Annotated in this window: 51 protein-coding genes, 2 tRNA genes and 4 pseudogenes (1 of these 57 only partly in view); 32 read left to right on the top strand and 25 right to left on the bottom strand. The window is 38.7% G+C overall.

Translation table 11 applies throughout. The annotated features are described in order from the left end of the window. From F984_RS05890 to adeL, 3 genes are all read right to left on the bottom strand, one after another. Positions 1 to 172 carry the beginning of an ABC transporter permease gene (locus tag F984_RS05890; RefSeq protein ID WP_000010370.1) on the bottom strand. It extends 518 nt beyond the left edge of the window, so 172 of the gene's 690 nt are visible here — the first part of the coding sequence; the start codon lies at positions 170 to 172; its stop codon lies beyond the left edge, outside the window. 91 nt (positions 173 to 263) lie between these two features. Next, positions 264 to 1,049 (bottom strand): ABC transporter substrate-binding protein, encoded by a 786-nt coding sequence (locus F984_RS05885; RefSeq protein ID WP_002049251.1) that lies wholly within the window; start codon positions 1,047 to 1,049, stop codon positions 264 to 266. 176 nt (positions 1,050 to 1,225) lie between these two features. Continuing rightward, a complete protein-coding gene (gene adeL, locus F984_RS05880; RefSeq protein ID WP_002049092.1) occupies positions 1,226 to 2,257 on the bottom strand; it encodes a multidrug efflux transcriptional repressor AdeL in 1,032 nt (343 codons plus the stop codon). A 197-nt stretch (positions 2,258 to 2,454) separates the two neighbouring features. Between adeL and adeF the strand changes: the two genes are divergently transcribed. Genes adeF through adeH form a run of 3 tightly spaced genes read left to right on the top strand, consistent with a single transcriptional unit; the run spans position 2,455 to position 8,322 of the window. Continuing rightward, a complete protein-coding gene (adeF, locus tag F984_RS05875; protein ID WP_004707806.1) occupies positions 2,455 to 3,675 on the top strand; it encodes a multidrug efflux RND transporter periplasmic adaptor subunit AdeF in 1,221 nt (406 codons plus the stop codon). A 6-nt stretch (positions 3,676 to 3,681) separates the two neighbouring features. Then, on the top strand, positions 3,682 to 6,861 hold the full coding sequence (gene adeG, locus F984_RS05870; RefSeq protein ID WP_004707804.1) for a multidrug efflux RND transporter permease subunit AdeG: 3,180 nt from the start codon (positions 3,682 to 3,684) through the stop codon (positions 6,859 to 6,861). Positions 6,862 to 6,873: 12 nt separating this feature from the next. Further along, the gene (adeH, locus tag F984_RS05865) at positions 6,874 to 8,322 is read left to right on the top strand and encodes a multidrug efflux RND transporter outer membrane subunit AdeH (RefSeq protein ID WP_004707803.1); all 1,449 of its coding nucleotides are present in this window, start codon (positions 6,874 to 6,876) and stop codon (positions 8,320 to 8,322) included. 40 nt (positions 8,323 to 8,362) lie between these two features. Here adeH and glyA read toward each other — a convergent pair whose 3' ends face one another. Further along, positions 8,363 to 9,616 carry a serine hydroxymethyltransferase gene (glyA, locus tag F984_RS05860; RefSeq protein ID WP_002049224.1) on the bottom strand — a complete coding sequence of 418 codons (1,254 nt, stop codon included), beginning with the start codon at positions 9,614 to 9,616 and terminating at the stop codon, positions 8,363 to 8,365. A gap of 60 nt (positions 9,617 to 9,676) precedes the next feature. On the opposite strand from glyA, the pseudogene F984_RS22995 reads away from it, so the two are divergent. Then, positions 9,677 to 9,754, top strand: a pseudogene (locus F984_RS22995) (hypothetical protein); the annotation flags it as partial. A 108-nt stretch (positions 9,755 to 9,862) separates the two neighbouring features. Here the strand turns inward: F984_RS22995 and F984_RS05855 are convergent. Continuing rightward, positions 9,863 to 11,092 (bottom strand): alpha/beta hydrolase, encoded by a 1,230-nt coding sequence (locus F984_RS05855; RefSeq protein WP_004707800.1) that lies wholly within the window; start codon positions 11,090 to 11,092, stop codon positions 9,863 to 9,865. 248 nt (positions 11,093 to 11,340) lie between these two features. Here F984_RS05855 and F984_RS05850 point away from each other — a divergent pair, with 248 nt between their 5' ends. The 3 genes from F984_RS05850 to F984_RS05840 all read left to right on the top strand — a co-directional run bounded on the left by F984_RS05850 (position 11,341) and on the right by F984_RS05840 (position 12,975). Then, the gene (locus tag F984_RS05850; RefSeq protein ID WP_004707798.1) at positions 11,341 to 12,027 is read left to right on the top strand and encodes a 3'-5' exonuclease; all 687 of its coding nucleotides are present in this window, start codon (positions 11,341 to 11,343) and stop codon (positions 12,025 to 12,027) included. Positions 12,028 to 12,176: 149 nt separating this feature from the next. Further along, a complete protein-coding gene (locus F984_RS05845) occupies positions 12,177 to 12,797 on the top strand; it encodes a hypothetical protein (protein ID WP_004707796.1) in 621 nt (206 codons plus the stop codon). 101 nt (positions 12,798 to 12,898) lie between these two features. Further along, a tRNA-Arg gene (locus F984_RS05840) sits at positions 12,899 to 12,975 on the top strand. A 275-nt stretch (positions 12,976 to 13,250) separates the two neighbouring features. Here the strand turns inward: F984_RS05840 and F984_RS05835 are convergent. The 10 genes and pseudogenes from F984_RS05835 to F984_RS05790 form a co-directional block, all read right to left on the bottom strand. Beyond that, positions 13,251 to 14,516 (bottom strand): hypothetical protein, encoded by a 1,266-nt coding sequence (locus tag F984_RS05835; protein WP_004707792.1) that lies wholly within the window; start codon positions 14,514 to 14,516, stop codon positions 13,251 to 13,253. Positions 14,517 to 14,708: 192 nt separating this feature from the next. Beyond that, complete coding sequence (locus tag F984_RS05830) at positions 14,709 to 15,263, bottom strand: lysozyme (RefSeq protein WP_004707790.1); 555 nt, start codon at positions 15,261 to 15,263, stop codon at positions 14,709 to 14,711. After that, on the bottom strand, positions 15,253 to 15,453 hold the full coding sequence (locus tag F984_RS05825) for a hypothetical protein (RefSeq protein ID WP_004707788.1): 201 nt from the start codon (positions 15,451 to 15,453) through the stop codon (positions 15,253 to 15,255). Before F984_RS05825 ends, F984_RS05830 begins: the two co-directional genes overlap by 11 nt. After that, positions 15,443 to 15,694 (bottom strand): holin, encoded by a 252-nt coding sequence (locus F984_RS05820; RefSeq protein WP_004707786.1) that lies wholly within the window; start codon positions 15,692 to 15,694, stop codon positions 15,443 to 15,445. Before F984_RS05820 ends, F984_RS05825 begins: the two co-directional genes overlap by 11 nt. Positions 15,695 to 15,770: 76 nt before the next feature. After that, positions 15,771 to 16,799 carry an EpsG family protein gene (locus F984_RS05815; RefSeq protein ID WP_004707784.1) on the bottom strand — a complete coding sequence of 343 codons (1,029 nt, stop codon included), beginning with the start codon at positions 16,797 to 16,799 and terminating at the stop codon, positions 15,771 to 15,773. A gap of 120 nt (positions 16,800 to 16,919) precedes the next feature. Continuing rightward, positions 16,920 to 17,318, bottom strand: coding sequence for a hypothetical protein (locus tag F984_RS05810; RefSeq protein ID WP_004707782.1), 399 nt, complete (start codon positions 17,316 to 17,318; stop codon positions 16,920 to 16,922). Continuing rightward, on the bottom strand, positions 17,287 to 17,724 hold the full coding sequence (locus F984_RS05805) for a hypothetical protein (protein ID WP_004707780.1): 438 nt from the start codon (positions 17,722 to 17,724) through the stop codon (positions 17,287 to 17,289). Before F984_RS05805 ends, F984_RS05810 begins: the two co-directional genes overlap by 32 nt. 51 nt (positions 17,725 to 17,775) lie before the next feature. After that, positions 17,776 to 18,633 carry a hypothetical protein gene (locus tag F984_RS05800; RefSeq protein ID WP_004707778.1) on the bottom strand — a complete coding sequence of 286 codons (858 nt, stop codon included), beginning with the start codon at positions 18,631 to 18,633 and terminating at the stop codon, positions 17,776 to 17,778. A gap of 93 nt (positions 18,634 to 18,726) precedes the next feature. Continuing rightward, on the bottom strand, positions 18,727 to 18,918 hold the full coding sequence (locus F984_RS22745) for a hypothetical protein (protein WP_004707776.1): 192 nt from the start codon (positions 18,916 to 18,918) through the stop codon (positions 18,727 to 18,729). Next, positions 18,914 to 19,240, bottom strand: a pseudogene (locus F984_RS05790) (site-specific integrase); the annotation flags it as partial. The gene F984_RS22745 and the pseudogene F984_RS05790, both read right to left, overlap by 5 nt. A gap of 287 nt (positions 19,241 to 19,527) precedes the next feature. On the opposite strand from F984_RS05790, the gene F984_RS05785 reads away from it, so the two are divergent. The 8 genes from F984_RS05785 to F984_RS05750 all read left to right on the top strand — a co-directional run bounded on the left by F984_RS05785 (position 19,528) and on the right by F984_RS05750 (position 26,939). Further along, complete coding sequence (locus F984_RS05785; RefSeq protein ID WP_002052950.1) at positions 19,528 to 20,463, top strand: ABC transporter ATP-binding protein; 936 nt, start codon at positions 19,528 to 19,530, stop codon at positions 20,461 to 20,463. Next, the gene (locus F984_RS05780) at positions 20,460 to 21,233 is read left to right on the top strand and encodes an ABC transporter permease (RefSeq protein WP_002052782.1); all 774 of its coding nucleotides are present in this window, start codon (positions 20,460 to 20,462) and stop codon (positions 21,231 to 21,233) included. The genes F984_RS05785 and F984_RS05780 overlap by 4 nt, the downstream gene beginning before the upstream one ends. After that, positions 21,230 to 22,042, top strand: coding sequence for an NADPH-dependent 7-cyano-7-deazaguanine reductase QueF (gene queF, locus F984_RS05775; RefSeq protein ID WP_004707772.1), 813 nt, complete (start codon positions 21,230 to 21,232; stop codon positions 22,040 to 22,042). The genes F984_RS05780 and queF overlap by 4 nt, the downstream gene beginning before the upstream one ends. 23 nt (positions 22,043 to 22,065) lie before the next feature. Beyond that, a complete protein-coding gene (locus F984_RS05770) occupies positions 22,066 to 22,716 on the top strand; it encodes a hypothetical protein (protein ID WP_002052502.1) in 651 nt (216 codons plus the stop codon). A gap of 126 nt (positions 22,717 to 22,842) precedes the next feature. After that, complete coding sequence (gene rodA, locus F984_RS05765) at positions 22,843 to 23,985, top strand: rod shape-determining protein RodA (RefSeq protein ID WP_004707770.1); 1,143 nt, start codon at positions 22,843 to 22,845, stop codon at positions 23,983 to 23,985. A 19-nt stretch (positions 23,986 to 24,004) separates the two neighbouring features. Further along, positions 24,005 to 25,006, top strand: a complete 1,002-nt coding sequence (gene mltB / locus F984_RS05760; protein WP_002052939.1) for a lytic murein transglycosylase B — start codon at positions 24,005 to 24,007, stop codon at positions 25,004 to 25,006. 290 nt (positions 25,007 to 25,296) lie between these two features. Then, positions 25,297 to 25,914, top strand: a complete 618-nt coding sequence (locus F984_RS05755) for a septal ring lytic transglycosylase RlpA family protein (protein ID WP_002052473.1) — start codon at positions 25,297 to 25,299, stop codon at positions 25,912 to 25,914. 572 nt (positions 25,915 to 26,486) lie between these two features. Further along, the gene (locus tag F984_RS05750) at positions 26,487 to 26,939 is read left to right on the top strand and encodes an Mpo1 family 2-hydroxy fatty acid dioxygenase (RefSeq protein ID WP_002052736.1); all 453 of its coding nucleotides are present in this window, start codon (positions 26,487 to 26,489) and stop codon (positions 26,937 to 26,939) included. Positions 26,940 to 26,977: 38 nt separating this feature from the next. Here F984_RS05750 and F984_RS05745 read toward each other — a convergent pair whose 3' ends face one another. From F984_RS05745 to rpsB, 6 genes are all read right to left on the bottom strand, one after another. Beyond that, complete coding sequence (locus F984_RS05745) at positions 26,978 to 27,295, bottom strand: AzlD domain-containing protein (protein ID WP_004707767.1); 318 nt, start codon at positions 27,293 to 27,295, stop codon at positions 26,978 to 26,980. 1 nt (position 27,296) lies between these two features. Beyond that, on the bottom strand, positions 27,297 to 28,013 hold the full coding sequence (locus F984_RS05740; protein ID WP_004707764.1) for an AzlC family ABC transporter permease: 717 nt from the start codon (positions 28,011 to 28,013) through the stop codon (positions 27,297 to 27,299). 94 nt (positions 28,014 to 28,107) lie between these two features. Beyond that, positions 28,108 to 28,932: an AraC family transcriptional regulator gene (locus F984_RS05735; protein WP_004707762.1), complete on the bottom strand. Its 825-nt coding sequence runs from the start codon at positions 28,930 to 28,932 to the stop codon at positions 28,108 to 28,110. A 96-nt stretch (positions 28,933 to 29,028) separates the two neighbouring features. Continuing rightward, positions 29,029 to 29,511: a DUF3465 domain-containing protein gene (locus tag F984_RS05730; RefSeq protein ID WP_004707760.1), complete on the bottom strand. Its 483-nt coding sequence runs from the start codon at positions 29,509 to 29,511 to the stop codon at positions 29,029 to 29,031. Positions 29,512 to 29,575: 64 nt separating this feature from the next. Further along, positions 29,576 to 30,451, bottom strand: a complete 876-nt coding sequence (tsf, locus tag F984_RS05725) for a translation elongation factor Ts (protein WP_002052897.1) — start codon at positions 30,449 to 30,451, stop codon at positions 29,576 to 29,578. A gap of 137 nt (positions 30,452 to 30,588) precedes the next feature. Next, the gene (gene rpsB / locus F984_RS05720) at positions 30,589 to 31,341 is read right to left on the bottom strand and encodes a 30S ribosomal protein S2 (protein WP_001982118.1); all 753 of its coding nucleotides are present in this window, start codon (positions 31,339 to 31,341) and stop codon (positions 30,589 to 30,591) included. Positions 31,342 to 31,551: 210 nt separating this feature from the next. Between rpsB and map the strand changes: the two genes are divergently transcribed. The 4 genes from map to F984_RS05700 all read left to right on the top strand — a co-directional run bounded on the left by map (position 31,552) and on the right by F984_RS05700 (position 36,836). Further along, the gene (gene map, locus F984_RS05715) at positions 31,552 to 32,376 is read left to right on the top strand and encodes a type I methionyl aminopeptidase (protein WP_004707758.1); all 825 of its coding nucleotides are present in this window, start codon (positions 31,552 to 31,554) and stop codon (positions 32,374 to 32,376) included. 206 nt (positions 32,377 to 32,582) lie between these two features. Continuing rightward, positions 32,583 to 33,701, top strand: a complete 1,119-nt coding sequence (locus F984_RS05710) for an OmpW/AlkL family protein (protein WP_004707756.1) — start codon at positions 32,583 to 32,585, stop codon at positions 33,699 to 33,701. Between the two features lie 404 nt (positions 33,702 to 34,105). Beyond that, a complete protein-coding gene (locus F984_RS05705) occupies positions 34,106 to 35,452 on the top strand; it encodes an MFS transporter (protein WP_004707755.1) in 1,347 nt (448 codons plus the stop codon). A gap of 169 nt (positions 35,453 to 35,621) precedes the next feature. Then, positions 35,622 to 36,836, top strand: a complete 1,215-nt coding sequence (locus tag F984_RS05700) for an MFS transporter (RefSeq protein WP_004707752.1) — start codon at positions 35,622 to 35,624, stop codon at positions 36,834 to 36,836. Positions 36,837 to 37,079: 243 nt separating this feature from the next. On the opposite strand, the gene sthA is transcribed toward F984_RS05700, so the two are convergent. Next, positions 37,080 to 38,492 (bottom strand): Si-specific NAD(P)(+) transhydrogenase, encoded by a 1,413-nt coding sequence (gene sthA / locus F984_RS05690; protein ID WP_002052850.1) that lies wholly within the window; start codon positions 38,490 to 38,492, stop codon positions 37,080 to 37,082. A gap of 196 nt (positions 38,493 to 38,688) precedes the next feature. Here sthA and lipA point away from each other — a divergent pair, with 196 nt between their 5' ends. From lipA to F984_RS05675, 3 genes are all read left to right on the top strand, one after another. Continuing rightward, complete coding sequence (gene lipA / locus F984_RS05685) at positions 38,689 to 39,702, top strand: lipoyl synthase (protein ID WP_001289255.1); 1,014 nt, start codon at positions 38,689 to 38,691, stop codon at positions 39,700 to 39,702. Between the two features lie 281 nt (positions 39,703 to 39,983). Then, a complete protein-coding gene (locus tag F984_RS05680; RefSeq protein WP_004707746.1) occupies positions 39,984 to 42,449 on the top strand; it encodes an acyl-CoA dehydrogenase in 2,466 nt (821 codons plus the stop codon). Positions 42,450 to 42,552: 103 nt separating this feature from the next. Then, complete coding sequence (locus F984_RS05675; RefSeq protein WP_004707744.1) at positions 42,553 to 42,936, top strand: carboxymuconolactone decarboxylase family protein; 384 nt, start codon at positions 42,553 to 42,555, stop codon at positions 42,934 to 42,936. A 38-nt stretch (positions 42,937 to 42,974) separates the two neighbouring features. Here F984_RS05675 and F984_RS05670 read toward each other — a convergent pair whose 3' ends face one another. After that, complete coding sequence (locus tag F984_RS05670) at positions 42,975 to 43,511, bottom strand: cysteine peptidase family C39 domain-containing protein (RefSeq protein ID WP_004707743.1); 537 nt, start codon at positions 43,509 to 43,511, stop codon at positions 42,975 to 42,977. Positions 43,512 to 43,732: 221 nt separating this feature from the next. Between F984_RS05670 and ahcY the strand changes: the two genes are divergently transcribed. The 4 genes and pseudogenes from ahcY to F984_RS05650 all read left to right on the top strand — a co-directional run. Further along, positions 43,733 to 45,115: an adenosylhomocysteinase gene (ahcY, locus tag F984_RS05665; RefSeq protein WP_002052729.1), complete on the top strand. Its 1,383-nt coding sequence runs from the start codon at positions 43,733 to 43,735 to the stop codon at positions 45,113 to 45,115. A 70-nt stretch (positions 45,116 to 45,185) separates the two neighbouring features. Continuing rightward, positions 45,186 to 46,022 carry a methylenetetrahydrofolate reductase [NAD(P)H] gene (gene metF / locus F984_RS05660; RefSeq protein WP_004707740.1) on the top strand — a complete coding sequence of 279 codons (837 nt, stop codon included), beginning with the start codon at positions 45,186 to 45,188 and terminating at the stop codon, positions 46,020 to 46,022. Positions 46,023 to 46,040: 18 nt separating this feature from the next. After that, positions 46,041 to 46,763, top strand: a complete 723-nt coding sequence (locus F984_RS05655; protein ID WP_004707737.1) for a 16S rRNA (uracil(1498)-N(3))-methyltransferase — start codon at positions 46,041 to 46,043, stop codon at positions 46,761 to 46,763. Positions 46,764 to 46,897: 134 nt separating this feature from the next. Further along, positions 46,898 to 47,218 (top strand): annotated as a pseudogene (locus tag F984_RS05650) (histidine kinase); the annotation flags it as partial. Positions 47,219 to 47,237: 19 nt separating this feature from the next. Here F984_RS05650 and F984_RS22245 read toward each other — a convergent pair. Continuing rightward, a protein-coding gene (locus F984_RS22245) for an IS5-like element ISAba27 family transposase (RefSeq protein WP_076611894.1) occupies positions 47,238 to 48,060 on the bottom strand; the annotation gives its coding sequence in 2 pieces (ribosomal slippage) (positions 47,238 to 47,678 and positions 47,680 to 48,060; 822 coding nt in all). Between the two features lie 44 nt (positions 48,061 to 48,104). Between F984_RS22245 and F984_RS05640 the strand changes: the two are divergent. The 3 genes and pseudogenes from F984_RS05640 to F984_RS05630 all read left to right on the top strand — a co-directional run. Beyond that, positions 48,105 to 50,636: pseudogene (locus F984_RS05640) on the top strand (putative bifunctional diguanylate cyclase/phosphodiesterase); the annotation flags it as partial. A gap of 236 nt (positions 50,637 to 50,872) precedes the next feature. After that, a complete protein-coding gene (locus F984_RS05635) occupies positions 50,873 to 53,143 on the top strand; it encodes an NADP-dependent malic enzyme (RefSeq protein WP_002052468.1) in 2,271 nt (756 codons plus the stop codon). 91 nt (positions 53,144 to 53,234) lie between these two features. Further along, a complete protein-coding gene (locus tag F984_RS05630) occupies positions 53,235 to 54,473 on the top strand; it encodes a multifunctional CCA addition/repair protein (RefSeq protein ID WP_002052620.1) in 1,239 nt (412 codons plus the stop codon). Positions 54,474 to 54,522: 49 nt separating this feature from the next. Here the strand turns inward: F984_RS05630 and F984_RS05625 are convergent, their stop codons facing one another. After that, positions 54,523 to 55,698, bottom strand: coding sequence for a S1C family serine protease (locus F984_RS05625; RefSeq protein ID WP_002052780.1), 1,176 nt, complete (start codon positions 55,696 to 55,698; stop codon positions 54,523 to 54,525). Positions 55,699 to 55,891: 193 nt separating this feature from the next. Between F984_RS05625 and F984_RS05620 the strand changes: the two genes are divergently transcribed. The 3 genes from F984_RS05620 (at position 55,892) to F984_RS05610 (ending at position 57,646) form a co-directional block, all read left to right on the top strand. After that, on the top strand, positions 55,892 to 56,650 hold the full coding sequence (locus F984_RS05620) for a Nif3-like dinuclear metal center hexameric protein (RefSeq protein ID WP_004707731.1): 759 nt from the start codon (positions 55,892 to 55,894) through the stop codon (positions 56,648 to 56,650). A 147-nt stretch (positions 56,651 to 56,797) separates the two neighbouring features. After that, complete coding sequence (locus F984_RS05615; RefSeq protein WP_000208083.1) at positions 56,798 to 57,424, top strand: superoxide dismutase; 627 nt, start codon at positions 56,798 to 56,800, stop codon at positions 57,422 to 57,424. Positions 57,425 to 57,570: 146 nt separating this feature from the next. Beyond that, positions 57,571 to 57,646, top strand: a tRNA-Asn gene (locus F984_RS05610). Positions 57,647 to 57,671 lie beyond the last annotated feature (25 nt).

The raw sequence follows: 57,671 nt of genomic DNA, 5'->3' as shown, positions 1-57,671 counted from the left end.
GGATGAGTGTGGTATAGGCGGTCGCAATATAACGTAAAGCTTTAATATTAGAGAGTTTTGAACTCGCACCAATTAAGCCAATAATGACAGAAAGCAAGAGTGATAACAGCGCAAGCTGTATGGTCATCCATGTTCCGCTGAGAAGGAGTGGCCCATAGCCAGAAAAAGACATGACTCATCTTCTCCTTAAAAACAATATCTAATATTGATGAGATGAGAATAGATTTAAAAATGTCGGCACTTAGCCGACATTTTTCACATCATTAGTAAATGCTAAAAGAGAAGTATTTTTTCTCGAGTTTCTTGTATGTGCCATCCGCAATGATTGCAGCCAGTGCCTTGTCAATATTCGCTTTCAAGTCTGCATCTTCTTTACGTAAGCCGATAGCCGCACCTACCCCCAATGTTTTCACATCAACCACATTACCACCAGCAAAAGAGAAGTTTTTACCTTTCGGTTGTTTTAAGAAAGCGCCATCAACCATGATTGCATCTTGTAAAGTTGCATCCAAACGACCAGACATCATGTCTTGGTAAATCAAATCTTGAGTTGGATAAGGAACAACACTCACACCTTTTGGAGCCCAATAGGTTTTAGCATATGTTTCTTGAATAGTGCCCTGCTGTACACCGACACGCTTACCTTTTAATGAAGTAGGTGTTGGCAAAAGCGGCGAACCTTTTTTTGCAACCATACGCGTTGGCGTGTTATAGATTTTGCTGCTAAATAAAATTTGTTTCGCGCGTTCATCAGTAACGGTCATTGATGAAAGAATGCCATCAAATTTTTTCGCTTTAAGCGCGGGAATCATCCCGTCAAAAGAGTTTTCCACCCAAACACATTTGGCTTTAAGCTTTGCACAAATAGCATTACCCAAATCAACATCAAAACCAGTTAACTTGCCATCTGGTGTTTTATATTCAAACGGCGCATAAGACGACTCAGTACCAAAACGAATCACCTTCCAATCCTTTGCTTGAACATTCGTTGCAACAGCAGCCAAAACTAAGGTTGTTGAAACGAACATTTTTTTCATAAAGCTTGCCATCTTGAAGCTTCTCCTTAAAATCCTAATAAGGTGATAAAAACTTGAGCAATTTCTAAATTACTCTTCTGCCGAAATAATTGCAATTTCTATACCAGTAAATTAAGGATTTATGAAGATGTCTAAGCAATGAACTGTATTGACGGTTTAAATGTTGAAAAATCAATCAAATTTTAAGATTAAGTTTTGAGTGTATAAGCTTCAGCAATATTGTGCTGCTCGACCAAAGTACGAATTGTATATTCATGACCAGTTTCTTTATCACAGGCAAATTCACATTTCTGGTCGAAAGGTAAAGCCGTACCGCCAAGTAATGGACAACCTGCAAAAAGTTCAGCGACCCAATCTACAAACACTTTTACTTTGAGTGATAAATGACGATTTTGAAGATAAACTGCTGAAATTGGCATCGGCGCTGGCGTCCACTGAGGCAATACTTCTTTTAACAAACCCGATTCTAAATGGTTGGTGAGCATATAACGTGGGCCTTGAATTATACCGAAACCTTGCAAAGCCAAGTCGATATAAGCATCACCGTCATTTACAGAAACACGTCCACGTACTGACACACTTTTAATTAAATCATCAACGACAAAGTCCCAATCGAAGTTGCGTCCGGTACGGCTTGAAAAGAAGTGAATCGCTTTATGGTTTTTTTGCAAATCTTCAATTGAGGTAGGTTCGCCATATTTTTCTAAATAAATCGGTGAAGCAGCAGTTGCACACTGGAAAGTTCCGATACGACGCGCAATTAAGCTTGAATCTTTTAATTCACCGACCCGAATTGCACAATCGACAGCCTCTCCCACCAAGTCTACAGGTCGGTCATTTAGACCAATCACTAAATCAATATCAGGATAGCGTGCATGAAAATCGCGTAGTCTTGGAATTAAAATTAAACGGCCAATGGATACAGGCACATCAATACGAAGCTGACCCCTTGGCCCCCGCTCTGCATCATGAAAGGAAGATTCAATATCGGAAACATCCGCTAAAATACGGGCTGTCCGATCATAATATACGGCGCCATCCGGTGTGAGACTAATTTTTCGTGTTGTCCGATTCAGCAAACGAACTTGTAAATGCTTCTCTAAAGCCTGAATAGTTGTGGTCACAGAAGCACGCGGTAAACCCAAACTATCAGCTGCTAAACTGAAACTATTTGTTTCAACCACTTTGTTGAACACTCTCATGGCATGAAATAGATCCACACGCACACTCCTATTAATGCATTTCTTTATTCAAATACATCAATTGTTATAAAAATACGAATAGTGTTATCGAATTTAATATATTTATTCGTGATTGACAAACTTTTATGCTCCGTCCATTCCATAAACCCTGTTTCTCCCATACGGACCATAACTAAAAGTCTGAAAACAGGTATCCAAATAACTAGGAGCACCTCATGTCATTTTCCCGCAAACAGTTTGCACTGTCTGCCATCTTTGTCGCCATTTTGGCTACAGGGGGCAGTTTTATGTTTTTACATGAAAATGCCGATGCAAAAGCTGCACCGACCAGTGCCCAACAAGCTGCTACTGTTGATGTAGCCCCTGTAGTAAGCAAAACCATTACCGATTGGCAAGAATATTCCGGTCGTTTAGAAGCAATTGATCAAGTTGATATTCGACCTCAAGTTTCAGGAAAACTTATTGCCGTACATTTCAAAGATGGCAGTCTTGTTAGAAAAGGCGATTTACTATTTACCATTGACCCACGTCCTTTTGAAGCAGAACTGAATCGTGCAAAAGCCCAGCTTGCTTCAGCTGAAGCACAGGTAACATATACCGCAAGCAATCTTTCACGTATTCAACGTCTCATTCAGAGTAATGCTGTTTCTCGCCAAGAGTTAGATTTGGCAGAAAATGATGCACGCTCAGCCAATGCCAACCTACAAGCCGCGAGAGCTGCAGTTCAATCTGCCCGCTTAAATCTAGAATATACCCGTATTACTGCACCAGTCAGCGGCCGGATTTCACGAGCTGAAGTGACCGTGGGCAATGTCGTCTCTGCAGGTAACGGTGCACAGGTCTTAACAAGTTTAGTGTCTGTATCCCGTCTTTATGCATCTTTCGATGTGGATGAACAAACTTACCTCAAGTACATCAGTAATCAGCGTAACTCAGCACAAGTTCCTGTCTATATGGGACTTGCCAATGAAACAGGCTTTACTCGCGAAGGTACGATCAACTCAATCGACAATAACCTGAATACAACCTCAGGTACGATTCGTGTTCGCGCAACTTTTGACAATCCAAACGGTGTTTTATTACCGGGTCTATATGCACGAATCCGTTTAGGGGGAGGCCAACCTCGCCCAGCGATTTTGATTAGTCCAACCGCGGTTGGTGTCGACCAAGATAAACGCTTTGTTGTAGTCGTTGATGCGAAAAATCAAACTGCTTACCGCGAAGTAAAACTCGGCACACAACAAGATGGCTTGCAAATCGTAAATAGCGGATTACAAGCGGGTGACCGTATTGTAGTGAATGGTTTACAGCGGATTCGTCCGGGTGACCCTATTACACCGCATCTCGTGCCTATGCCAAATGCACAAATCACTGCTAACGCTACTTCTTCTCAACCTCAGCCAACAGATAAAACATCAACTCCGGCAAAAGGTTAATCACATATGAATATTTCTAAATTTTTTATTGATCGGCCGATCTTTGCTGGTGTGTTATCAGTCTTGATTTTACTCGCCGGTCTCCTTTCGGTATTTCAGTTACCGATTTCTGAATATCCCGAGGTTGTTCCACCATCTGTGGTGGTACGTGCTCAATATCCGGGTGCAAACCCAAAAGTGATCGCTGAAACAGTTGCTTCTCCGCTCGAAGAATCAATCAACGGTGTCGAAGACATGCTGTATATGCAATCTCAAGCAAACAGCGACGGCAATTTAACCATTACGGTGAACTTTAAGCTCGGTATCGACCCAGACAAAGCACAACAACTGGTTCAAAACCGTGTGTCTCAGGCCATGCCCCGTTTACCTGAAGATGTACAGCGCTTAGGTGTCACGACTTTAAAAAGCTCACCTACTTTAACCATGGTAGTGCATCTGACCTCCCCAGATAATCGCTATGACATGACCTACTTACGTAACTATGCGGTACTCAACGTGAAAGACCGTTTAGCGCGTTTACAAGGGGTTGGTGAAGTCGGATTATTTGGTTCTGGTGACTACGCGATGCGCGTGTGGCTCGACCCACAAAAAGTAGCACAGCGAAATCTCACAGCAACTGAAATTGTGAATGCCATTCGTGAACAAAACATTCAGGTTGCAGCAGGTACAATTGGTGCTTCGCCAAGTAATTCACCTTTACAACTTTCAGTCAATGCTCAAGGTCGTTTAACCACTGAGCAAGAATTTGCAGATATTATTTTAAAAACTGCACCAGATGGCGCAGTTACCCGATTGGGTGATGTTGCTCGTGTTGAACTTGCAGCTTCACAATACGGCCTACGTTCATTACTTGATAATAAACAAGCAGTCGCGATTCCAATTTTCCAAGCTCCGGGTGCGAATGCTTTACAAGTTTCGGATCAAGTACGTAGCACGATGAAGGAACTTTCAAAAGATTTCCCATCTTCAATTAAATACGACATTGTTTATGACCCGACTCAATTCGTACGGGCCAGTATTAAAGCGGTCGTTCATACCTTGCTTGAAGCAATTGCACTGGTTGTTGTTGTCGTTATTTTATTCTTACAAACATGGCGTGCCTCAATTATTCCATTGCTTGCTGTACCGGTTTCAATTATTGGTACATTCGCGCTCATGCTCGCTTTTGGTTACTCCATCAATGCACTTTCACTGTTCGGGATGGTACTTGCTATTGGTATTGTGGTCGATGACGCAATTGTGGTCGTCGAAAACGTCGAGAGGAATATTGAAGCTGGCTTAAATCCAAGGGAAGCGACTTACCGTGCCATGCGAGAAGTGAGCGGACCGATTATTGCGATTGCATTAACACTTGTAGCCGTGTTCGTTCCACTTGCCTTTATGACAGGCTTAACTGGACAATTCTATAAACAATTTGCCATGACCATTGCCATTTCAACAGTCATTTCGGCATTTAACTCACTTACCCTCTCTCCAGCTCTGGCAGCAATGTTACTTAAAGGACATGATGCTAAACCTGATGCCTTAACACGTATTATGAATCGTGTATTTGGACGTTTCTTTGCACTGTTTAACCGTGTGTTTTCACGTGCTTCAGACCGTTATAGTCAAGGTGTCAGCCGTGTTATTTCCCATAAAGCTTCGGCAATGGGTGTCTATGCAGCACTTCTAGGTTTAACCGTTGGTATTTCCTATATTGTTCCAGGTGGTTTCGTTCCTGCGCAGGACAAACAATATTTGATTAGCTTTGCGCAGCTACCAAACGGCGCATCATTAGATCGTACCGAAGCAGTCATTCGTAAAATGAGTGATACTGCACTTAAACAACCTGGCGTGGAAAGTGCGGTTGCCTTTCCCGGCCTATCAATTAACGGTTTCACTAATAGCTCGAGTGCCGGTATTGTCTTTGTGACCTTAAAACCATTTGATGAACGTAAGGCTAAAGACTTATCTGCAAATGCTATTGCAGGTGCACTCAACCAGAAATATTCAGCTATTCAAGATGCCTATATCGCGGTTTTCCCACCACCACCAGTGATGGGCTTAGGTACTATGGGTGGCTTTAAACTGCAACTTGAAGACCGAGGTGCCTTAGGCTATTCAGCCTTGAATGATGCTGCACAAAACTTTATGAAAGCAGCACAATCAGCCCCCGAACTTGACCCAATGTTCTCAAGTTATCAAATTAACGTACCTCAACTCAACGTAGATCTGGACCGTGTAAAAGCTAAACAGCAAGGCGTTGCTGTGACAGATGTTTTCAACACTATGCAGATTTATTTGGGTTCTCAGTACGTTAACGACTTTAACCGCTTTGGACGTGTTTATCAGGTTCGTGCACAAGCTGATGCGCCTTTCCGTGCTAACCCTGAAGATATTTTGCAACTTAAAACCCGTAATAGTGCCGGCCAAATGGTGCCATTATCTTCATTGGTAAATGTCACTCAAACCTATGGTCCTGAAATGGTCGTTCGTTATAACGGTTACACATCAGCAGATATTAACGGCGGACCTGCACCGGGCTATTCATCTAGCCAAGCTGAAGCTGCGGTTGAACGTATTGCTGCACAAACTCTGCCGCGTGGTATCAAGTTTGAATGGACAGATTTAACTTATCAAAAAATCTTGGCCGGTAATGCAGGACTTTGGGTATTCCCAATTAGCGTATTACTCGTGTTCTTGGTTTTAGCTGCTCAGTATGAAAGCTTAACCCTACCATTAGCAGTTATCTTAATTGTACCGATGGGAATCTTAGCGGCTCTGACAGGTGTCTGGCTGACTGCTGGAGATAACAACATCTTTACCCAAATCGGTCTAATGGTACTGGTCGGGCTAGCCTGTAAAAATGCCATTTTGATTGTCGAATTTGCGCGGGAACTTGAAATGCAAGGCGCGACTGCCTTTAAAGCAGCCGTTGAAGCAAGTCGTCTACGTTTACGCCCAATTTTAATGACCTCTATTGCATTTATTATGGGTGTCGTACCACTGGTGACTTCAACTGGCGCAGGTTCTGAAATGCGACATGCGATGGGTGTTGCCGTATTCTTCGGCATGATCGGTGTAACATTCTTTGGTTTATTCCTCACCCCGGCCTTTTACGTTCTGATTCGTACCCTCAACAGCAAACATAAACTACATTCTGCGGCAGTTCATGAAGCGCCGTTAGCTAGCCCACACGATCATTAAGGAGGGCATTTGGTGATTACATCAAAACAAAACTGGTTGTTGTCCTCACTCATGGGAAGCCTGCTCCTTGCAGGCTGCTCATTAGCCCCAGAATATCAACCTGCAAAAGTTATAGTGCCAGTCAAATTCAAAGAATCTGATCCAAAAATTGAAGATAATAACTGGAAGATTGCCCAACCTGCCGATCAACAAACTCGTGGTGAATGGTGGCGCATTTACAATGATGCTCAACTGAATGAACTTGAACAGCAAGCTATCGCAGGCAATCAGAACCTTAAAGCGGTGGCAGCCAATATTCAGGCTTCACGTGCACTACGTTCGGCAGCTCAAGCTGAGCGCTTACCAAGTATTGATGCCGGATTTGGGCCAACCCGCCAAAAGCCGTCTCCGGCTTCACTCGGTTTAGATGACAATGCACATACTTCGGCTCACACCTTATGGCGCGCTCAAGCCAATGTTTCATATGAGCTCGATTTATTTGGTCGTGTAGCAAGTAGTGTCAATGCAGCAACAGCAGATCTACAGCAACAAGAGGCTTTATATCAGTCGGCACTTTTAGCTCTACAAGCAGATGTTGCTCAAGGCTATTTTCTGATACGTCAACTTGATACCGAGCAAGCAATTTATAACCGAACAATCAAATTACTAGGTGAAACACGAGATTTAATGCAGCTTCGTTTTAAAAACGGACTGGTCAGTGAATTAGATGTTTCTCGTGCACAAACCGAACTTGCTACCGCACAAACCACTGCCCTAAATATTGCTCGTAACAGAGCCAGTGCAGAACATGCGCTTGCAGTCTTATTAGGAAAACCACCAGCGGACTTTAACTTGCCAGTTCAACCTTTAACTGCAAATAGTATCCGTCTCCCTACTGGTTTGCCATCAACTTTACTTGAAAGAAGACCCGACATTGCGGCTGCAGAGCGTGCAATGGCAGCAGATAATGCACGTATTGGAATTGCTCGTGCAGCATTTTTCCCAAAACTCAGTCTTACAGGAGCTTTAGGTTATGAATCTTCAAATTTAAGCGAGTTGGGTAAATGGTCGAGTCGGACTTTTTTACTAGGACCTATCGCTGGTACTATTTTGTCGTTACCTTTATTTGATGGTGGACAACGTAAAGCAGGCGTTGCTCAAGCACGAGCAGCTTATGAAGAAAGCGTTGCGAATTATCGGCAAACTGTACTAAACGCATTTCGCGAAGTTGAAAATGGTTTATCTGATCAAAGAATTCTCGATCAGCAAATTCAAGCTCAAAACCAAGCACTCTCCTCTTCTCGTCATGCCAATCAACTTTCTCATTTACGTTATCGAGAAGGTGCGATTAGCTATCTTGATGTCATTGATTCTGACCGTACTATTTTGCAACAAGAACAATTAGCAGCTCAGCTGAAAGGTAGCCAAATCATTGCAAGCATCAATTTAATCCGTGCTTTAGGGGGCGGTTGGAGTAGTTAATAAAAAAAGCGCCTTACGGCGCTTTTTTTATATACACAAATTATTTTGCATATACAGGGAATTTTGCACAAACAGCTTCAACTTTTGCTTTTACATCAGCAATAACTTTTTCGTCACCTTTGCTGTCAATCACATCAGCGATCCAACCAGCAAGTTCACGAACTTCAGCTTCACCAAAACCACGAGTTGTTACTGCCGGAGTACCGATACGGATACCAGAAGTCACAAATGGAGAACGTGGGTCATTTGGTACTGAGTTTTTGTTCACAGTAATGTGAGCAGCACCTAACCAAGCATCTGCATCTTTACCAGTTACGTCTTGTTTGATTAAAGATAACAAGAATAAGTGGTTGTCTGTACCACCAGAAACAACATCATAACCACGTGCGATGAATACTTCAGCCATCGCTTGAGCATTTTTCACAACTTGTTGTTGGTAAGTTTTAAAGTCATCAGACATTGCTTCTTTGAAGCAGATTGCTTTAGCAGCAATCGCATGCATTAATGGACCACCTTGGTTACCAGGGAATACAGCTGATTGAAGTTTTTTCTCGATTTCTTCATTCGCTTTCGCAAGGATTAAACCAGAACGTGGACCACGAAGTGTTTTGTGAGTTGTCGTTGTCGTTACGTCAGCAATTTGAACTGGGTTTGGATATACACCAGCAGCAACAAGACCAGCAACGTGAGCCATATCAACAAAAAGGTAAGCGCCAACTTTGTCCGCGATGTCACGGAAACGTTGCCAATCTACAACACGGCTATAAGCAGAGAAACCAGCAACGATCATACGTGGCTTGTGTTCTAACGCTAAACGTTCAACTTCTTCGTAATCGATCTCGCCAGTTTCAGCATTTAGTCCATACTGAACAGCGTTATACGTTTTACCAGAGAAGCTAACTTTTGCACCGTGAGTCAAGTGACCACCGTGAGCCAAGCTCATACCCAAAACTGTGTCGCCTGGGTTAAGAAGTGCTAAATACACAGCAGAGTTAGCTTGTGAACCAGCATGTGGTTGAACGTTTGCGTAATCAGCACCAAAAAGTTCTTTAGCACGGTCAATCGCCATTTGTTCAATAACATCTACATATTCGCAACCGCCATAATAGCGTTTGCCAGGATAACCTTCTGCGTATTTGTTCGTAAGTTTTGATCCTTGCGCTTCCATCACAGCAGGAGAGCAATAGTTTTCAGATGCAATTAACTCGATATGTGCTTCTTGACGCTCACCTTCAGAAGCAATTGCTTGAGCTAATTCTGGATCAAATTCAGAAATGGAAATATTGGCAAACATTAGCGGGGGTCCTATAAATTAGGGCTTTTAAGCCGTGCTAAGATTGCGGCATATTGTAGCATGAACTTTATAATTAAACAGAATCAAGTTAGCTCAGTTTTAAATAAAAATGGCTCAATTTTTATAAAAAATGAGCCATCAAATCTAAAATAATTTATAAACACTTAAAAAGCTTTTAATTAATAATTTTCCAAAGTTAAATTTAGCTTTTCATAGCAATAAAAAAACCTTAAATATCAAATACTCTTATTGAGCTGCCAGCAAGTTTTGTACATTTCCAACAATGTTATCTACATTACTGCTCATTGCCGCCTCATGGTCCCAATTACCCGTTACATAGCTATTAATCTTTGTACCGACGACAGTGGCATTAGATATCAAAATATCAGTAGCTACTTTCGGAACTGTTGTATCTGCTAGCCCCTGATAAATAATAATCGGTGTAGTGACTTTTGCCTGTAAAGGTTGAGAATCTTTATCTAAGAATGTTTTAACTAAAGGTACTGCCATAAAATTAGGTTGTGTACGCGTATATCCATCCAGTGTTCCATTATGCTCTGTAGCATACTTAGTCATACCTGCACCAAAGGCTTGCCCCAATGGCCCTGCACAAACTGTTTCCGCCTGCTGTGCAGTACTTGCTGTTTGTGAAGTAAATACTTGGGAATAATCAAAGCTTGGCTGTGTATTTCGAATGCCGGCTGTCACTAAAGCAGTATATGTATCAAGCTGCGCATACATTGGAATCTTTTTATCCACAGTTGCATTAGCAACAGCCTGTTCACCTGCAATTAAAATAAATCCTAGATTTGAAGCTGGTGCTACCGCTACTGTACCTTTATAGTCTAGCTGCGCACGGCTCGCATATTGTGCAGCGCCCAATGCAGCATGCCCACCTTGCGAATGTCCTACAGTAACCCACTTTTTCGAAGTTAATAAATTCCGTTGTAATAAATAATTGCGTGTTGCTACTACTGCATCGGTAATTGAATAAGCTTCACTTTTAATATTTAAAAATGGATGTATACCTGGTGTACCTAATCCCTCATAATCTGGTGCAACCACCACATAACCCGCTGCAAGAAGTTTACTAATTAAATCTTTAGTACTGTCTGTTAATGCCGATTTACTCGGTGCACATGCATCTGCAACCCCTGTCGTACCATGTGCCCAAACCACAATTGGCCAACCGCCTGCTGGTGGTGGAGTAGTTGGTGTAAATACTAGACTTGTTGCCTGCACCTCTTGTCCACTTTGACCTAACATTTTATAAGTTAAAATACTACTTTCAGCAGCAACCGCTCCTAAGTTAGTACTTGTATAAGCATCGACCTTAACCACTGGATTTTGAATATTATTGGCTGGAGTACCTGATGGATCAGTAGTTGCTGGACTGTCATCGCTACTTCCATCTCCACATCCCGTCAATAGTAAACTTGTGCTAAGAACACTGGTCATGAACAATTTCATTTTCATTCGTATATCTTCCTTAAATTCAATTTTTGTTGTGCTTTAGTTTTTAATGAACATTTTAAATGTCTTACAAACAATTACGCCTAATCTTCATTTTTCGCAAGTGATATTTAATCAAAATGAACAGCGAGATTTTCTACTTTTCAACATAAATTGCATTTGATAGCTCATCTAGCCTTACTCTATGTTTTAAAGTAGATAGCCAACTGTTAAGATTGATGGTTACTTGTAATTGTTTAAAGGTTCAAAAGATGCAAGCCATTATTTTAGATACAGAAACTCATACACTAAATGGTTTGCCTATTGAAATTGCATACGCCCCTATTGAACTTAATGCAGGTAAGCTCACTTTAGATAAAAGCAAATTGTTTGATCAGCTTTATCAGGTGGGAGCTCCGATCTCTTATGCTGCAATGGCTGTTCACCATATCTTAGAGTCCGACCTAGAAAATCAGCCTCACTATAAAACCTTTAAATTACCTGATAGCACAACTTATATTATTGGCCATAATATTGATTATGATATTGCCGCAATTGCTCGCTGTGGCGTCGATGTATCTCATATTAAACCGATTTGTACTTTAGCTTTAGCACGTAAAGCTTGGCCAGATGCCGAAGCTCATAATATTTCTGCACTCATTTATATGATTTCCCAAGGTAGCGGTAAAGCTCGAGAAATGCTGAAAGGTGCTCACCGTGCCGACGCTGACATTATTTTAACTGCCAATATTTTGATGCATATTATCTATCATTTAAATATTCAAGATATTGAAGAGCTTTACCAAGTTTCTGAAGAAGCCCGTATTCCGCATACGATTAATTTTGGTAAGCATAAAGGTACGGCAATTGCTGAACTGCCTAAAGATTATATTCAATGGCTTCTACGTCAGGACGAGCTCGATGTCTATTTACGCAAGGCATTAGAAAGCGCATTTTAATTTCCTTAAATAGATGATATTCATAAATTCTTCATCAAATTGTCATTTTTGAGTTTTATCTTTAATCCCATTTATATTTTATTAAGAAGAGTACTGTTTGATTGAGAAAAATCAAACAGACTGCTTCATTTTTATATTGGGGAAATACAATGTCTGGTTTTTATCGAACCAATTTGGGAAGAGTTGCGCTTCAACAACGTAATATTACGTTAAATGCAAAACAAAGACGTTTACTTCTATTAATAGACCATGAAGATTTTCAAAGTCTCGATACCGAGTTTAAAAAGCGGATCGCCCCACCAGAACTGATACAACAGCTCATTGACTTAAAACTAATTGCCCCTTCTAGTGAAAATTATTCAGAGTTACCTGAACAAATATCTCCCCAAGAGTCATCTATAACAACTAAAGAAATACATCAAAAAAATGTTGACGAGAATAAAAGTAATGATTTAGTTGGAGAAATTCAGGTTCCTCAATCAACGTCTGCGCCTTCAAATATTGAAAATAACCAACCAAGCATTCCAGTTCAGCAACTATCTTTTGAAGAAATACAACAGTTGATGAAGCAAAGCTTAAGCCAATACTGTGGCCTTATGGCAAAGCCACTTATTCAAAAAATAGAGCAAATAAAAACACTTCAAGAACTTAAAATGTGCCAAATGCAATGGATTACCAGTTTGCAGGAATCACGTATTCCTCCTCATGAGCTAGCACATACGCTCCATTCTATTAATTATTCAATTCAGCTTATTCAGCAACGCATCTAAAATAGAACAAGCTGCTGTTTAATTAAGCATTAAACTCACTTGGTACGTATTTCGTGCTTTACCTACCGGTGTTTTTTTCCTATGATGTGCCCCACACATGTGCGCTCGTAGCTCAGTTGGATAGAGTACAGGTTTCCGAAGCCTGGGGTCGTGGGTTCGATCCCCGCCGAGCGCACCAATCTAATCTATAAAATCAATAATTTAACTATATTTTGGCGTAATGCGCTTTTTATCCACAGGTTTATAGGCCATTTTGCTTCTTACTAAACTACTACCAAATTTTGTTGAAGTAGACTTCATTTCGCAAAAAATTAATTTTTAGTTCATTTCTATTGAAGTCATAAAGTTTTGTGACTTTATTATTCTTTTCAAGCTCAGCAAGAAGGTTGCATGTGTGCTCAACCTTCCCTGCTTCATAAACCATGATCATGACTTGCATTGCTAGGGCCTACTTTACTGACTTATCTCAATAGGATAGTTTATTTTATATTTTGGGCTTACTAGTTTTTGAGGCTTCTTAGTTGCATAGTCAAAATTATACTTTGCTTTTATTTTACCTTTTGACTCAATATTCTGGATTGAGAAACCATTGTACTTACTAATTTCTTTGGCATTTCCAATCAAATAAACAGTCATATCTTTTTCAGAACTAAGATTTTTTATATTGAACTGAAAATTGTCCTGCTTTAAAGATAAGTTCGGGGCAAATTCATTACCTTTGATTACAAGATTATCAATAGTTATTCCACCCGTAATGCTTTTTGTATCAATCGTATTGTCATAAGCAAAAATCTGTGCACTTGAAGTGCTATCAATTAGATTTGTTACACCAGTAAACTTAACATCTACCGTGCGTTTGTCAGTAAGATTAGTTTGAATTGGTGACTTAACTCTAATCGCTGTAAGGGAGTCAATTACCACATTTTTTATTGAAGATTTTTCAGTATTCGCTGATTCTTCTGGCTCGATATCAATCGCTGCTGACGGTGCAACAGTATTAAATTTGTCAGATATATCTGTAATAGTTGGAACTTTAATAGTCAGTCCATCTACAGAAGCTATCGTGATACCATTGCGTCTTACTTTACTAATCTTAGCATTTGAAATCTGGATATTTTTTGGCGGACTATCTTTTACACTACCCCACTCACGGCCTATGTAAATTCCATCACCTGTCATATCTTCTATAACTGGATTTGTAACAGTAACATTACCTGATCCATCGTATATAGCTAAGCCATACCCCCACTCATGACTATTATTGCCAGTATATTTATGACTTGGCCTATCCCCAATAAGTACTGGCGATACAATATTCACATTAGAGACATTTCTAGCAACTAGTGTTGTATAAGAACTATAGTTATTTGGCTTGGTAATTAATTTAGCACCTTGTTCAAACTTTAAAGTTGAGTTAGAGCGTAAAATTAGTGAAGCTTTACTATTTTGTGCTGAATCATATTTTTGAGCTTGACCATCAACATAGTAAATACCATCAATTACAAATGGCACTTTCTTAGAAGTGGCATAGTCATAACCAGTTTGTAATTCTTTAGTCTGGGATTTAACACTATTTTTATCTGCGAACCATGAGGCTTTAAATTCTGTGGGATTTGCTTTTGCAAGTTCTTCAATTTTAGAAGCAGAATAAGGTGCACCCACACATAAGGAAGTGGTAAAAGTGCAAACGATAAATAAAGATGAAGTTAAAGCTTTCATTTTTAGAGTTCAAAAATAGACTTTGAGCAATATAACAAATCAAACTCATTAAATGTAAAACCTATTTTTGAAGACATTGTAAACACACGCTTATGCTCACATTAGTTTTAATAGTGTGAGCTGTGCAACCGGAGAAGATTAAACACAGCAATGTGATGATCGATGCAACTTTGGTGCGCGTACACCTATAAGTTACTTCTTTAAAAAAAGTGGTCGTTCAGCTTCTCGGCGACGAACTAGACCTTTCATAACCTTACCTCCTGCCTTATTCCATACAAGGAATTGGTTAGCAGCACCTTGATAGTCACCTTTATTAAGTAGCTTACGCAAATTTGAATTATGAAAAGCATCTGAACCAATGTTATAAGTCAGTGAAACCAATGCATCAAACTGATTTTGAGTTAAAGGCACTGTGACTGAATTATTTACAGTCTTTTCAAATTTAGTTAAGTCGTATTTAAAGTAGGCTTTTGCTTGCTCAGGTGTACAAGTATCACCTTGCCTTACCTTCACTCCATTTGGATAAACTGTGGTGCCAGTTCCCATAGTCCAGACTCCCTCGCCATCGTCATAAGCTTTGAAGCGCGTATCTTCGAAGCCAGAAATTAGATCCACTCCAACATCACTTGTAGTCATGCCAGAAGGCGCAAGTTTATCAACCACCTTATTTAGATCATATACTTGTGCTTGTGTAAGTTTGCCACCAGCAATGACGCGGGCAGCATCAAAAAAATTTTTAAATGTCATTTGATCCTGCCTTTGTTCGATCATGCCCAAAATAAGAATTGACGATGGTACCAGTCCAACCAACAACTGCACCTAAAAAGATATTAACTAAATCCTTATTTTCTTTTGGGATATCAAAGAAAAATAAGAAAATTAGAATCAATAATGCTAGAACCAATACTGCAACAGTAATAATCTGCTTACTCTCCATCACATGCTCCGTTATAGCTTTTCATACGTGCTGCATGTTCCAGTCGTTCTCTTCGATCCCGCCGAAACTGGAAATAGAAATTAACTAAAAAACTTAGAACCGTAATAATTAAACCAATAGCGGTAGCTGCACTGACCTGAAAATACCAGCCAAATAACGTCACTCCGCTCCCCGCATACATTGATTTTGTAGCCGCAGTGGATGCAACCACTTCAACCATATTTGCCGCCTTTTCAGACATGCTACCCCCTATGTTTTAGGCAATAAAAAAGCCCTAAGCTATTGAAGCAAAGGGCTTGTGATGGTTTGATGTGTGTTTAAAAGAAAGTAAGAAGATTACTTACATGATTTGAGAATAATGTGCTGATATAAAATGGATCCTTTGCTTCAAACAAAATTAGGTAACTACCATTGAAGAACAAGATGATATAAATCAGGTTGATAACAGTTAAGAACAATATATCTTGTAGCCTTGATCTTGATATCAATAGAACCAAGATAAATGGGAAGAATGAAACATACAGACGTCCAGCCGAGAAGAATAAATAATACCCCACAAGGAATAGCACAACTCCAATCAGCGACCAGTCATATAGTTCTTTATTTTCCTTATCCCCATAAAAATATAAATACAAGAATATAAAAATACTTAAAACAAAAGCTCCCCCGCCTCCGCTTCCTGTTTCACTTGAATATAGTTCGGCCTGTCTAAATCCAAAGTACTCAAGAAGAAACCTAGAGAACAAGAATAAGATAGCTGACACAACTGCAACTATTGAAATCATTGTCTTCGTGCTTTTCTTTCGCAAATAGAATAAATATAGTGCGTAAATAGCCGACACAATGAAGAAAACAGAATGAAAGAAAGAAAGAATAAAACAAGTTAAGAGCTTTTTCTTGTCACTTATATTTGAAAGAAAGACAAGTAAAAATATTGCAGTTGCAAAGCCTTGTCTAAGCACCATAATCTGGGCAGTTTCTAAGTATGAAACAAAAAAAAGCGATATAATTCCCAGTGCGAACATTATGAATGTTCTTGATTTTTTGGCAACTACATAGACAAATATACTTGTAATAATAGCACACATGAATTTGGGGAAAGCATCAGCAGAGAACGCATCACCAAAAAATTTTGCGGTAGTTAGAAAAAGTGGCTCATTAACTAAAAGTGATAAAATTGAGTCATAGTCACTTATCAAATCTCCTGCAATTTCAGCATAAAGTACATAATAATTACGGTCTCTAAACCATTCATTAGGCATAGAAACCGCAAAATAAACATATATTAAGCCAATAAAAAAAGTAACCAAGAAATATATAGCTTTTGATTCATTAGAGCTTTTCATTTTGATCTTGTAGAGTTACAGACGTCATAATTCTACAGACCAAATGAAATTAATAAAGCTAAAAGCACAATATTTAAATAATTACTCCCATGCCCCAATATTTGATGGAGACAATACCGTTCAGCGCCATGTCTTATTTGAGTTTGTCAAATGAAGAACTTGAACACCTTCAGAAGCACTTAGCCCATAGTATGTTGATGTGCCCCAGCAGTCTGTTAGACCTCCTGGAATGTTGAGAGTTGCACCTTTAACAAGTTTATGCACTACTCCTTCTTTCCATTCAATACCATTATTCAAGTCTGTCCCAACATCTTTAGATGATTTAACTAAACCACCATCACCAACCTGCATTACATTAATAAGATCAACATATTGACCATTAGCTACAATTACACTACTTCCAATATTTGAACCTGAATTTATTACCTTACCACTACGAGCAATAAAAAGCCCATCAAATAAAAATCCAGTTCCACTTTTCTTTAAATTAGATAAAAAAAGTAGCTGTAACCGGACCATCTACAGTCGCCAGATTAATACCTTTATCTGTATTTGTGCCATTTGTTCCCCATACAGCCTGAAAGCCATCTACAGTGATAGAACAGTTCTCTACACCATCTTCAGCAAGAATATATAGAGGTGCTCCCTTAACATCTTCTTGACCGCATCCTAATATAGTTAAATTGTGGGGGTTTGCAATAAAGAAATTAATTGTTTCAGAATCACCATTTGATTTTGCAATATGCTCGCCATAGCTATTCTTTAAAGGTAACGTTTGAAAGTTTTGCACATTATATGACTGCTTAAAATTATTCATTAAGAATGTTTCTAGCAGGTTGGTTGTACCAGTGTAAACCTTGTTTCCATCATATATATCAACCCCAACCTCACCTGTGAATGATCCATCAGGATTTACTGCGGCCACAGACTTAAAGTTTCTATAAGTGTTGTTAAAAAGATTATTTGCCTTAAATGCTTACTTAACATTGTCAAACTGAAGGTTTTCTGTCTCACATACTGCATGGCGGGGTGCATAGAATCCAAATTCGCCATTCTCTCCACGTCTTGCTATTCCCAAAGATTCTGCTGTGCGCTTTGCACTAGTTAAAATCGGCGTAGTTGGCAAATCCGGTTGAGAGTTCAGATAATCAATCACAAACATTGGATCATTCTCGCCTGATCTCACTGGCTGAGTAAGGTCTACTGGTCTTTTTGCTTCATCTGACTTATCAGCTTTTGCATATGCTACTCGCACCTTATTTTTATCTGCCTGCAATTGCTTTTGAAGTGCTTTATCAACTGATAATCCTGCTTCAAGCATATTGGTGGCTTTAGCACCAGTCATATCGATAAAAGCATCCAAATTATGTTGCATTACTTGATGTTGTTCTTCTTGACGCTGGCGAAGAGGAGTACCAAGTTCTGGATCCTTGGCAGTTTCAACTTCAAACTTGAGTTGGGCGGGATCCCGATTCATTTGTCCTTCAGTTAATTGAACTGGATAAGGTAAATCTTGAGAAAGTGCTTGACGGATTGTGGCCTGATCGACTTGAGCTGCACCAACATTTGCAGGTGCTGGACCTTCTGCTTCTGGTGTTCTTAAGCCTACCATCTCACCCATGCGTTGAACACCTGAATGAATGGCATTAGCTACAGCTTGAACTGGTCTTACTGCCATTTGTCCTGCACGCTCAGCTATTGGTGCAATTGCTTGCCCTGCTCTAATAGCCTCACCTTGTGCAATTGGTGCAACACCACGAGCAGCTTGTCCTGCTAACGCTAACTCACTCAAAGCAGGGGTTAAAGCTACTAAAGGCTCGGATATTTCACCCAAAACTTGAGTATATTCTTGGCCTGTTTGAGTACAAGATGCATAGGTTAAGTCTGCTGCGCCTTCTGCTGCATTTTGAGAAATACATTGAGCTACTTAAGGTGTACCAAAGCTACCTGACATGATTTCTCGGCCTGCTTGACTAATGGTTCCACCAATCATCCCAAGCGTACCGCTCGTAGCGCCTGTTGCAGAAGATAGTGCTGTTTCACCTAATCCAAGTGCCTTATCAGCAAAAGATGGTTCAGGAACTTGCGGGGCTGATTGTGGTTGCTCATAAGTGATCACGCCATTGGACTAAATCATCAATGGTGACCTTTGAGAGTTGTTTTTGACATAACTTTTTATACTCACTTTTAAAGAAAGCCATTCGCTTGACTTCATTCTCATGAGTTTTCTTTTTTATGCTTACTTCATTTAAATAGCGTTCAATAGCTTCTAAAAATGAATGGTTAGGAAGTTTACCATGCGATTGTTCCCGTAACTGAATCTCACGTTTAGATGCCCAAGCCCTTGCTTGTGCTTTTGTATCAAAGGTTGCACTTTCGCGAATTCCGTTTACACTTATCTCGGCTCGCCATGTATCGTTTCGTTGTCTAAATGAGGCCATAATTTTCTGGCGTAATTGTAGTAACCGAAATAATAGGAAAAAAATAGAAAATAATAGAAGTACAGATTATTGGCTAATTTGGCATTTGTTTGTTTTATATGAAATAATAGAAAAAGACAGGAAAACCTAAGAAGTTGTTAAATTTAGACAAGTGCCCGCCGGGCGCACCAATTTATATATAATAACTTCATAAAATTATCTCAATTTCATTAAATTCCGACTATTTTACTTGGTTTATTAATCATTATCGCTCAAAATATACCCCTCTTTCATAATGTGAGAATTTCATGACTGATGCTTTGGTTTTAAGAGATTTGTCCAAAACATATCGTAATGGTTTTCAGGCGTTAAAAGGTATTAACCTCACTGTGCCTGAAGGTGAATTTTATGCGTTGTTAGGCCCAAATGGTGCCGGCAAATCAACAACCATTGGTATTATCAGCTCCCTCACGAAAAAAACTTCAGGAACTGTTGAGATTTTTGGACATAATCTCGATACTCATCCATCGTTGGCAAAACAGCAGCTTGGCGTTGTACCCCAAGAATTTAACTTCGGGCAATTTGAAAAAGCATTCGATATTTTAGTTACCCAGGCTGGTTATTACGGTATTCATAAAAAGATTGCCGAGAAACGAGCGGAACATTATTTAGAAAAACTTGGCTTGTGGGAAAAACGTAATATACAAGCACGTATGCTGTCTGGTGGTATGAAACGCCGACTAATGATCGCCCGTGCCATGATGCATGAACCTAAACTTCTTATTCTAGATGAGCCTACTGCGGGTGTAGATATTGAATTACGCCGTTCTATGTGGGATTTTCTGACCGAAATGAACGAAAACGGTACTTCTATTATTTTAACGACACATTATTTAGAAGAAGCAGAAATGTTGTGTCGTCAAATTGCCATCATTGACCGTGGTGTCATTAAAGAAGATACCAGCATGAAAAATTTCCTAAACCAGCTGAGTGAAGAGTCTTTTATTTTTGATTTAGCAGAACCAATTGCCCCACTCCAGCTCAATATTATTGGTGTGAAGTTCAACTTAATTGATAGTAGTACTTTAGAAGTAACAATGGATAAAGCACATACATTAAATGACTTATTCCAACTTTTAGAGTCACAAGGTATTCGTGTTCGTAGTATGCGTAACAAATCGAATCGCCTTGAAGAGCTATTTGTCAAAATGGTCGAGAAAAATCTTGAAGGAGCGGCAAAATGAACTTTAACCAACTGCAAATTGCCCTTTGGACTTTAGTTCGTAAAGAAGTACGCCGTTTTCTTCGCATTTGGCCACAAACTTTATTACCACCTGCGATTACCATGAGCTTGTATTTTGTCATTTTTGGTAATTTGGTTGGCTCACGTATTGGGCAAATGGGCGGCGTGAGCTACATGCAGTTTATTGTACCTGGCTTAATCATGATGGCTGTTATTACGAACAGCTATGCTAACGTGTCTTCTAGTTTCTTCAGTGTTAAATTTCAAAAGAGTATTGAAGAACTCATCATGAGTCCCGTGCCCTTACATATTATTTTATGGGGCTACGTGATTGGTGGTATTTGTCGTGGTGTCTTGGTTGGTGCCATTGTTACTGCGATGAGCATGTTCTTTACCCATCTTTTTATACATAACTGGTTCGTAACTATATATACAGTATTAATTACATCCGTTTTATTTTCCTTAGGCGGCTTTATTAATGCAGTCTATGCAAAATCATTTGATGATATTTCTATTATTCCAACCTTTGTACTTACTCCACTCACCTATTTAGGTGGTGTGTTTTATGCCATTAGTGCCCTTGGTCCTTTTTGGCAAAAACTTTCTTTAATTAATCCTATTGTGTATATGGTAAATGCTTTCCGTTTCGGCATTTTAGGTCATAGTGACGTGAACGTTACGTTCTCTTTAATCATTGTGACATTATGTTGTGTTGTACTTTATGGAATTGCCTACTATTTACTTGCTCGTGGTTCAGGAATGCGTGAATGAGTGTCGAACAGTCTTTATTGGGTAAAGAAACCCAATATCCAACTAGCTATCAACCCGATGTGTTATTTCCAATTGCACGTGCTCAATCTCGTGAAAAATATTCACATATTGAAGGTATCAACCAAGGTAAAGATTGGTGGCATGTTTTTGAAATATCTTGGTTAAACTCGCATGGTATTCCACAGGTTGCGATTGGCAGAATTACCCTGCCTGCTTCTTCACCAAATTTGATTGAATCAAAGTCATTAAAGCTATACTTCAATAGTCTTAACTTCACCCAGTTTGGCTCTAAAGAGTTATTTATTGAAACGGTTGAAAAAGATCTATCGTCTGCAGCTGGTGCCAAAGTTGAGCTAACGCTATTTCAAGTAGATGAACTTGATATTTCTAAACCACAAGGCATTTGTATTGATGATCTAACACCTGAACGTTTAGAACAACATCCCGATGCATCACTTTTAAAACTGGATGAGTCTGGTGAAGAAGTCGAAATTGAACTGTATTCTCATCTTTTGAGAAGTAACTGCCCAGTCACGGGACAGCCAGATTGGGGTACAGTTTTTATCCGTTTTAAAGGCAAAAAACCTTGTTATCGTAGTGTTTTAGCTTATATTATCTCGTACCGTCAGCATAATGGTTTCCACGAACAGTGTGTTGAGCAAATCTTTGCAGATATTTGGCAAAATTTGCGACCTGAAAAGCTGATGGTTTATGCAACTTATACTCGCCGCGGTGGACTTGATATCAATCCTTGCCGAGTATCGGATCTATCATGGATGCCAAAACCGATTCGATTGGCACGACAATAAAACGAATAATTTGAGGATACACCATGCCGTTTTTTGGTTTTACCCCTTCTGAAGGCTTATTGAACGATATACAGACTGGAATTGCGAATAAGAATTCCAGTGAACCGTTATATCCACTTCGAGACAAAATTGCTTTACAACTTAATGAGGAAATTATTGAAAATGTACTGACTCAGTTAGTACAACATTTCCCAGCGAGTGAAAAAAGAGATACTGCCGAAAAACTAGCTGGTTATGTCAAATCAACAGTTGCTGTGCTTTTAAAGCAATTACTAAGTAAAGCACCAAACGATGTTGTTAAACAATCCGTGGAGTTTTCAGAGAAAAGCTTATTTAAAGACCCACAAGGTCAATATAAAGTTGGTGTAGCTTTAGATGCTGGTTTAGTTACTAATTTGAAGCATAATTTTGCCGAGCTTCAAGCAGGTAATGACATTAATAAAGCAGCCTTAGCAGAACTATATAAACAGTTTGGTGATGCTATGGTTAGACACTTTATGTCTGATTTTAATAAAACATTAGATTTAGGCATGATTAAGCGCAAAGCAGCTGATATTGGCGCAGCAGCTGTAACAAAAGCAGTCCACATTGCGATCGACAAACTTATTCCAAGTTTAAATCGCACTGAACTAAAAGCGATGGCTGAATATCACGATAGTTTATTCTTTAACTAACAGAAAATAGACTATCGGAAACCTGGCGAGAGCCAGGTTTTTTTATTGCAAAATATTGATATACATTGCCATTAATCAGGTTTATGTTAGCATGCGCCAAGCACTGATTGACCTAGTTAAAGCCGCATGTCTCCTAGTCCACAATATAAATTTTTACGCCAAGCTCCTCGAGATGGTCTTAGTACTGCCATGCAACCATCGCGCTGGCAGCAACTTCATATTGACCCGTGGTTATGCCTATTTTTATTCCTAAATGCCCTATTAGGTTTAACGGTACTATATAGTGCATCTGCACAAGATGTAGGCTTAGTCAGTAAACAAGCCATGAGCTTTGGTATTGGCTTTTTAGTCATGATTAGTCTGGCTCAAATTCCCCCTAAGGTTTATCAAGCTTTTTCACCTTACTTTTATTTATTTGCATTATTTTCCTTAATTGGAGTTATGGTCTTTGGTGAAGTCCGCATGGGGGCTAAACGCTGGATCGATATTCCCGGTTTCGGAAGCGTGCAACCCAGTGAGTTCATGAAAATTGGCATGCCAATGATGATTTCATGGTTTTTAGCACGCAAACCACTTCCTCCAAGCTTTTCTCAAGTTGTTTTATCATTAATGTTAATTGGTGTTCCTTTCTTACTGATTGCAGAACAACCTGACTTAGGAACCTCTCTACTCGTATTAGCAAGTGGTATTTTCGTACTATTTTTAAGTGGGTTATCTTGGCGCATGATCGGTGCCGCAGCAGCTTGTGCAGCTATTGTTATTCCAATTGCCTGGGAATTTCTTTTACACGACTATCAGCGTCAAAGGGTTCTAACGCTACTTGACCCAGAAGCAGATGCATTAGGAACAGGCTGGAATATTATTCAGTCCAAAACAGCTATTGGTTCTGGTGGTTTCTCAGGTAAAGGCTTTCTTGAAGGTACACAATCACATTTACACTTTTTACCCGAAGGCCATACTGACTTTATTATTGCGGCTTATTCCGAAGAATTTGGCCTAATTGGCGTACTTATATTAGTTATTCTTTATTCAGCTATTATTTTTAGAACATTTCAGATTGGTTTACAGAGCTTTCATAACTACGGTCGTTTAGTTGCTGGTGCCTTTGGTTTGTCTTTTTTTGTTTATGTATTTGTAAACGCAGGAATGGTCAGTGGTATTTTACCTGTAGTGGGTGTTCCTTTACCTTTTATGAGTTATGGCGGTACCGCTATTATTACTTTAATGGCCACTTTTGGTTTAGTCATGTCTATTCATACACATCGATAATTTGGAATTTTAAAAAGATATGTTGTCTCAATTTATTAATAAAACTTTAAAAGCGCTTGCCTTGTGTACCGGCCTAGTGAGCACAAGTCATTTTGCTCAAGCCAATGATTTTGTAAATGATCCTAATTATTTAAATTTTAAACAAAAAGCCATGAATACTTATGGTTTAAGTAGTGTACAAGTAGATGCCGCGATGAGCGGTGCAAAAAATTTACCAAACATTATAAATATTATGACTCGTCCAGGAGAAAGTAAGCCTTGGTACGATTATCGCTCTATGTTTTTAGTTGAAGGTACTATTCAACGTGGTGTCCGGTTTAAAAATCAATATGCAGATGCGCTTAACCGAGCTGAACAGCAATTTGGTGTCTCTCAAGCTGTTATTTTGGGTATTTTAGGTGTTGAGACTGGATATGGGGCAAATAAAGGTTCTTTTATCACTCGTGACGCACTTGCAACATTAGCATTTGGTTACCCTCGCCGTGCTGATTATTTTAGTGATGAGTTAGCTGCTCTGATTGCATGGACTTACAAAGAAGGCTATCCAACCAATAGTATTGTTGGCTCTTATGCTGGAGCAATTGGCTATCCACAGTTTATGCCAAGTAATATCAGTAAGTATGGAGTAGATTTTGATGGTAATGGTCATATCGATCTTCGTAACTCTGCGGAAGATGCGATTGGTTCAATTGCAAATTACCTAGCAAAGCAAGGTTGGCAACGTGATCAGCCAATTGGTTTTATGGCTCGTTATGTAGGCTCAAATCCAGAAAGTATTATTGCTAAAGATCTCACTCAACCTACTCCGTATGGTGTGCTCAAAAATCAGGGAATTTCTCCATTAAACCCATTAGTTAAAATTGATGACTTAGATATGGTAAATGTTATTCAATTACAAGACTATAACGGTCCAATTTACTATTTAACCTATCCAAATTTTCAGGTAATTACAACCTATAACAAAAGTCGAATGTATGCGACTGCTGTATGGTTATTAGGCACAGAGGTAGCTAGCCGATAGGCTAGCTTTTTGATGAGTTTATGTAAAAGTCAATAAATATTTTTGTTAAATCGATCACAATACATACATTTTAAATACTTTGTTACATATTTGGTTATTTTTTAACCTAAAACTGTAAGTTTTTGCCCTTTTTGTAACTATTTCTCGTTAAAGACTAGACACTCTCCGTAAGCGATGAATATTATCCACCCCAATCAAGCAATTGCAAAAGTGAATAATTAGGCATGTTCACTTCAATTTTTAGCCTGTTGGCTAAAAGAAAAAGAGCATGTTCTCAGGAGTTTATATAAATGCAGTTATCGCTGAAATACATTCTTGCACTGACGGCTAGTTTAAGCATGGCCCCACTGCACGCTGAAATGATGCAGTCATCATCATTAAACAGTGATGTAGATGGTCCAAATGCAAATTTAGCTGCACGTGTATTGAGTAAAGATACTCAAAGCTTTAATTCTCGTTTTTCTAACATTAACAGTCTTTCAATCACTGAACGTTCTGGCGATCAAATTCGTCGTCAAGCTATCGCAGCTAAAATTGAAATCCCTGAAGATGAGCCTTCAGTGATTGAAAAACTTAACACAGTAGCTTCAAATACTGTTCGTAAGTTTAGCCAAACTGGTATGGCATCTTGGTATGGTCGTCAATTTCATGGCCGTAAAACTGCAAGTGGTGAAACATTCGATATGAATGCACTTACTGCTGCTCACCGTAGTCTGCCATTGAACTGTTATATCCGTGTTACAAATAAAGACAATGGTAAAAGTGTGGTAGTAAAAGTAAACGACCGTGGTCCATTCCATGCAAATCGTGTACTTGATTTATCATACGGTGCTGCAAAACGTCTTGGTATTACCAATGCTGGTACTGCAAAAGTAAGTATTGAACGTGTAGACGGTCCTACTTCATAAGCGATTACTCCTAGAGTTCATGGAAAAGCCACAAATTAATTTGTGGCTTTTTAATTTTTAGACCCAAAAATATAAAAATCATGCTAAAAATTTTGTTTTTTTACTCATTTTTTAATTACAAAATTGATTATTTTTTAACCCAAAAACACATCATTTTATTACTCATTCATTTTTGCTTATATTTTTTGATTAGAGCCATTTTAAAAAAATTCCGCTACCCTAGTACCACCTTAGTCCCAAAAAAGCTGTTTATAGCGTTTTAAAGCAAGTTGAGTTGAGCTTTTTTCTATTATTTTCCAACTTTTCATAAAAAAGTGGTTTTTGTAAGGATTTCCTCACTTCAAAATCCAAAAATAAATAGCCTGATTTTTTAAAACGATTGTGCTGCCTTTTAAGATTATTTTTTAATTTTTTCCACCCTGCTTTTTCCAGATGATCAGTCCTTAATTTTTAAGGTCACATGAATGTACGATAAGGAAGATTTTTGACTTTTCTTGTCTATCTACATAACAACAGGATAAAATATAGACATAAAAAGAATGACTCAAAATTAGACATGGAGAACAAGGTCTATGAAATCTATTGCTGAATGGTTTGATGAATACAGTGAAAGCCATCAAAATCCAACGAATAAGAAAATTCATTGGGTATGCGTCCCAGCTATTTTGTTTTCTATTATCGGAATCATCGCCCACTTTAGTGCTTTGCTCACTGCTTTACTCATTGTACTGACTCTTATTTTCTATGCTCGACTCGATCTTGTACTTGCAGTAGCGATGGCTGCGCTTCTCGTTGTGATGGCTTGGCTCATTTATGCCCTACCTGTAGGTATAGGGTTTTATATTGCAATTTTTGTGATTGCTTGGGTTGGACAATTTTATGGACATAAAGTTGAAGGTAAAAAGCCCTCTTTCTTTAAAGATTTGCAATTTCTATTGATTGGCCCAGTTTGGTGTATGGATGCCTATCTTGGAAAAATATTGCCAAAGTGGAAAAGTCGGCAGAACAAATTGATTACTCAATAATTTATTAAAAAGCTGAATCTTTGAGGTTCAGCTTAAGTTTACTGATTTATTAGAAAATTTATAAAATAGAAAAATGCCAGACTGAGTAGCACACTTGGTAAGACTTTTTTTAAATAAAAAGCAATTACAATACAAAATATTGTCGCATATAAATATGGATTATCTAAAAGACCTCTTAGTTCATTTCCTTCAAAAAAAATTACTGGTATACAAATAGCAGTTAATAAGCAAGGGGCTGAATAATTCAACATTTTATTCATCAATATAGGTAATTTTACTTTTACACTGGGTTCCAAAAAATAATAACGATTAAAAAACACAATAGCCGCTAATCCTAAAATCATGAGCCATGACATCTTATTTTTCTCCTGTTCTATTTTCTGCAACAACAGCAATTAGCATTCCCAATAAACCGGAAATCAGAATGGCGCCTTCAACATGAAAAAATTTGAGAATAAAACCACTAAAACAAGTTGTTAAAACTCCGGCTATGACAGGCTTTTCCTTACACATAGGGATAATCATGGCCACAAAAATAGCAATAATCGAAAAATCTAAATGGTAGGACAATAAATCTGGAATCGCCGTAGCCAATAAAATTCCAACTAGACTAAAAATTACCCAAAATAAATAAAAACATATACCCGCCCCCAATAAATAATGAGGATGCCTTTTTTCGTTCGGAGCACTTAAGGCAAACAATTCATCTGTTAGTAAAAAACCTAAACTTAATCGTTTGGGCAAAGACAAAATAGAAATATCATTTCTTAAAGTTAATGCATAAATAAAATGTTGAGCAGTAAGAAAGAAAATCGTGATATAGATTGTTAATAATGAAGCACCCTCCATCACCATACTCAAACTGACCAATTGTGCAGCACCAGCAAACACAATTCCTGACATTGCCAATGCTTTATAAAATGATAAACCTGCATGAATTGCCATTGAACCAGCCAAAATAGCCCACGGAATAACCGAAATAGACAATGGCAGTATATCTACCGCCCCTCGTAAAAAAACATGCGGAGGTCGGCTTTTAGAAAATCTAATAGATTGATTTAAAGGAGTATTCATCTCTAGACATCTATAATATTAAATATTTATAGATTTTCTTCTATGCAGGTTAACTTCTCTTGAACAAAATTGCGTTTAGAAATAAAAATAAATTTTAGAGATTAAGACTTGCTACATACTGGGTAGGTGTAACACCCATGGCCTTTTTAAAATGACGGTTAAAATGACTTTGATCAGAAAATCCACATTGCTGTGCAACCATCACAATTTGATCACCTTGCTTTAACAACTGTCTCGCTTTTTGCAAACGTGCCTGCACTAACCACGCATGAGGTGGCAAACCCACATGTTTTTTAAATTGTCTTAAAAAATGCCAAGCACTTAATCCGGCCATGTCAGCCAATTCCTGCAAAGAAAAATTCTTTTCAGGCATATCTGCCAACAAATCTTTAACTTTTAATATTTTCGAATAAGCTTCTGGTAATTCACAAAAGGTGTGTCGAGATTTACCGTGGCGCATCATTAAACATGCTAATGTGGATAGATACATGGTTTCTTTAAGCAAAAAATTGTCTTTTTGTTCTAATAAATCAAATAATAAACAAAGTTGTTGAGACAAACCCAAGTCCTGAATAACTGCTTGCGGAAACCAAGGTGCCCCATGGCCTTGCTCAAAAAAATCTTGGCTTACTTCAGCAAGCATTTCGGGTGTAGGATAGATTGCACGGTAACGCCAGCCCGATTCAACAGCAGATGAGCCTGTGTGAATTTCATCTGCATTCACCAAAATAATGTCGCCTTTAGGAGCGACATGTAATTGACCCGTCCTAAAAAAAGACTGTGCACCTTCTTCAATAACACCAATACAATATCCCTCATGGGTATGCTTTGAAAATTGCGTTTGATGGTAATGTGCTTTTAATAATTCTAAACCGCCCAACTCTCGCAAATGCAAGTAGTCAGCCTGTTCCCGGTGCATATATACATCTCATCTATTTATCTAAAAAAAACATAGCATGTTTTAAAAAGATGCATAGAACAAAATTGCTGTTAGATAGAAATGTATACTCTATTTCTATTGGTAAATATGCCCGTTATGTTTCAACCAACCATTTTCATGGCGGTTTTGTGGGTCATGATGCGTCCAATGCAATACACCACCTTTTTCGTTATATTCATACTCACCATTAAATTCGACAATATCCCCTTTATGTAAATCTTCAATTTTTGGTGCTAAATCAATATTATGTGCGACCAAAATTGAAAGACCATTTTTTAATACAAGAATAAATTTCTGATGTTTTGTCCCATCATTATCTTCTCTTAAAATTGCTTTTACTCGACCACTTCCCTGCACTTGAACATTACTTTGTCTGCGATCGTAGGCAGCTTTTATAGTATCTATCCCATCATTTGAAAACGTAGTTTCAGTATGCTGAGTGGCAGGACTTGATGATGGCGATTGATTTTTCTTATGCCCAGATAAATCCAGACCGAAATATGCAGCGATTAATAAAATAATAATGCCGCCAATACTCAGATTTTTTTTATTTGTCATCTTTATATTCCGATTTCAACAGGGATAAAAAAAGCCCCATAGGGGCTTTTTTTGAAGATACGAATTACTTCGCAGCAGCTTGAGCAGCAGCAACTTCTTCAGCAAAGCTAAGTTCAGCTTTTTTCTCGATACCTTCACCAACTTCGAAACGTACGAAGTTAGCAACAGTTGTACCAGTTGCTTTTAATACATCAGCAACTTTTTTCTCGTTGTCGATAACGTACATTTGACGGTCAAGAGCAACTTCGTTTAAGTATTTCTCAACAGAACCAGTTACCATTTTCTCAACGATGTTCGCTGGCTTACCAGATTCTAACGCTTTCGCTTCAGCAATTTCTTTCTCTTTAGCGATAAGGTCAGCAGGAACAGCTTCAGCGCTTACTGCTACTGGGTTGAATGCAGCAACGTGCATTGCGATACCTTTACCAGTGTCAGCATCACCAGTGTAAGAAACTACAACACCGATTTTTAAACCGTGTTTATAGATAGCCAAGTTTTCGCCTTCAACGATTTTCGCGCGACGAACTTGGATGTTTTCACCGATTTTTTGAACAAGCGCAATACGAGCTTCTTCAACTGATTGGCCATCAGCCAATTTTAATTCAGCGATTTTAGCAGCATCAGTTTCGCCAGCAGCTAAAGCAGCAGCAGCAACTGCGTGTGCAAAGTTAGAGAAGTTTTCGTCTTTAGCAACGAAGTCAGTTTGACAGTTTACTTCAACTAAGATCGCTTTATTACCGTCTTGAACGATAGTGATTGCACCGTCAGCAGCAATGTTGCCAGCTTTTTTAGCAGCTTTAGCTTGACCAGATTTACGAAGGTTATCAATAGCAAGTTCGATGTCACCGTTCGCTTCTGTTAATGCTTTTTTGCATTCCATCATTGCAAGACCAGTACGGTCACGTAATTCTTTTACCATGCTTGCAGTAATTGCAGTCATGTTGATCTCCTAAAATCGGTAGAAAATAAATCTGTTCAACAAAAACGGCCCAAAGAAACTCTGGGCCGTTTGCACTCTCGACGCTTAATTTGCCACCATTACATGTCGCAAAAATGACAAGCCTGCGTCAAAACGCATTAAGCCTCAGAAGCGTCTTTCGCAGCGTCATCGCCTTTTGCTTGAGCGTTCGCTTGAGATTGAGCGTATTCTTTACCAGCAAGAATTGCATCAGCCATAGCTGAAGCATATAAAGTTACTGCACGGATCGCATCGTCGTTACCAGGAATAACGTAATCAACGTTATCTGGGTTAGAGTTTGTATCAACGATACCGATAACAGGAATACCTAAGTTCTTAGCTTCTTTAATTGCAATCGCTTCGTGATCAACGTCGATTACAAATAATGCGTCAGGTAAACCACCCATGTTTTTAACGCCGCCTAAAGAGCGCTCAAGTTTTTCCATCTCACGAGTACGTTCTAAAGCTTCACGTTTAGTAAGCTTAGCAAAAGTACCGTCTTGAGATTGAGTTTGAAGATCTTTTAAACGGTTGATAGATTGGCGAAGTGTTTTCCAGTTCGTCAACATACCACCTAACCAACGGTGGTCTACATATGGTTGACCAGCGCGTTGAGCTTGTTCACGGATGATGTTAGAAGCAGCACGTTTTGTACCAACGAACAAAACTTTGTTCTTTTTGCTTGCTAATTGGTTAGCGAAGTTCAAAGCATCATTTAACGCAGGAACAGTGTGCTCAAGGTTGATGATGTGAATTTTGTTGCGCGCGCCAAAAATGTATTGACGCATTTTTGGGTTCCAGAAACGAGTTTGGTGACCAAAGTGCGCACCTGCTTGAAGAAGGTCGCGCATGCTTACGTTGTAATCTGCCATTTTCTTTACCTTAAAAGTTGGGTTAGGCCTCCATATATCCGCATTCTCCACCTTTTTACGGGCACCCAGAGTAATGTGACGATATATGTGCGGATTTTTTACTCCACCTATCAAAATTCTTCGTAAAAGATATTCACGAAAAGCATTTGATAAAATGGGCGGCTATTTATACCATAGACGCTTGTAAATTACCAAAAGTTTTTAGAGATCATGAACAGTACTTATACAGCTCCACGTCGATTAATCAAAACACCAGATGAAATTGAAAAAATGCGCATTGCAGGACGACTGGCGGCTGAAGTTCTAGAGATGATCAAGCCGTATATTAAGGCCGGTGTAAGCACCCTCGAACTTGATACGATTTGCCGTAATCATATTGAAAATGTACAACACGCTATTCCAGCCTGCGTAGGTTACGGCGGTGCTCCAGGACGCCCTGCTTTTCAACACTCTATCTGTACTTCGGTTAACCATGTTGTATGTCATGGTATTCCTTCTGAAAATAAAATCTTGAAAAACGGCGATATTCTTAATATTGATGTAACCGTGATCAAAGACGGTTATCACGGCGACACTAACATGATGTATATCGTGGGTGGTGAGACTTCTATTTTGGCAAACCGTTTATGTAAAGTTGCTCAAGAAGCAATGTATCGTGGAATGGCAACGGTTAGAGACGGTTCATATTTAGGTGATATTGGCCATGCCATCCAAAAATATGTCGAGTCAGAACGTTTTAGCGTAGTACGTGAATATTGCGGCCACGGTATCGGTACTGTCTTCCATGACGAACCTCAAGTATTGCACTATGGACAACCTGGTACAGGTATGCGTTTAGAAGCAGGTATGACTTTTACCATTGAACCTATGGTCAATGCGGGTGTTTGGCAGACTAAATTGCTTGGTGATAAATGGACTGTTGTAACTAAAGACCATAAACTTTCTGCTCAGTATGAACATACTATTTTAGTGACTCAAACAGGTATTGAAGTGTTAACAGCTCGTCCTGAAGAAGACCTCTCACGCTTCAATTAATAATTTAATCAGATTTAATAAAAGGCTACTTTATGTAGCCTTTTATTTTTTATTTTGTACTTTTTATTAATAAATCTTTCTAAATATAAACAAATATTTCAAAAACATTACAATTATTAATTTTTATTACACAATCATTTTAATAAAACGCGCTATGGTGGGCTCAATAAAAATCAGTAAACAAATGTCCGGACATGGAGTCCTTTATGATGAAAAAGTCATTATTTTGTATGACAGCTGCCTTTTTTGCTCTGCCTACAGTCACTTTCGCTGCTTCACCATATTTTAGTTTTAAAGATGGTGATGGTTTCAAGCGTTTTTCGGTTTCTGCTGGCTGGTTACATGCCATGCCACAAGGAAGCGCAAATCCAGTTAATATTAATACTAGTGTTGCAGAAGGAACTACTTCTAAAGTTGGAGATGTATCTACAAAAGCCGTTTTAGACGCAATCGACCAAAGTAAACCTTCAGGAAAATTCTGGTATAGCACTATTAGCCTTCTGGATAAGTTTACTGACACCCTTCCCTCATCACTTGCAGGTACAGCAGAAATTAATGGTCTGTCTCAATGGGAACAACAAGGTTCTGGCTTAGAAGCTGCTGATGTTGATACTGCCGGACTTATGTTTAACTACAACTTTACGGACAATTTATCTTTAGAAATTAAAGGCGGTATTCCACCTAAAGTAGATATTAATGGAAAAGGTAATATTTATGCTCCTCTTTCTGGTAAAGCTACTCCACTAAAAGATGGATCTGTGATTGGAGGAATCTTAGGAGATGGTATTGCCAAAGCGGGTGGGGATATTCCTTTAAAACAAGACATTCATATTACTGATCTTTCTCAAGGGGGTAAGGCTGCGACTGCACGTGCATGGTTACCAGCTGTGGAATTGCAATATCAGTTTGGCAAAACAGGAGTAAATAAGTTCCGTCCTTATATTGGAGCTGGTGTGATGTATGCCTACTTTAATGATTTAAAAATGAATTCTGGTATTGAAGCCGATTTAATTCAAGCGGGTCACATGATACAGAATATTCATGATAATAAGGCAGGTGCAGCACTAGATCGTAAAACATCTTCTGCAGATCCAGTTGTAAAACTTAAAGCGACTGATGCTTTTGCGCCAATTGTTACATTAGGCGCAACCTATGACTTTAAACCAAACTGGTTTGCTGTAGGTTCAGTTTCATACTCAAAAATGAGCAGTGATGCCAAAATTAATGTAATTGATCGCAATACTGGAAAAGAGTTAATTCGTGCAAAAACGACCATTGATATCGATCCACTGATCACATATGTTGGTATAGGTTATCGTTTCTAATTTTTTAAAAGCACCCCAGCTATAAAAGCTTTACTAAAGGCTTTTATAGCTTTTTTATTAAAAAAATTAAAGCTGCTTCTTTTTAAACCAATATGCTAAAAAAATGAGCATTTCTTATTAAAAGAATCTCTCATCATTTTCCTATTGCTTCCTATTTTCTTAATTTTGTTTTAGTCATTAATTTTCTTAATTTCTAACTAATTTAATAAAATTAAAAACTAAAGTTTTCCTCTTAGTAAAAATTATTTTTTGGCACGTCCTTTGCTTTATTACAACATGATGAATCAATGGCGATTCAATGGATAAACCAAGACGGCCAATGACGTCCGCTCTGATCGGTATGCAAATAGACATTTCATTTTGTCATGCAAATTAAAATTTCGTTCAGTTCAGGGGGACGGCGTATGTCTTCAAATATCAATCTAGATGCAAAAAAAGCAACTGAGATTAAATTATTTAGTTTCTCAACTCCAGCCATGCGTGCGTTCCATATGTCTTGGCTCGCATTTTTTGTGTGTTTTTTCGCATGGTTTGCATGTGCTCCTCTAATGCCTGTTATTAAAGGCGAATTTGGCTTAACAAAAGATCAAATTGCCAATATTAATATTGCCGCCGTTGCGATTACGATTTTAGTACGACTTGCTGTAGGACCACTTTGCGATAAATATGGTCCACGAATTACCTATACAGCCCTACTCTTACTCGGCAGTATTCCGGTATTTGGTGTCGCTGCTGCTAACAGTTATGAATCTTTTCTATTCTTCCGCTTGCTGATTGGTGCAATTGGCGCAAGCTTTGTCATTACGCAATATCATACAAGTATTATGTTTGCGCCTAACGTTGTAGGCACAGCAAATGCAGCAGCAGCTGGTTGGGGCAATGCTGGTGGCGGTGCAACTCAAGCGTTAATGCCTTTATTACTCGGTGCAATTGTCATGTTTGGTGTCGAACAAACTATGGGTTGGCGCATTGCTCTCATCGTACCTGGTGTAATGATGGTGATTGTGGGAGTGCTTTACTGGAAACTAACTCAAGATTGCCCTCAAGGAAATTTTAAAGAAGTTCGCGCACAAGGTATTGAAGTTGGCAGTGGCAAAAAAGGCGGTATGGCAATTTTAATGCAAGCTGCTCGTAACTACCGCGTCTGGATTTTATTTCTTGCTTATGGCGCATGCTTCGGTATCGAAATTTTTATCCATAACGTGGCAGCGATGTACTATGTTGATCAGTTCAAAATGGATTTAAAAACTGCGGGCTTAACGGCCGGAATATTTGGCCTTCTCGCATTATTCGCACGGGCATTGGGAGGCATTATTTCAGATAAAGTCGCACTTAAAAAAGGACTAGACGGACGCACTAAAGTACTTGTACTCATGATTTTAGGCGAAGGTTTATTTTTGATTCTTTTCTCTCAAATGAACGGCGTCACTCTCGCTATTCTTTCAATGACTATCTTTGCACTATTTACTCACATGGCCTGCGGCGCAACGTATGCATTGGTACCATTTATTGATCGCAATGCATTAGGCGGTGTTGCTGGAATTATTGGTGCAGGTGGGAATGCTGGAGCAGTAGCAGCTGGTTTCTTGTTAAAAGGTGTACTTGATGTTCAAACTTGTCTCTTTATTTTAGGTGGACTGGTTATGGTTGCAGGTTGTAGCGTAATTTTGATTCGCTTCACAACCGAGCATAAAGAAAAGGAAAAAGTACTTTTTGAACAAGCTCTACTTGAACGTAATTCCGCAGCTTAATTTTCATAATAAGCAGAAATTAAAATGATTTCTGCTTATTTACTTTTTATAGCGTCACATACCTCTTTCAAGCTTTTTAATTCTTCTTAAATATTTTTATAGATATATCGATATTATTCGATATATTTTTTACAATGATTCATCACATTCTTATAACTTTACACTCACAATGACTAAAACAAGCAACCAGTTTTCTCAATCACTCATTTATATGCTCATTGGTAGTGCCATTATTTTGGCTCTTTCATTAGGTGTACGTCATGGTTTCGGACTTTATCTGGTCCCAATGAGCCATGATTTTGGTTGGGGTCAGCATGTTTTTAGTCTCGCAATTGCTATGCAAAACCTAATTTGGGGAGCTGTGCAGCCTTTTACCGGTGCAATCGCAGACAAATATGGCAGTAAAGTTGTGGTTGCTGTCGGCGGATTACTTTATGCCCTTGGTTTACTCTTAATGGCTTTTAGCTCAAGTGTACTCATTTTGAATTTGAGCCTAGGTCTTATTATTGGTTTAGCTTTATCAGCCACTTCATTCACAGTATTACTTAGCGCAGTAGGCCGAGCTGCTCCACCAGAAAAAAGAAGTATGGCAATGGGCATTGCCAGTGCAGCTGGTTCTTTTGGCCAATTTATTATGCTGCCTTCCACTCTTCTCTTACTTAAAACAGTGGGATGGTCGTCAGCTTTAATGGTAAGTGCGCTGTTAATCGCTCTTATCATTCCTCTAGCATGGATGTTAAAAGGGCCAAGCAACCAAGCCCCAAAAGCAATCGCTCAACCTCAGCTCACCTTTAAACAAGTACTAAATATTGCTAGAAAACATAAGCCGTTCTGGTGGTTAGCTTTAGGTTTTTTAGTGTGCGGATTCCAGGTTGTTTTCTTAGGTGTCCACCTACCAGGCTATTTAATCGATCACGGCTTTGATGCAGCCACAGGTACAGTATTTCTAGCTTTGATCGGGTTATTTAATATTGTGGGAACTTACGGTGCAGGTTGGTTGGGAGACCGTTTCTCGAAACCTAAATTATTAATGGCACTTTACGGAAGCCGTGGCATCGCAATCATTGCCTTTTTATTATTACCTTTAAGCACTTATACGGTATATGCTTTTGGCATCATCATGGGACTTCTATGGCTCTCTACAGTTCCGCTTACAAACGGCATTGTGGCAAATATGTTTGGTGTTAAATATCTTTCAATGCTGAGCGGAATCGTGTTTTTCACCCATCAAGTTGGTTCTTTCTTTGGCGGTTGGCTTGGTGGTGTTAACCATGACTTAACAGGTAATTACAATGCGATTTGGCTCTGCTCTATTGCATTGAGTATATTAGGGGTAATCGTACATTTCTTTGTAAATGAGGAGGCTGTTATTCATGACGCATAATGCCTTACTTTTGAAAACAATTATGACTTTCTTCATTGCCGCTCTTCTGGTTCTTTCTATCGTATTATGGAAGCAGACGCCTGATTTATTTGAATATTTTAATCAAGCATTTTGTGCACACTAGATAGATGAGACACTAAAATCAGTCTGTACATTGTCATAAAAATATAAAAATCGTATGGTCTAATGAAAATAAAAAAGCCCGCAAGTTTGCGGGCTTTTTTATGAAAAACTTATTTAAAATCAAAATAAACGATTCATACCATTAAGTGCAGCTACACGATATGCTTCAGCCATTGTTGGATAGTTAAAAGTCGTTTCAACAAAATATTTCAAGGTATTATTTGGGCTGTGCATAACTGCCTGCCCAATGTGGATAATTTCGGCAGCATTATTACCAAAACAGTGAATACCTAAAACTTCTAAAGTGTCGCGGTGGAAAAGTATCTTCAACTCACCCACGGTATCACCCGTAATTTGTGCACGTGCTAAATGTCGGAAAGATGCCTGTCCCACTTCATATGGAATTTTCTCTTCCGTTAATTCCTGTTCATTCTTACCAATCGAAGAAATTTCAGGAATTGTATAGATACCTGTTGGAATATCACGCACTGGCTTCGCATCTTCACCACTCATGTTCGCACCAGCACAGCGTCCTTGGTCATAAGCAGCCGAAGCAAGTGAAGGCCAACCAATCACATCACCAGCAGCATAGATGTTTTCAACTTCAGTTTGATACTGATCATTTACAGAAAGTTGACCACGACTATTTGGTACTAATCCGACATTTTCAAGGCCCAAACCTTCTGTATTTCCTGAACGGCCATTACACCAAAGAATCGCATCAGCTTTAATCTTTTTACCACTTTGTAAGTGTAAAACAACGTGGTCATCAAACGTTTCAAGATGATCCATTTGCTCGTTGTGGCGAATTAACACCCCTTGCTCACGTAAGTGATAAGACAGAGCATCAGCAATTTCATCATCTAAATAACTTAATAGTTTTTGCTGAGTATTAATTAAATCAACTTTATGGTCTAAACCAATAAAGATTGAAGCATATTCACAGCCAATAACGCCTGCGCCGTAAATAATGATTTTTTGAATTGAATAATCAAGATCAAGAATTTTATCTGAATCAAATACACGAGGATGGTCAAAGTCGAGACCTTGTGGATGATAAGGACGACTACCTGTCGCAATCACGATTTGCTTACAGATAATTGTTTCTTTAATGCCTTCATGGCTAAAAACTAAAACTGTATTTTTATCTTGAATATATGCACGGCCATGGAATACACCGATTTTGTTGCGGTCATAAAAGCGTGTATGGGTATCAACTTGTTGTTGAATTACTTTGTGTGCATTACGCAAAACCTGCTTCATGGTGAACTGTTTCCATTCACCTACTTTTTGAAACATTGGATCACGTTGATAGCGGATAATACTAGATACTGTTTGACGCAATGCTTTACTTGGAATAGTCCCTACGTGAGCACAGTTACCACCAAGTTGATCACGCACATCTACAATTGCAACACGCTTACCCGCTTTTGCAAGCTTCATTGCCGCGCCTTCACCTGCAGGTCCAGAACCGAGAACTACCGTATCGTACTTAACGAAATTCCCACTAACGACCTCTTTTTTACGTGGCATTGAAAGCTCCTTCCTCTCTTGAATGACCATATTTTATAATAGATTATGACTAATATGCGGTGAATTTATGTATTTCTCAACCCTATATTTCTGAATAACCACATTTATTATATGAATAGTTATTTTCCGCTATTAACCAAAGAACTCCGCTATAATACAATGTCAATGTCTCTATAAACGAGTGGAAAAGTTAAATATGTCAGAACACCGTAAACCTGAACAGGGTGTAAAACTTCGTGGCGCAGAAAAAGTCGCAAGAATTCCTGTAAAAGTTGTACCTACGGTTGAAGTGCCGCGTAAACCTGACTGGATTCGTGTCAAGATGACGGCACCAGAAGAAGTTCAGCGTATTAAAACGACTTTACGTGCTCAAAAACTCCATACCGTTTGTGAAGAAGCAGCTTGTCCTAACCTACCAGAGTGTTTTGGTGGTGGTACAGCAACATTCATGATTATGGGCGATATTTGTACACGTCGTTGTCCGTTCTGTGATGTAGCACATGGGCGTCCAAATGCATTAGACCCTGATGAGCCTCGTCACATGGCAGAGACAATTGCCAATCTTAAGCTCAAATATGCAGTAATTACTTCGGTTGACCGTGATGACTTACTCGACGGCGGTGCACAACACTTTGTGGACTGTATTAAAGAAGCTCGTGCGCTTAGTCCAAATACATTACTCGAAATTTTAGTGCCAGACTTCCGTGGACGTATGGATATTGCTTTACGCATTATGACTGAATGTCCACCAGACGTATTTAACCACAACATTGAGACTGTACCTCGTCTGTATAAAGCCATGCGTCCAGGTTCAGATTACCAACATTCTTTAAACTTATTGAAAATGTTTAAAGAATACTGCCCTGACATTCCAACAAAATGTGGTTTGATGGTAGGTATTGGTGAAACTGAAGAAGAAGTGATTGCATTACTTGATGACTTACGTGCTCACGATGTCGACTATGTGACTATCGGTCAATATTTACAACCTTCTAAACAACACGCGCCAATTGACCGTTTTGTAACACCAGAAGAGTTTGAACGCTATGCAGAGCATGGCCGTAAACTTGGCTTTAGAAATATCTGGTCTGCACCAATGGTTCGTTCAAGTTATTTTGCTGACCGCCAATATCATGGCGAACCAGTACCAGAAGTTCGTCGTAAAGTAGATCCTGCTAAAAAAATCGCGGTTCAGGTCGTCGAAGCTTAATCTAGTAAATCTTTTTAAAAAGCCCTCTAATCTGAGGGCTTTTTATTTGTATAAGAAAATCAATAACATTTCTTGACAAATCGATAAAACAAGCCATTACACATTCATTTAAAAATATCTTATATCTAAAAGCACGATATATCCCTGCTCTAGCATATACATCAATTGCGACATAAAAAATTAAATTTAAACAGCATTAAAAAATTAGCTAGTTAAGCCTTAATCTCTCCTCGCTTTTTTTGTAACTTCCAACTTGAGGGCTTATCTAGCAAGGAGCAAGTATGATTTTCCTACTCTTTGTTTTAAGTATTGTCATTCAGCTCATTGCAATATGGGCAATTTTCTTTTTTAACCTAAACAGAGTCATTGGCAGTGTTCTTATGATTGCGGTCGCCATACTTACTGCATTCATTTTAACGCCATGGTCATTACTCTTAGGTATTCCTCTTATTGCGCTGAGCATTATCATTTTGTTTAAACCTTTACGGTTTAACTTAATTACTCAACCTGCATATAAAACTCTGGCAAATTCAATGCCGAGCATCAGCACAACCGAACAAGAAGCTTTAGAAGCAGGAACAAGCTGGTGGGAAAAAGAATTGTTTATGGGGGCTCCAGACTGGTCGCAATTTGAAAAATATCCCTATCCTACACTTTCACAAGAAGAGCAAAGTTTTATCGATAATGAAGTTGAAGTGCTATGTAGTATGCTTGATGAATGGGAAATTCATCATCAATTAAAAGACCTTCCTCCTGAAGTTTGGCAATTCATTAAAGATAAAGGTTTCTTAGGCCTAATTATTCCAAAATCCTTTGGCGGTAAAGAATTTAGCTCATTTGCTCAAAGCCGCATTATGAGCAAAATTGCCTCGCGTTCGTTAACTGCTGCGGTGAGTTGTATGGTTCCTAACTCATTAGGACCCGGCGAACTACTCATGCACTACGGTACTGATGCACAAAAACAGCAATACTTACCAGGCCTGGCTAAAGGTGAAGAGATCCCATGCTTTGGTTTAACGAGTCCAGAAGCAGGTTCAGATGCAGGCGCAATTCCAGATTCGGGAGTGGTTTGCTACGGCGAATATGAAGGCGCTCAAGTTCTTGGTCTACGCATGAATTTCTCTAAACGCTGGATTACGCTTGCTCCAATTGCCACCGTAGTTGGCCTAGCATTTAAGCTTTATGACCCTGAAGGTCTACTCGGCGATAAAAATAAAACCGAATACGGTATTACGTGTGCACTCATTCCTGCAAGCCATGCAGGTGTAAAAATAGGTGCACGCCATTATCCCGGCTCTCCATTTATGAATGGAACAGTAGAAGGTGAAGATGTCTTCATTCCAATTGATTGGATTATTGGCGGACAAGAAAATGCTGGTAAAGGCTGGCGCATGCTGATGGAATGCTTAGGCGTCGGTCGTGGCATTTCCCTTCCAGCATTAGCCACAGCCGCAGGTGAAATGAGCTATTTAACTCTCGGTGCTTTTGCGAGAATTCGTCAACAGTTCAATATTTCTGTCGGCAAATTTGAAGGTGTACAAGAAGCAAGTAGTGAAATTGCCAGTGATGCCTATATGCTTGAAGCATTCCGTTATTTAGTGACATGTGGTTTAAATCAAGGTGGAACCCCTGCCGTGATGACCGCCATGGCAAAATACTATGCAACTGAAACCATGCGCAAAGTGGTTAATCACGGCATGGATATTGCTGGTGGACGTGGTATTCAGCTTGGGCCCCGCAACTTCCTTGCACTTACCTATCAAGCTATTCCTATTGCAATTACAGTCGAAGGTGCAAATATTTTAACCCGTTCATTAATGATTTTTGGTCAGGGTTCAATGCGCTGTCACCCTTATCTTTTTGAAGAACTACAATTGCTTCAGTCTGATGATAAAGCCAATGCAGTACAAAAATTCGATGACCTGTTATTTAAACACTTAGCCTATACCTTTAACCGTGGTGCAAAATCATTTGCTTATGGTTGGACAGGTGGTTCAAGTGATGCACCTCAATCATCAGATCAGTTCACTGCGAGTTACTATAAAACGATTAATCGTTTTAGTGCCAACTTCGCACTTGTTTCTGACATGTCGCTTGGCTTACTTGCCGGAGATTTAAAACGTAAAGAAATGCTATCAGGACGTTTGGCCGATATACATGCGCATTTATTTATATCTACTGCAATTTTAAAATTTTATGAAGCTGGGCAAAAAACTGAAGCTGAACAACTGCATGCTAAACTAGCACTACAAAAAGCATTCTTGAATATTCAGGAAGCGTTTTGGGGGCTATTTGATAACTTCCCAGCCAAGTTTCCAGCAGCACTTGTAAAATGGATATGTTTCCCGTTAGGCCGCATTATTTCAAAACCTGACGATGAGCTAAAACAACAAGTAGCTGAACTTATGATGGAAGAACACCCATTTAGAGAGCAACTTAAACACCATGTGTACTATTCAACTGAACCTAATGACGTGACTGGACGTCTGGAACATACATTCCAGATTTTAAGAACCATCGAGCCGCTTTGGGATAAGTTTAAGAAAGCTGAATCTAAAGGAAAATTTACAGGGCTTACTTTTGAAGAGAATATTGCACAGGCTACAAAAGAAGGCTTTATTTCTGATAGCGAAGCTCAACAATTGTTGCAATACAACGCAATTCGATTTGACAGCATGCTTACCGATGTTTTTGATGAAAAACTCGACAAGGATCTGCCTTTATCAAACCCTCATCAAATAGTGTGACTGATGCCTCCACCAATTCACTATTGCAATCATTTTTGATTCGCATTAATTAATAAATAACCATAAAAGCGTCACTCGACGCTTTTATTTTTAGGAGAAATTAATGTCTAAGCAAGATTACGAAAATGGATTAAAAGTACGCATAGAAGTAATGGGAGAAGCTTTTGTAAAACGTGCACAAGAAAATACGGTACCCTTTACCCAGCCCTTACAAGACTGGATTAATGAACATGCTTGGGGTTCGACTTGGCAGCGTGAAGGTGTGCTACCACGTAAATATCGCTCATTAATCACTCTAGCAATGTTAACTGCGCTTAAATCTCCTACCGAGCTTAAAGGCCATGTCCGTGGTGCACTCAATAATGGTTGTACAGTGGAAGAAATTCAGGAAACTTTATTGCATAGTTTGCCATATTGCGGTGCTCCTGCTACTCAGGAAGCTTTTCGCGCTGCTTTAGAAGTCATTCAAGAATATCAACAACAATAACTTTAATCTGAGCCAGAACTCTACTGGCTCACTTTGATCTAATTTAATGTAGTCGAATAAATATTTAAATTACGTTCACCAATTATAATAGCCTGACGACAAATTCCTTCTGCTTTACGCTGGTTCTCAAAAACTGTTGCCGACATCGGCTCAAAACTATCAAAAAAGCAAATTTCCTTTTGATCTATAGAATAAACCAGTGACTGATTACCTACACCATCTAAAGTGTCGTAGTACACAATCATCATTTTTCCATGATGAATAGCAGCTTGAATATCTTGATAGCTCAAAGCAGATCCTATTGGAATTTTTAGTACCTTTGCTTCTTTATAGCTCATGCGTTCGCTCGGGCTAATATTGGGATCATGATCTGAGTGAAAGGACACATCAAAACCAAACTTTTTTAAAGCAACAGCTAAAGCAATGGTATAGGTACCATCTTGCTCATATCGGCAAACTTTAATCAACTCAGCGACATCAATTTCTATCCCATAATGCTTTAGTACCATCCAAACTGCGAAAACTCCACTGTTCGCTTCGAGATTTGCCAAAGATTCGGGAATATTTAAGGCCATAATTTAAACCTAAAGTCGTAATTAAGCAGATAATAAACAAAACTGGATTGGCACTAAAAGCTTTTCCAAGTACAATGTTTCGCTAGTCGAGGGATGCTGCGACAAATGATCGGCACTAAAGATCATTTTGCCAGGCTCGACGATCGGTTAAACACTCGTTTTAACCAACAACGGCATCCGCGAACAGAATGATCAATACTATTTTTTCCTAGGAGATCCTGATGAACGCGGTTAATGCTTCATTTACAGATTACAAAGTTGCTGACATCTCACTTGCTGACTACGGTCGTAAAGAAATCAAACTTGCTGAAGCAGAAATGCCAGCTTTGATCGGCTTACGTAAACGCTATGCAGCTTCTAAACCACTTGCTGGCGCAAAAATTCTTGGCTGTATCCACATGACCATTCAAACAGCGGTTCTTATTGAAACGCTTGTTGAATTAGGTGCTGAAGTTCGCTGGACATCTTGCAACATTTTCTCTACTCAAGACCATGCTGCTGCTGCAATTGCTGCTCGCGGTATTCCAGTTTTTGCTTGGAAAGGTGAAACTGAAGAAGAATATGTATGGTGCTTAGAACAACAGATCAATGTAAATGGTCAACCTTGGGATGCCAACATGATTTTGGACGATGGCGGTGACTTAACTGCTCTTGTTCATGAAAAATACCCTGCTCTTTTAGAACGTATTCACGGTATTACCGAAGAAACAACTACAGGTGTTCAACGTCTTATCGAAATGTGGAAAGACGGATCTTTGAAAGTACCTGCAATTAATGTAAACGACTCTGTTACTAAGTCTAAAAACGACAACAAATATGGCTGCCGTCACTCATTAAATGACGCAATCAAACGTGCTACAGATATGTTGTTATCTGGCCGCCGTGCGCTTGTGATCGGTTACGGTGACGTAGGTAAAGGTTCTGCTCAATCTTTACGTCAAGAAGGCATGATCGTTCGCGTAACAGAAGTTGATCCAATTTGTGCAATGCAAGCATGTATGGACGGCTATGAAGTTGTATCTCCATACAAAAACGGCGTACAAACAGGTAAAAAAGAAGATATTAACCACGATCTTCTTGGCAACACTGACCTTGTTGTAACAACGACTGGTAACTACCACGTGTGTGATGCCGCAATGCTAGACAGCTTAAAAGCTGGTGCAGTTGTATGTAACATCGGTCACTTCGACACAGAAATCGATACAGCTTATTTACGTGGTTACAAGTGGGTTGAAGTTAAGCCACAAGTTCACCAAGTTTATCGTTCAGAAGACGAAAACAACTATCTTATCCTTCTTTCTGAAGGTCGCCTTGTAAACTTAGGTAATGCAACTGGTCACCCATCACGTGTAATGGATGGTTCTTTTGCTAACCAAGTTTTAGGCCAAATTCACTTATTCCAAGAGAAATTTGCTGACCTTCCTGCAAGCGAAAAAGCTGCAAAAATTCGCGTAGAAGTTCTTCCTAAGAAACTTGATGAAGAAGTTGCTGCAGCAATGGTTGCAGGTTTCGGTGGTGTACTTACTCAGTTAACTCAAGAGCAAGCCGATTATTTAGGTGTTGCTGTTGAGGGACCATTCAAATCTGACGCTTACAAATACTAAGAACTTAAGGGCAGACGGTGAACCGACTGCCCTTTTTTCTAAAATGTTTCGCTGTTTACAAGGATTTGACATGACTAAACGTACACCTATTTCTTTTGAGTTTTTCCCGCCAAAAACTGATGCCGGTGCTGAAAAACTTCGTATTGTTCACCAAGAATTACAGCTATTAAATCCAGAGTTTTTCTCGATTACTTATGGCGCTGGTGGTTCTACTCGCGAACGTACACTTGCCGCTATTGAAGATTTCAACGGTAAAGGCACTCCTGTTGCCCCTCACCTTTCTTGTATTGGTGATGATAAGACGCGTATTGCTGAACTACTCGATTTATATAAAGCTCAAGGCATTGACCGTATTGTCGCTTTACGTGGTGACTTACCATCTGGACAGGTTGGTCTTGGCGAGCTTCCTTATGCTCAAGACTTAGTACGTTTTATTCGTGAGCACTCAGGTGATCATTTTCATATTGAAGTTGCAGCTTACCCAGAAATGCATCCTCAAGCTGAAAGTCTTGATTCAGACATCCAACGTTTTATTGAAAAAGTACAAGCTGGTGCCAATGCTGGAATTACCCAATTCTTCTTTAATCCAGATTCATACTTTTATTTTATGGAGCGTTTGGAAAAAGCTGGAATTAACATTCCGGTAGCTCCTGGTATCATGCCGATTACCAATGCAAGCAACTTAATTCGCTTTGCAGATGGTACTGGTGCTGAAATTCCTCGCTGGATCCGTAAGCAGTTACAAGCCTATGGCGATGACAGTGAAAGTATTAAAGCTTTTGGTCATGAAGTTGTTGTTAAGCTATGCGAACGCCTGATTGCAGGTGGTGCACCAAGCTTGCACTTCTACTCAATGAACCAAGTCGAACCAACTCGTCAACTTGTTGTTGATCTTGGTTTAAATTAATTTTGTAAGGCGTACCCAATGAATCGTTTTTTTATCGAAACTGAACTTACAGTTGGCTCAACAATTCAGCTGACTGAATCGGTATTCCATCATTGGGTACGTGTTTTACGTGCACAAATACAAGAACAAGCGACTCTATTTAATGGACAAGGCGGAGAATATCTCGCAACATTGACCGAAATTAATAAAAAAAATTCATTTGTCACAATTGAGAGTTTTAATCCTGCAAACCGTAACGCTCCTTTTAAAGCTATTCTTGGTCAGGTCATGAGTAAAGGTGACCGAATGGATTATGCTATTCAGAAAGCCACTGAACTTGGTGTTAGCAAAATTCAGCTTTTAACCAGTGAACGTTGTGAAATGCGTTTGAAATATGACCGAGACCAAAAAAAATTAGACCATTGGCAAGCTGTTGCGATTGCAGCATGTGAGCAATGTGGACTTAACTTAGTCCCAGAAGTTTTAGCCCCTATTTCGCTTAATGAATGGCTAAGCTCTTCTGAACTTCCTGTATCTAAATTTGTTTTAGCTCCTGAAAAAGAACAAAAAGATGTATTGTCAGGGATTCAGCCTGAACTTGCCCTATTAATTGGTCCAGAGGGTGGTTTAAGCGAAAATGAAATTACGCAAGCGAATCAAGCTGGTTTTATGAACTGGTGTATTGGAGATCGTGTATTACGCACTGAAACTGCACCTGTTGTAGCATTATCTATTTTAAATTATCGGTTTTTATCCATATAAACTAATTGAACATTGATTAAATCAACAATTAAAGTTAACTTACTTTTACTGTATGAATATTAATTTAAATTTTTTTCCACTGATAAATCAGATTCTTTCTGTATAAATGTAAAAAAATAGGATAGAAAAATCTTATGTCTGGCCTTCAGGAAGAATATTTACAGCATCAAACAAAAATTGAACAGCTCCGGCTCTCAATTCAATATATTCGCTGGTATCTGATTAGCCTAATATTACTTTGCCTAATTTCAGCCCTTATTTTCTCTTGTTACTTTACTTCTTACATTACAAAGTTTATTTGGTCAATTGGCTTTACCGTTTTAATTTTTACCTGTCTATTATTTATTCCAAAACTTTTAACACAATATCGCGATATTAATTTTATTAAAAAAACTGATTTGACCCTGCAAGCTATTTGTTTGCTCTCTGGAATTTTAATGGGAATAAATATAATTAGACCTCTTGCGAAAGTCGTTATTGCAAGTTCATCCGATTTACCAGTGCAGCGATTAAGTTAATGCGTAAACCGAATCTTTTCCGTCTATTTCGATAGCGTTCACTTAATATTCTAAATGTTTTCAATTGACTATTAATATGTTCGATCACAACTCGTATTTTTCCAATCATTTTATTGTACTTTTTCTCAACATCAAATAAGGGTAAATTCTTCTTTTTCTTTATTGGCATCAATAATTTAAAGCCATCTTGCTCTAATCCGTAGTACCCTAAATCGGTCATAACATATTTACAATGTTTGAATTTTTTAACCGTTCTTCTTGCCAATTTAATGTCATGCTGACTGCCATTCGATATATCTAGCCCTATGATTTGTTTGCTGTTCGGATGATAGATCACTTGTGCTTTTAGCGTATGTTTCTTCTTTTTACCACTGTAGAACTTACTCTGATTTTTTTTTCGGACGTTCTATTGAACATTCTGTCGCATCAATAATGACCCAGTTAAACTGTTCGTCTGCTGTGGTAATGCTTCGTTTTGGCAGAGTAAACCGTCTTGATTTCATCAATGCATCTTCAACCTTTTTAATGGTTCGATTCACATTACTTTCAGCGATATGGTAATTTGCAGCCAACTCCAATTGAGTGCTGTAATTCCGTAAGTAATTGAGTGTTAATAATAATTGATCCTCTATAGCTAAAGTATGAGGACGCCCAGATTTCTTTTTAAGTGATTCTACTTCTTTTAAAACTTCGATCATTTCACTAAAAACTGGTCGAGGTACACCAACCAAGCGCTGGAATTCAGAATCTGAAAAACGATTTAATTTCTGATATCTCATGAAATTTAGATTGAGGTGGTTTTTACTTTCGCAAGAGGTCTATTGTTCTTCATTTTTCGCTTCCAGCTAGCTTAATCTCCGTATCCGATGTTCATATCCTAATCGCCCTATTTATTACTTCAGCACACATTATTGGTCTTACTTTTTTAACTCAGCAGCCCCGATATTTTTATTTACTCTTTATTCCAAGTACAGTTCCACTCCTTATTAGTCAATTTACCCATTCTCAAGTCACCCAACTTCCTTTTTACTTTGCTTATAACTTAGCCTTTGTAGCAACTTTGCTTTGTGCATATGCAACTCAACGTAACTATCAAAAAATTTCTCAACTATTATTTAAAAATAAGCAACTTGTACAAGTCGCAGAACAGCATACTCAATGGGCTGAAGAGTTATGTGTACAGCTCCAACAAGAAGTAAGTAAATCCAAAGATATTGAAGCACAGCTTCAATTTAATAATCATTTACTCGAACAAAAAGTACGTGAGAGAACATACGACTTAACCAAAATGAATGAGAGGCTTGAAAGTCATCATCATAATTTAGCATTTGCCCATGAAACTGCAGGTATTCGACCGTGGGACTGGGATATTGAAAAACAAAAACTAGAAATCACTTTTTTTGATCAACAAAAACAAACGCAAAATACCTCTTTACATCTCAAAGCCATATTAGAGCGTATTCATCCGAATGACCGAAAATTATTTGATGAACGTTTAAAAGAACATTTGGAAGGAAAATCTGATCATTTCAATATTACTTTTCGTATTTTACGTCGTAATGGCTCTTGGCGCTGGATTCATGATGTAGGGCGTGTCATTAGCCGTGATCCTAAAACCAATAAAGCTTTACGCATGGTTGGAATGACCAGAGATATTCATCAGGAAAAAAAAGATCAAGAGCATCTAAGACTCTGCGCTATTGTTCTTGAACAAGCTGCTGAAGGAATTTTCATTCTTGATGAAAAACTTAATTATATTGATGTTAATCCTTATTATGAAAAATTAACTGGTTTTTCGAAATCTGAGTTATTAAATCAGCAGTTATTTAACATCGCAATAAATCAGAAATTGCAGCAACAACAGTTTCATGACTCGATTACCCAACAACTTCTTAAAACTGGTGAATATATGGGCCAGTTTGATGAAAAATTTGCATCGGGTAAGAGCGTTTATTTATGGCTTCATATTAATGCGGTTAAAGATGAACACAATCAAGTCATTAATTATATTGGTTTTGCACGTGATTTAACTGAGCAAAAACGCCAAGAACAACATTTATCTTATTTAAAAAATTATGATAGTTTAACTCACCTTCCTAACCGTTTTTATTATTACAATCAATTACATCAATATTTAGTCAATCCTTCTTATAGTTTTAAAAATCTGGCATTAATTCGAATTAATATTGATAGATTTAGAGCATTTAATGAGTTCTTAAATAATGATAGTGGTGACGAACTACTGAAACAATTTGCACAGCGTCTACGTCTCACCAATATTAATGCTATTTTAGTCGCTTATTTAAATGGGGACGATTTTGCGATTATTTATGAAATATCACCGATTCACCCAAATATTGAGCAATATTGTCAAAATATATTACAAGCTTTGAATGCACCTTTTTATATTGATCAGCAGGAATATTTTATTACAGCATCTATTGGAGTCGCTTGTTTTCCAGAACATGGCAGACAAGTTGACCATCTTAACAACCACGCTGAACAAGCATTGTCAGAAGCAAAACGTCTGGGAGGCAATACTATTAGCTATTATTGTAATAAAACAACAAATCCATATAAGACAGCCGATTTAGAACAAGAACTCCGTAAAGCCATTCAAAATGATGAGTTCGTTGTTTATTACCAACCGAAAATTAATTTAAATGACAAATCAGTTAAGGGTTTTGAAGCTTTAATTCGCTGGCAACATCCTGAAAAAGGACTAGTTATGCCAAATATGTTTATTCCTTTTGCTGAACGTAGTAGCCTTATTTCTGATATCGGTAAAGTCGTTTTAGATAAAGTCGGCAAACAATTACAAGAATGGAAAAAAGCTGGCTATACAGATATCCAAGTCTCGGTAAATATTGTTGCCCAACAAATTCATCGAGGCCTTTTACTCAATGACTTGGATGAGTTTTTAGAACAATATCAGTTAGATGGTTCAAATTTAGAGCTAGAAATTACCGAATCGGCTTTATTAGACAATACTGATAATGTGAAAAAATTATTGCATTCAATTAAAGAACGCAATATTTCAATTGCACTCGATGATTTTGGTACAGGTTATTCATCTTTAGCTTATCTAACAGAGTACCCAATCGATATTTTGAAAATAGATCGAGCTTTTATTTCTAAAATTGGTGATCAAAAACAAGAAGCGATTGTCAATGCCATGATTGCGATGGGTAAAAGCATGGGATTAAAACTGGTTGCTGAAGGTGTTGAAACTGAGGAACAAGTCATTTATCTACAAAAACAACAATGTGATTTTTTACAAGGCTATTTCTTTAGTCGCCCACTCCATCCAAATCAGATTATTCAATATCTACAATCAAATACGTATATTTCATAATTGTTTTAACAGTCTATTTTACATGCGCTGGTTTTTCCAAAAATGAGCGTTTTTGACTGTGAGAAATAAGGAAGTAGTGTTATATTCTTTAGCATTTAGCTCACTACGGGGCTATTGGCAATTCGTCTACTATTCTCTTAATTGGTAAAAATTAAAGCAAAGTAAACGAAATGAGTTGCCTCCCCCTAAATGAGTGATTTGACTAGTTTGCTTTTTTGTATCAAATAGAGACTCAGATGGACGATCAATCTTTAAAACAGGCCGCTTTAAATTACCACGAATATCCAAATCCAGGGAAAATCAGCGTCACGCCTAGTAAGCAACTCGTCAACCAACGAGATTTGGCTCTAGCTTATTCACCAGGGGTTGCTGCTCCATGTTTAGAGATTGAACGTGATCCTTCAGCTGCTGCAAAATACACAGCGCGTGGTAACTTAGTTGCTGTTGTCAGTAACGGTACTGCGGTTCTTGGTTTAGGTAACATCGGTCCATTAGCTTCTAAACCGGTAATGGAAGGTAAAGGCGTTCTGTTTAAAAAGTTCGCTGGTGTTGATGTATTTGATATTGAAATTGCTGAAAACGATCCAGATAAAATCGTTGATATTGTTGCTTCATTAGAACCAACTTTTGGCGGCATTAACCTTGAAGATATCAAAGCACCAGAATGTTTCTATATTGAGAAGAAACTTCGTGAACGCATGAAAATTCCTGTGTTTCATGATGACCAACACGGTACAAGTATTATTGTAGGTTCAGCATTATTAAATGCTCTACAAATCGTTAACAAGAAAATTGAAGAAATCAAAATCGTTGCTTCAGGTGCAGGTGCTGCTGCCCTTTCTTGTTTAGATTTACTTTGCGCGTTAGGCGTAAATAAAGAAAATATCATTGTTGCCGATTCTCGTGGTCTACTTACGACTTCACGTGAAGGCTTAGATGAATCTAAAAAGCGTTATGTACAAGACATTAAAGCGACTCAATTACATGAAGTAATGGCTGGCGCAGATATGTTCTTAGGTCTTTCAGCTGCAGGTATTCTCACCAAAGATATGGTGAAACAAATGGCTGAAAATCCAATTATTTTTGCATTAGCAAACCCAGATCCAGAAATTCTGCCTGAACATGCACATGAAGTACGTCCTGATGTCATTATGGCAACTGGTCGTTCGGACTACCCGAACCAAGTAAACAATGCGTTATGTTTCCCTTATATCTTCCGTGGTGCACTTGACGTAGGTGCGACAACCATTAACGAAGATATGAAAATTGCATGTGTACACGCAATTGCACGTATGGCTCACGTAGAAGCTGACGCAGCTACTTATGGTGAAAAATCTGCTTCATTTGGTCGTGACTACTTAATTCCACGCCCACTTGATCAACGCTTAATTTTAGAAATCGCACCTGCTGTTGCTAAAGCAGCAATGGATTCAGGTGTTGCAACTCGCCCTATCGAAGATTTCTCTGCATATCGTCAAAAACTTTCTGAGTTTGTTTATAACTCAGCATTCTTGATGAAACCAATCTTTGCTCAAGCAAAAACAGATCCTAAACGTATTGCATATGCTGAAGGCGAAGATGAGCGCGTATTACGTGCTGTTCAAATTGCAGTTGATGAAGATTTAGCTAAACCAATTTTAGTTGGTCGTACTGCAGTCATTGAAGCAAACATCAAAAAATTAGGTCTACGTTTACAACACGGTGTAAATATTGAGATTGTAGATCAAGAACAAAACCCGATGTATGAAGAGTTTTGGAAAGACTACTACCAAACAATGCAACGTAAAGGCATTACTGTTGAATATGCTCAACGTGAAGCTCGCCGTCGCTCAACTTTAATTGCATCTCTTCTGGTTAAATTCGGCAAAGCAGATGGTATGTTATGTGGTACGTACAGTAGCTATAACATTCACCTTGACTTTGTGCGTAACGTTATTGGTCTTAAAGAAGGTATGAACAACTTCTTCACGCTCAATGCATTAATGCTTGAAGACCGTAACTTGTTTATTGCTGATACGTATGTAAACACTAACCCGACTGCCGAACAACTTGCTGAAATGACAATCTTAGCAGCTGAAGAAGTACGTCGCTTTGGTATTACACCACGTGTAGCTTTACTTTCTCACTCAAGTTTCGGTAGCGACCAGACTGATTCAAGCGCTCAAAAAATGCGTGAAGTTTATCGTATTTTATCTGAGCAAGCTCCTGAGCTTGAAGTTGAAGGTGAAATGCATGGTGATGCAGCGTTAGACGAAAGCATTCGTCAATATGCTTTCCCAGGTTCACGTTTCAAAGGTTCAGCAAACTTGCTGATTATGCCGAACCTAGATGCAGCAAACATTTCATTTAACTTGTTAAAAGCAACTTCTGGTAACAACGTTACAATTGGTCCAATTTTGCTAGGTGCTGCTAAACCAGTTCATATTTTGACACCTACAGCGACGACTCGCCGCCTTATCAATATGACTGCTTTAACTGTTGCTGAAATTCAACAACAAGAAAAGTAATTTAGAAACTGCTTTTTACGAAAAGCATCTCTAATCACTTGAGAAAACCTCTATTCTGTAGCATGATTGCTTGAAGAATAGAGGTTTTTTCATGCAAGTGTATTTAGTAGGCGGTGCCGTCCGAGATTTTTTACTTGGGCATCCCTATCAAGAAAAAGACTATGTTGTGGTCGGTGCAACGCCGGAACACATGCTCGCCCAAGGTTTCCAGCCTGTAGGCAAAGATTTCCCTGTGTTTCTTCATCCTCAAACCAAAGAAGAATACGCACTTGCACGAACCGAACGAAAGTCTGGTCAGGGATATCATGGGTTTCAATTCTTTACTGATACAACCGTAAGTTTAGAAGACGACTTAATTCGCCGTGACTTAACAATTAATGCAATTGCCATGGATCAAGATGGCAAAATATATGATCCATATGGTGGTCAAAGCGACTTAGAAAATAAAATTCTACGTCATGTTTCAGAAGCATTTGCTGAGGATCCCTTACGGGTTTTGCGTGTCGCTCGTTTTGCTGCACGATATTTTCCATATGGTTTTCAAATTGCGCCAGAGACTTTGCAACTTATGCAAACCATGGCAGAGTCAGGTGAACTGGATGCATTAACACCAGAGCGTGTTTGGAAAGAGACCTCTCGCGCTTTAATGGAAACTCATGCAGATATTTATTTTCAAACTTTGCGTGATTGTGGCGCATTAAAACATCTTTTCCCTGAAATTGATGCTTTATTTGGTGTACCTCAACGTCCTGAATATCATCCTGAAGTAGATTGTGGCGTTCATACCCTTATGTCATTACAACAAGCTTGTAAATCGAATTACTCACTCGATGTACGTTTTGCTGTTTTAGTGCATGATTTAGGTAAGGCTCTTACTCCAGCCGATGAGCTTCCTCGTCATATCATGCATGAAGAACGTGGAATTAAACCAGTTACTCAATTATGTGAACGTTTAAGAGTCCCAACGCAAACCAAGCAGTTGGCATTATCAGTGTGTAAAGAGCATTTAAAATGCCACCAGATTATGTCATTAAAGCCAGGTACTTTATGGCGTCTATTACAACGCTTAGATGTTTTACGTCGTCCAGAAAGAGTAGAAGCTTTTGTCCAAGCCTGTGAATGTGATGCAAAAGGCAGATTAGGGCTAGAAGATCGTCCGTATCCTCAAGCTCAATATATGCGTGAAGCGATGCAGATTGTTCGCTCTATTAAAGTTCAGGATTTACCAGAGAACATTAAGGGTGCAGAAATTGGTGAAATGCTCATTCAATATCGAATTGAGGCTTTAGCTGAGTTTAAAAATCAACATCAAAGCCTTAGCCACTCTTAATCAGTAGTCATAAAAAAAGCCTCATCTTGAGGCTTTTTTTATTGAGGTTTTAACGTTTAGGAAGCGGGATATACTGAGATTGAGTATTTTGCGCTTTTCGCTCGCCCACAGTCACAACAAAGTTTTGTTGTTTACCATCTCGTTCAACCAATACATTAATTTCACTATTTGGCGCCTGTAAAGCAACGTAGTTAATCAAATGAGAAGCCGAAGTAATCGGTTCATTATTCACCTGAACAATTTTATCGCCCACTTTAATACCAGCAGAAGCCGCTGGACCATTTTTTAATACATCAGCAACGATTACACCAACTGGTGGTTTTGGTGCCAATACATCGTCTTGTGTAGGTGGTAGTAAACTAATACCTAACCAACCACGAACCACACGGCCATCTTTTAAAATTGAGTTAAGTACTTGTTGACAAACCTTCGCGGGAATAGCGAAACCAATACCTAAAGAACCACCCGATTGTGAAAAAATAGCAGTATTGACGCCAATCAAGTTACCAGCAACGTCAATTAAGGCTCCCCCTGAATTTCCAGGGTTAATTGCTGCATCAGTTTGAATAAAGTCTTCATAGGTATTAATACCTAAATCTGATCGACCTGTCGCTGAAACAATACCTTGAGTTACCGTTTGTCCTACACCAAACGGGTTACCAATTGCTAAAACAACGTCACCCACTTCATTACCACTCAATTTAAATGGCAATACTGGCAGTTTATCTAAATCGATTTTAATAACTGCCAAATCTGTATCTGGGTCAGTCCCCACAATTGTAGCTTCTGCACGACGTCCGTCATGTAAAGCAACTACGATCTGGTCAGCTTGGGCAATCACATGGTTGTTGGTAAGAATATAACCATCAGCACGAACAATAACCCCTGAACCTAAGCTATTTTCATTTTGCTGTTGTTGTTCGGGAACCTGATTTCCAAAAAATTCACGGAAAACCGGATCACTTAATAAAGGATGATTTTGTTTAACTTTCTGGGTCGTAAAAATATTAACAACTGCCGGCGCTGCAACTTTTACCGCAGCACTATAAGATACCACCCCACCCGTTCGAGAAGTATTCACCAGAGGCTCAACTTTCTCAGCAGGCATTTGCACCCCATCAACTGCAACAGTTGGTTTCGGCTGATGGTATTTTTGCCATGCAATAAAACTGGCAATTACAATAATAAGTAACACCCAAGGTAACCATGTAAAGGTGCGGCGCACGTTCATATCCTCTACGCAAAGAAGTTTTTAATTAAATTAATATATTGAACAAAAAGAGTTTTCAGTTAAGCATTTTAAATTAAATATGTCGATATACATAAAAAAGTCAAAAAAGATTTGTCTAGCTTTAGTTACACAACAAAATATGTTTCTATAGCTTTAGCAACTTTTACTACTCAATTCAGGAAATATCATGGCAAATTTGCATGAAATTATTCAGTGGTGCGACCAAACCTTAAAAGCAGCAGAGTTTAAAGATTACGCACCAAATGGCCTGCAAATTGAAGGTTCAACTGAAGTAAAACGTATTGTTTGTGCAGTGACTGCTTCTGAAGATGCAATTGATGCAGCTATTGCTCAAAATGCCGATCTATTACTTGTACACCACGGTTATTTTTGGAAAGGCGAACCGTATCCTATTACTGGTATGCGAGGCAACCGCATTAAAAAACTCATTCAAAATAATATTTCATTAGTCGCTTATCATCTACCTTTAGATGCACACCCATCTTTGGGCAATAATATCGCCATTGCAGAAAAGCTAAACTTGCAAAGCTTAGAACCACTCGATTTAACCGAGAAACATCCAATTGGTAATATTGGTTATTTAGAACAAGCACTTCCTGTAGATGACTTTAAAGCAAAACTACAAAACAGCTTTGATTTTAAAGTGATTCACTTACCAGCCGAGAAGAAAACGATTCAAAAAGTAGGTTTCTGTACAGGCGGCGCTCAAGATTTTATTGCTAAAGCTGCTTTGCAAAACTGTGATGCTTATATTTCAGGGGAAGTCAGTGAACGAACTTTTTATGAAGCAAAAGAATTAGGTGTTCATTATTTTGCCTGCGGTCACCATGCAACCGAACGTTATGGAGTTCAACGTTTGGCACAAGCCATTTCAAAACAGTTCACTGTTGAATCTGAATATTTTGAATTGAATAATCCGATTTAATTAAGTCTTTTTTTCAATCTGTGTTATGCGTATTAATTAGATCTTTATTGTGTATAGTTCTTTAAAACGATGCCCTATTGTTAACAGAATCATTTACAATAGAGCCACTTAATATTGTATAACCCAGCAAATGCAAGGAATAGGAACATGACAACCATTACTTTACCTGCACTTCCATATGGCTATGATGATTTAGCGCCACATATCAGTAAAGAAACTTTAGAATACCATCACGACAAACACCATAACACCTATGTTGTTAACTTAAACAACTTAATCAAAGGCACTGACCTTGAAGGTAAAACTTTAGAAGAAATCATCAAAGCAACTGCTGGTGACGCATCTAAAGCTGGTATTTTCAACAATGCTGCTCAAGTTTGGAACCACACTTTCTACTGGAACAGCATGAAGCCAAATGGTGGTGGAAAGCCTACTGGCGCAATCGCTGCTAAAATCGACGAAGCTTTTGGTAGCTACGAAAAATTTGCAGAAGAATTTACTGCTGCTGCAACAACCCAATTCGGTTCAGGTTGGGCTTGGTTAGTTGCTGATGAAGTAAACGGTAAACTTTCTATTACTAAAACTTCAAATGCAGACACTCCACTTGCACATGGTCAAATTGCTGTATTAACAATTGACGTATGGGAACATGCTTACTACATCGATTTCCGTAACTTACGTCCTAAATACATCGCAACTTTCTTAGAAAGCCTTGTGAACTGGGACTATGCAAATGCAAAACTTGCAGGTCAGCCAGCTGGTGTAGAGAAATAATTTTATTTCTTTATAAAAAACCACCCTCTTTAGGGTGGTTTTTTTATTTTTAAGGCAACAAAAGCATATTAATCAAGCAAACGATTCATTTTCTTTAATATTCTTATTGACGCTTTTAGATTTCATCCATAAAATGCGCATCAGATTCTCCAATAGCTCAGTCGGTAGAGCGACGGACTGTTAATCCGCAGGTCCCTGGTTCGAGCCCAGGTTGGAGAGCCATCTACTAGTCTCCCATAGCTCAGTC

Source organism: Acinetobacter nosocomialis NIPH 2119, from assembly GCF_000368085.1.
Taxonomy (GTDB): Bacteria; Pseudomonadota; Gammaproteobacteria; order Pseudomonadales; family Moraxellaceae; genus Acinetobacter; species Acinetobacter nosocomialis.
Note: the sequence above shows the minus strand (reverse complement) of the source record. Positions and strands in the feature narration are given on the sequence as shown.

Coding starts and splice junctions, on each gene's coding strand:
- F984_RS05835 (WP_004707792.1), bottom strand. CDS start 14,516: ATGAAAGCTTTAACTTCATCTTTATTTATCGTTTGCACTTTTACCACT.
- F984_RS05770 (WP_002052502.1), top strand. CDS start 22,066: ATGCCGTTTTTTGGTTTTACCCCTTCTGAAGGCTTATTGAACGATATA.
- F984_RS05855 (WP_004707800.1), bottom strand. CDS start 11,092: ATGAAAATGAAATTGTTCATGACCAGTGTTCTTAGCACAAGTTTACTA.
- F984_RS05730 (WP_004707760.1), bottom strand. CDS start 29,511: ATGACAAATAAAAAAAATCTGAGTATTGGCGGCATTATTATTTTATTA.
- F984_RS05885 (WP_002049251.1), bottom strand. CDS start 1,049: ATGGCAAGCTTTATGAAAAAAATGTTCGTTTCAACAACCTTAGTTTTG.
- F984_RS05745 (WP_004707767.1), bottom strand. CDS start 27,295: ATGTCATGGCTCATGATTTTAGGATTAGCGGCTATTGTGTTTTTTAAT.
- queF (WP_004707772.1), top strand. CDS start 21,230: ATGAGTGTCGAACAGTCTTTATTGGGTAAAGAAACCCAATATCCAACT.
- F984_RS05830 (WP_004707790.1), bottom strand. CDS start 15,263: ATGACATTTAAAAATTTTTTTGATGCTGCCCGCGTCATTGCTGGTGGC.
- F984_RS05785 (WP_002052950.1), top strand. CDS start 19,528: ATGACTGATGCTTTGGTTTTAAGAGATTTGTCCAAAACATATCGTAAT.
- F984_RS05670 (WP_004707743.1), bottom strand. CDS start 43,511: ATGGCCTTAAATATTCCCGAATCTTTGGCAAATCTCGAAGCGAACAGT.
- F984_RS05755 (WP_002052473.1), top strand. CDS start 25,297: ATGCAGTTATCGCTGAAATACATTCTTGCACTGACGGCTAGTTTAAGC.
- F984_RS05750 (WP_002052736.1), top strand. CDS start 26,487: ATGAAATCTATTGCTGAATGGTTTGATGAATACAGTGAAAGCCATCAA.
- glyA (WP_002049224.1), bottom strand. CDS start 9,616: ATGTTTGCCAATATTTCCATTTCTGAATTTGATCCAGAATTAGCTCAA.
- F984_RS05740 (WP_004707764.1), bottom strand. CDS start 28,013: ATGAATACTCCTTTAAATCAATCTATTAGATTTTCTAAAAGCCGACCT.
- rpsB (WP_001982118.1), bottom strand. CDS start 31,341: ATGGCAGATTACAACGTAAGCATGCGCGACCTTCTTCAAGCAGGTGCG.
- F984_RS05815 (WP_004707784.1), bottom strand. CDS start 16,799: ATGAAAAGCTCTAATGAATCAAAAGCTATATATTTCTTGGTTACTTTT.
- F984_RS05850 (WP_004707798.1), top strand. CDS start 11,341: ATGCAAGCCATTATTTTAGATACAGAAACTCATACACTAAATGGTTTG.
- adeG (WP_004707804.1), top strand. CDS start 3,682: ATGAATATTTCTAAATTTTTTATTGATCGGCCGATCTTTGCTGGTGTG.
- F984_RS05620 (WP_004707731.1), top strand. CDS start 55,892: ATGGCAAATTTGCATGAAATTATTCAGTGGTGCGACCAAACCTTAAAA.
- F984_RS05675 (WP_004707744.1), top strand. CDS start 42,553: ATGTCTAAGCAAGATTACGAAAATGGATTAAAAGTACGCATAGAAGTA.
- F984_RS05780 (WP_002052782.1), top strand. CDS start 20,460: ATGAACTTTAACCAACTGCAAATTGCCCTTTGGACTTTAGTTCGTAAA.
- F984_RS05825 (WP_004707788.1), bottom strand. CDS start 15,453: ATGGAGAGTAAGCAGATTATTACTGTTGCAGTATTGGTTCTAGCATTA.
- F984_RS05700 (WP_004707752.1), top strand. CDS start 35,622: ATGACTAAAACAAGCAACCAGTTTTCTCAATCACTCATTTATATGCTC.
- map (WP_004707758.1), top strand. CDS start 31,552: ATGAACAGTACTTATACAGCTCCACGTCGATTAATCAAAACACCAGAT.
- tsf (WP_002052897.1), bottom strand. CDS start 30,451: ATGACTGCAATTACTGCAAGCATGGTAAAAGAATTACGTGACCGTACT.
- F984_RS05705 (WP_004707755.1), top strand. CDS start 34,106: ATGTCTTCAAATATCAATCTAGATGCAAAAAAAGCAACTGAGATTAAA.
- F984_RS05710 (WP_004707756.1), top strand. CDS start 32,583: ATGATGAAAAAGTCATTATTTTGTATGACAGCTGCCTTTTTTGCTCTG.
- F984_RS05735 (WP_004707762.1), bottom strand. CDS start 28,932: ATGCACCGGGAACAGGCTGACTACTTGCATTTGCGAGAGTTGGGCGGT.
- lipA (WP_001289255.1), top strand. CDS start 38,689: ATGTCAGAACACCGTAAACCTGAACAGGGTGTAAAACTTCGTGGCGCA.
- F984_RS05845 (WP_004707796.1), top strand. CDS start 12,177: ATGTCTGGTTTTTATCGAACCAATTTGGGAAGAGTTGCGCTTCAACAA.
- F984_RS05820 (WP_004707786.1), bottom strand. CDS start 15,694: ATGTCTGAAAAGGCGGCAAATATGGTTGAAGTGGTTGCATCCACTGCG.
- F984_RS05630 (WP_002052620.1), top strand. CDS start 53,235: ATGCAAGTGTATTTAGTAGGCGGTGCCGTCCGAGATTTTTTACTTGGG.
- F984_RS05810 (WP_004707782.1), bottom strand. CDS start 17,318: ATGGTCCGGTTACAGCTACTTTTTTTATCTAATTTAAAGAAAAGTGGA.
- sthA (WP_002052850.1), bottom strand. CDS start 38,492: ATGCCACGTAAAAAAGAGGTCGTTAGTGGGAATTTCGTTAAGTACGAT.
- metF (WP_004707740.1), top strand. CDS start 45,186: ATGACTAAACGTACACCTATTTCTTTTGAGTTTTTCCCGCCAAAAACT.
- adeF (WP_004707806.1), top strand. CDS start 2,455: ATGTCATTTTCCCGCAAACAGTTTGCACTGTCTGCCATCTTTGTCGCC.
- rodA (WP_004707770.1), top strand. CDS start 22,843: ATGTCTCCTAGTCCACAATATAAATTTTTACGCCAAGCTCCTCGAGAT.
- ahcY (WP_002052729.1), top strand. CDS start 43,733: ATGAACGCGGTTAATGCTTCATTTACAGATTACAAAGTTGCTGACATC.
- F984_RS05680 (WP_004707746.1), top strand. CDS start 39,984: ATGATTTTCCTACTCTTTGTTTTAAGTATTGTCATTCAGCTCATTGCA.
- F984_RS05655 (WP_004707737.1), top strand. CDS start 46,041: ATGAATCGTTTTTTTATCGAAACTGAACTTACAGTTGGCTCAACAATT.
- F984_RS05635 (WP_002052468.1), top strand. CDS start 50,873: ATGGACGATCAATCTTTAAAACAGGCCGCTTTAAATTACCACGAATAT.
- mltB (WP_002052939.1), top strand. CDS start 24,005: ATGTTGTCTCAATTTATTAATAAAACTTTAAAAGCGCTTGCCTTGTGT.
- F984_RS05615 (WP_000208083.1), top strand. CDS start 56,798: ATGACAACCATTACTTTACCTGCACTTCCATATGGCTATGATGATTTA.